The organism is Roseobacter cerasinus (assembly GCF_009811755.1).
In the GTDB taxonomy this organism is placed as follows: domain Bacteria; phylum Pseudomonadota; class Alphaproteobacteria; order Rhodobacterales; family Rhodobacteraceae; genus Roseobacter; species Roseobacter cerasinus.
On the sequence record NZ_BLIV01000010.1, the window covers coordinates 55,828 to 111,010 of the forward strand.

The window sequence follows — 55,183 nt, forward strand, 5'->3', positions numbered from 1 at the left end:
CAAGATCGATCTCAAGATCGAAGGTCCGGACAAGCCACGTATCTCCGGCGACAAACCTCCGCTTCTCACAGCTGAGTGACTTCATAAATACCTGAACCGCCGCGCGTGCATGGCGGTTCAGGTGGGCACCGCACTGCCGGATGCTGGCTGAAGCCAAGCACCACACAGAGTTGAGCGCATCCTCTTTAACAGCCAAACACGTGCGCATGACGCAGTCTGCCCCCGGCTCACGCATCCTCTATCCAAATCAACACCTTGGACATCATAGCTTTCGTAGGGAAATTGGGTCGTGGACGTCGCAGAAGGTTTCGCCGGAGCGGTTCAAATCCGAAGATGGGACCACACAACTCCTCAGCAGAGCAGAGGGTTGGTGGGTGGACTGGCGCCCACATACTCCGGCATCAAAGCTATTAACGTTTAGTGAGGTCACGCGCCACCAAGCTCGCCCCCGGCAATCTCTTCCAGCAAATCCCGGTAGTAAGTCTTCAATCTGGCGGAGCGCTCGTGTGCCATGATCTGCCCGGTCTTCGTCTGCATATGATCGCCAAGGTGAAGCAGCTTGGTCTGAAAATGGTCCAGCGCGAAGTGGTCTTCATCCAATGGGCGTTCTTGCGCTGAGGGATCTGTCAAGTGATAGAGCGAGGCCCGGCGCTGCCCGGTAAGATATAAGCAGCGCGCAACGCCAATGAAACCCATCGCATCCAGCCTGTCAGCATCCTGCAAGATACGCGCTTCTCGTGTGACCGGCGCGATCCCGGCGGAGAAGCTGTGCGCTTCGATGGCATGGGCGACCTGGTCGATCCTTTCTTTGTCCCAGTCAAGAGAGCAAAGAACCTCCCGGGCCTTCGCCGCCGCCTTGCGCGAGGCAAGGGGCCGCTCCGGCGACGTCTTATCAACCCAAACGCAGTCGTGCAGAAGCGTTGCCGCCTGCAACACTTCTATGTCACCCCCCTCCTGCGAGCGGATCGCAGCGACGTTGCGCCACACCCGCAGAAGATGCGCCTCGTCATGGGCGCCATCGCGGACATCAAACGCCTGCGGCAACAATGCTTCGGCAAGATCGGGGTGCGGGAAGAGCTGGTGCAACATGGATAATGCAAGCCCGAAGTTGTGTGAGTGGTCGGATCATGACCTTGCCAGGCAGCGCCTAGCGCTCGGTGAATTTCAGCTCAATACGTCTGTTCTGGGCGCGTGCTTCTTCGCTGTCACCTGACGCTACGGGCTGGTATTGACCAAAGCCGTTTGCCGCGAGCCGTTCCGGCGCGAGCCCCAGGGCCTCGACCATGTATTTCACCACCGACAGCGCGCGGCCCTGGCTGAGTTCCCAGTTGTCGGCGTAGCGCCCGGTGCCCGACAGCGGGACGTTGTCGGTGTGCCCGTCCACCCGCAAAACCCAGTTGATCTCGGGTGGGATCTCATCCGCCACGGTGGAAATGATCGCAGCCACTTTGGCGACCTCGGCCCGGCCTTCGGCAGAAAGCTCGGCGCTGGCGGGTGCAAAGAGCACCTCTGAGGAAAATATGAACCGGTCGCCGGCAATGCGCACACCGTCCTGCCGACCCAGAACATCCCGCAAGCGGCCAAAGAACTCCGACCGATACTGTTCCAGATCCTTGGTCTCTGCGGCCAGGCGCGCGGCCTCCTCTTCCAGTCGTTTGCGCTCTGCCTCTTCGAGGGCGGCGCGGCGGCGTTCCTCGGCGGCGAGCCGGGCAAGGGCCGTGTTCAGATCCGACCCAAGGGACTGCAGCCGCACCTGTGCCGCAGCATCGCGCGCCACCGAGTCGTCCAGCAAAGACTGCAGCTCACCCAACTGCCCGCGCAAGGCGGCAACCTGCTGGTTCAAAAGCTCGGTCTGACGCTGCGCCTCAGCGCTGGCGGCCTCCTCATCGGCCAATGCCGCCCGCGCCTGCGCCAAAAGTGCCGCGCGACGCTCGGCATCACTGCTGGTGTTCTCGGCCAAGGCTTCTGCCGCCAGCCGGGCAGCCAGGGCTTCGGCAAGTTCAGCCCGCAAAGCCTCCTGCTCCGCTGCGGACCGCTGCGCCGCCGCATCAAGCTCGGCCTGCAAGGCCGCCTCCGCCGCGCGCAAGGCCTCTGTTTCGCCACCCGCATCATCCAGCGCGCTCTCCAGCCCGTCAATGCGCAGGAGGGCAGCGGCCAACGCGCCATCAACATCCTGTTGCGCGGCCCGGGCCGCAGCCAGAAGGGTCAGAGTGTCTTCCGCCTCCTGCCGCTGCGCCTCCAGCGCAAGGGTCATGGCCGTGAGCTCCGCATCCGCATTTTCGAGCCGGGCGCGCAAGGCCTCTGCAGCGGCGGCTTCGGCCAGACGCGCCGCCTCCTCAGCGCTCAGCGCCTCGCGGGCTTCATCAAGGTCGGAGGTCAAAGCCTGCAATTCGCTTTCGGTGTCGGCATTGCGCGCGCGCAGATCGGCCACCAGAGCATCCAAGGCCTCACGCCGCGAAGCCGCCAGACGGGCTGCTTCGGCCTGCGCATCAATCTCGCTGCGCGCAGTTGCAAGCGCGAGGTTCAGCGCCTCCTGCGCATCCAAAAGCTCCGCCTGCGTTTCTTCGAGCTCTGCGACATTGCCCAGCGCCTGATCCCGCTGTGCCATCAGCGCGGCCACCTGTGCCTCAAAATCGCTGATCTGTGCGGTGGCCTGCTCAAGCGCCGCGGCCTGCTGGTCGCGCGTGGCGGTGAGAGCCGCGATACGCTCCTGCGCATCCGAGAGGGTGGTTTGCAGCGTGCCGACGCGGCCTTCCAGTTCCGCCGAGGTCTCTTGTTCCAGCCCAAGAGCCTGCGCCAGCGCCGCGACCTCACCGGCCAGTTGGTCCAGCTCGGTTTCCTGTCCGGTGATCCGCTCGGTCAGCACAAATTGCACCACCATGAAGATGGTCAGCACGAACATCAGAACCAGCAGAAGGCCGGTCATCGCATCGACAAAGCCCGGCCAGATGGAGGCCTGGAACCGCGTGCCGGTGCGTCGGGAGAGCGCCATCTCAGCCCTCCTCGGAAGTCATGCGTGTGTTGGCCCGAACTGGACCGTCCTGCAGTGCTTCGCTGAGACGGGAGAGATCCATGCGCAGCTCTGCCATGCTTTCCTGTCGGCCAGCCGAGATCTCCTCAAGAATGCGCAGCATCTGCACATCGATGGAACGCAGGCGCATGCGGCTTTCCGCGTCAATTCCGTCGCCATGATCCTGGCTTTCAAGGACGGCGATCAGACGCTCCTGCCCGGCGGCCACCCGTTCAAGGGCCGCACTCGCCGGATCCATCCCATCCATCTTGCCTGTCATCCGCTCGATGGAGGCCGCAAGTGTGCTGAGGTTTTCGTTGATCTCCGAGCGGCTGACGTCGGACTGCTGGAACATGTCCTGCAATCGCTCCATCTGCTCGACCATATGCTCCACGACGCCCGCAAGCGCGCCCTGATCGCCCGCTGCCTCGTCGCCGGAGGTAAAGCCCACGCGGGTGATCGAGCTGAGCCATTCTTCCAGCTCGCGGTAAAACCGGTTCTGACCATGGCCCGCAAACAGCTCCAACAGCCCCACGATCAGCGAGCCCGCCAAGCCCAGCAGCGAGGATGCAAAGGCCACACCCATGCCACCCAGTTGCGCCTCCAGCCCGGTCATCAGCCGGTTGAAGACCTGCACGCCCCCCTCCCCGTCCTGCGGCGCGAGGCTGCGGATGGTGTCGACCACGGCCGGAACCGTAGTGGCCAGCCCGTAGAAAGTGCCCAGCAGACCGAGGAAGATCAGCATGTTCACAATGTAGCGCGTGATCTCGCGCGCCTCGTCAATCCGGGTGGCCACTGAGTCGAGGATCGAGCGTGTTGATGTGGCGCTGACCTGCATCCGTGCGCCACGGGCGCGCAGCAGGCTGGCCAGTGGCGCCAACAGCTGGGGCGCCTGACCGCTCGCATCGAGATTGTCGGATGCAAAGCGCTCGATCCAGCGCACCGAACCGATCAGTTGGAAGACCTGATAAAAGCAGGCCAGCACACCGATGCCAAAGACAAAGAGGATAAAACCGTTCAGATAGGGGTTTGCCTCGAACACCGGCAGCACCCGGGGCAGCGCCAGAAAGCTGCCAAAGCCGGATAGACCCAGGACCATCAGCATCAGGGTGATTTGCCGAACCGGTTGTGAAAAGGCCGGTCTTGCCTGTCGAGCTGGCATTGCCATGCGCTGCTCCCCGCGCGTTATTGTTCTGCCCCGGCGCAGTTTAACCCGAAAACAAGGGCTTGCGCCAAGGATTTATGAAGTGAGATGCCGCACCCGCTGGCTGAGCCACTCCAGATCGGGGTCGTGCAGCCCGATCTCGGCAAGATGCCGCGTGGTATTGTAGAGATATTCGGTATTGGGGCCCATGCCACCTTTGGCCTTGGCGATAATCTGCGCCTGTTGTTCCAGCGGAAGTCCGCCGCAGTATTGCCGGTTCGCCCGGTTGATCACATAGGCCAGCGCCTGCACCCGCCGCCCGTCCACAAGATCGATATCCACCGTCTGCTCGAAGTAGGCTGAAGAGATCAGCTCGCGTTCACGCAGATAGGCCAGGGTGGCGTCCTCCTTGCCCGCCTGCACCGCCAGCGCCACACCTTCGCAGGCGTGGCGCGGATCCTCGTCGAGCGCCAACACAAGGCCCGGGTCCTCTTCTGTGCCGCGATGGTGGATCGACCACATGCAGAACGACCGGGCGTAGCCCGGGAGGGTCGCGACCACCTGCTCTGCCACCTCAAAACCGGGTTTCCACAAAAGGCTGCCGTAGCCGAACACCCACATGGTCATCTTGCTGGTTCTCCTTGACTGCATTGCGTAAACCTCAATTCAGAGCAAAAGGCAAAGAGGTGGGCAATGCGCCGAATCCTTTGGGCAGCTGTCGTACTGGCACTGGCGTGGAGCGGCTGGTGGATCTGGGCGGCAAACGCGGTGCAGGTGAGCACGGATGCCTGGTTTTCCGATCGGCGCATAGAGGGGTGGCAGGCCGACTATGGCACTCTGGACGTGCGCGGCTTCCCGCTGCGGTTTGACGCACGTATGACCCTGCCGGCGCTGGCCGACCCGGACACCGGCATAGCCCTCAGCGCCAGTGGCGTGGATGTCGCGGCGCCCGCCTGGCAGCCGGGGCAAATCGCCGTAGTCCTGCCCGAGGATGCCATCACGCTCAGCAGCCCGCAGGCGCGCGCGACCTTGCAAGTGACAGCGGGCCGGGTGGCGCTTGAGGTCCGGCCACGCCAGGCCATGGCGTTGGAGCACTTGCGGCTTGCGGCTGAGGCGTGGTCTTTGGCTGCGCCGCAAGGTGTGGTCCTGCAGGCCGAGGATCTGCATGCCAGCTTTGTGCAGAGCGAGACAGAGGCGCTGCGCTATACTCTCACCGCCAGCGCGCGTGCTTTGCAACCGGGGCCAGTGCCGCGCGCAGCCCTTCGCGTCCCCGACAGCTGGCCGGTGAGTTTTGACAGCTTTGCGCTGGACATGCAGCTGCGCTTTGACCGCCCATGGGACCGGACGGCGGTTGAGGTCGCGCGCCCGCAGCCGCGTCACATCAAGCTTGATCTGGCGGAGGCGATCTGGGGCACGCTGGAACTGCGCGCCGCCGCTGATCTGCAGATCGATGCGGAGGGTGTGCCCGCCGGGTCGCTGTCTTTGCAGGCGCGGAACTGGCAGGACATGCTGGCGCTGGCGGAGCGTGCGGGGGTCGTGCATCCGACCCTAACCGCACAGGCACAGAACGTTCTGCAAGCACTGGCCAGGGCCACGGGTGACCCGCGCGCGATTGACGTGACGCTGACCCTTCGCGACGGATTGGTGTGGCTGGGGTTCGTTCCTCTTGGCCCGGCGCCACGCTTGATCCTGCGCTAGAACGGCAGAAGTTAGCGACAGTAGGTCCCGCTGCGATACCGCGCAGTGTCGAAGTGGAAGTGATCCTGATGAAATCTGTCCGAGTTGGGGCCCAGCACCGTCCCGAAGGCGACACAGGCATCGCTGTGCATTTGCCGCAGCGCCTGCCCGCTCTCGCGCGACCGCCAGCCCTTGAGCACCGTGATCACGGAACCGTCCTCCAGCGTAAACCCTGAGATATCGATTGCGCGCCCCTTGCCGTGCTCGGAGATCCGCGCGCCCCGCTTGTGGTTCCGCGTCCGGCAGACGTAGTGCCCGGCCACGCGTAAGCTGGCCACGCCGCCACCCATGTCGCGCAGCGTCGGTTTGACGGAGGCATTGATCCAGACCTTCAAGGCCTGTGCGGTGGGGCAGTCCATGACAGCGGGCTCGCTCAGCGCCACGCCGGAGATGCTGCGCAAGCGGATGGCTTCCGCGACGCCACAGCCCGGAAGATGGCCCGGCACGGCGCCGACGATCTTGCCCTGCAAGCCCGGATCACCGCAGACCCCACCCCTGGCGGCCAACTGCTGCTGCTTGCGAATGGCCCTCACGACAGCAGGCGTGCGCATCCTTGGCCGGGGCGATATCGCCGCAACGCCCCCCCGGATCACCGCGTCCCGTTTGGATGTTGCGATTGCACCCGACGGCTCAAGCCTGACGTCAGCGGGCGCGGCATCGGGTCGGCTGACCGGGCGTTGCGAGACGTCCGGCACCTGCGCAGCTGCGGCGCAGGCACTAAACAGCAACACCATCGTCCAGCGTGTCATACCGGTTTCTGCGCGCGGCCAAAATTGGGGGCTGCGGTGTCCTGCCCTGCCTCGATGATCCCGCGCCGGATCGCACGGGTGCGGGTAAAATAGTCATGCAGATGCGCACCATCCCCGGTGCGAATGGCCCGCTGCAACGCAAAAAGCTCTTCGGTAAAGCGACCCAAGATCTCCAGAGTGGCGTCCTTATTGGTCAGGAAGACATCGCGCCACATGGTCGGGTCACTGGCCGCAATCCGGGTAAAGTCGCGAAACCCGGCGGCGGAGTATTGGATGACCTCGCTGTCGGTTACGCGGCGCAGATCATCCGCCACACCCACCATGGTGTAGGCAATCAGATGCGGCGCATGGCTGGTCACAGCGAGCACCAGATCATGGTGGTCAGCCTCCATTTCTTCCACATTGCTGCCCAGCCCTTCCCAGAACCGCCGCAGTTCGGCAACGGCGGTGAGATCTGTTCCCTCCGGTGGGGTCAGCAGGCACCACCGGTTGTCAAAAAGCTCGGCAAAGCCGGAGTCCGGTCCTGAATGCTCCGTTCCCGCCACGGGGTGGCCCGGCACGAAATGCACGGTTTCGGGGATATGTGGCCCCACGTTCTCGATCACGTCGCGTTTGACCGATCCGACATCCGTCACCGTGGCGCCCGGTTTCAGATGCGGCCCGATCTCCGCCGCAACTGCGCCCATGACCCCAACCGGGATCGCCAGCACAACGAGGTCGGCGTCTTTCACAGCCTCGGCAACGGTGTCGCACACATGATCACACAGGCCGATCCGCCGCGCCGCATCGCGCGTGGCTGCGGACCTTGCATAGCCCGTAACCTCCCGCGCCAGCCCGTTCCGCTTCATCGCCCAGAACATGGAAGAGGCAATCAGCCCCAGACCAATCAGGGCAACGCGGTCGTAAATGACGCTCATGACGCCTCCTGAAAGCTGGCCAAGGCCTCCAGCACGCGGGTCACATCCACAGCGGAGCCCACGGTGATCCGCAGCGCCTCAGGAAAACCATAGCCTTTGACCAGCCGCACGAGGATGCCTGCGGCTTTCAGATGCGCATCGGCGGCAAGAGCTGTAGTCTCATCCGCAAAACGCGCCATGACGAAGTTGGCGTGGCTCTCGTCGCAGGCGATGCCGAGCTGGCGCAGCCCGCCAATCAGGCGCGCACGTTGTTGCGCATTCTCGCGCAGACACATCTCGACAAAACCGCGATCCTTCATGGCCGCCGTCGCCCCCGCAAGTGCCAGCACCGACATGTTGAACGGCCCGCGGATGCGGTTGAGCACATCGATCACATGCTGCGTGGCATAGCCCCAGCCCACGCGCAGACCGCCCAGACCGTAGAGCTTGGAAAACGTACGGGTCATCACAACGTTTTCGCGCGCGGTGACCAGCGCAGCACCCCCATCATAGCTGTCATAGAACTCCGCATAGGCTCCATCGAGCACCAGCAGGCAGTCTTGCGGCACCGCGTCGGCCAAGCGGGTCAGTTCAGGCAGATCGAGCGCTGTGCCGGTCGGATTGCCGGGGTTTGCAATATAGATCAGGCGCGTGGCAGGCGTGATCCGCTCGATAAGCGCATCTACATCCACGCGGCGGTCGCGTTCCGGCGCGACCACCGGCGTCGCCCCCGCCGAAAGCGCAAAGATACGGTAAAGCGAAAACCCATGCTCGGTATAAAGTACCTCGTCCCCCGGCCCGGCGAAGGCCATGGCCAGCAGGGTCAACACCTCGTCAGAGCCGACACCGCAAATGATCCGCTCCGCGTCCAGCCCGTGCACATCGGCGATGGCAGCGCGCAGCGCGGTATGATCGGTCGAGGGATAGCGATGCAGCGCCGTCGCAGCTTCCCTGATCGCCTCAGCGACGACCGGGCTTGAGCCAAAGGGGTTTTCGTTCGAGCTGAGCTTCAGCGGGTCGGTTTGACCCACGATCTTCGAGGCACCGCCCTGGTAAAGGGCGATATCCATGATTCCGGGCTGGGCGCGCAAGGCAGTTGTCATCGGGCAGTCTCCTGTCCGGCGGACATTAACGATCTGGTGCAAGCTGTGCCACCACCAAAGTCACCCTGTGGGGTACACCCGGCATCCCCACAGATGAGCAAGAAAAAAGGGGCCAGCAAAGGGCCCCTTTTGCGTCTGTCGCGGCTTGGAGTGCTTACGGCTTGCGCGATGTCACCCGGTGACGGCCTGCCCATCCAAGGCCACCCAGAGCAGCTCCGAGCAAGAGCACGGAGGCGGGCAGCGGCACCGGGGCCGGATCTTCATTGCCATCGGGCACGGACGCCACGGCGATCCCATCAATGGAAAACCCATCGTTGAGGCGGAACCGATCCCCACCCGAGGTGAAGAAATTGCCCAGAGTGATCTCCGCCGATGACACGGCCTGGCCAAAGTCAATCTCGACCGTGCGGGCATTGCCGTTTGGCAGGCGCCCGCCAGTGCGCAGCTCTTTTGTGTCATTGCCCGCAGTGATCCGCAGGAAGGCGCCTACATCGCTGGCATCGTTAATCACAAAGCTCACACGATCAAACAGCGTGCCGGTGTTGAGCGACCAGCTGATCCCCCAGGTGTCATTGCTGTCGAGAAACCACGAGCCGCCCAGCGGCACGACATTCTGGCGGCCAAAAACTGTGCCATCCCGCAGCGCCAGCTGGGTGCCCGTGCCAATCACGGACCCGCCGGTGCCTGTGCCGCCAAGGCTGGTGAATGTCCCCACCGAGGTCGCGAGAGAGGCGCCAACCTCGCCTTCGCCCCTGCTCTGACCCAGCGCCTCGAAATCCTCGCCAATGTTATCGGTTATACCGAAGGCGCCGTTGTAGGTGGCGGCGTCGAAGGTTGACACGGTGATGGTGGCGGCTCCGCCAACGGAGGTGGTTGCCAACAGGATTGCAGCTGCGCTGGCCAGCTCTTGGATAGTCATTACTCACACTCCGATCGATAGAATTTGAACGGGAATTTACACGACTTCGACGTAAGCCCTGGTTCCGCATGGATCAATCCGCTGACCAGGCAACAGACTGTTTCCAATGCGACACCACAGACCCTGCAGTGGTCAAATACGCGAGGGTGGGGCGTGCTTGCCAGTCGCAGGTCACCATGTCAGGCTCAACGCATGAGCGACACCTGTTCCCACCTGACGCAGCGCTATGGCCGGGCTGCACCGCGATGGTCCGACAAAATGCGTGCCTTGGGGTATTTTGACGCCTATCTGGGCTTTCTGGCGGATCACAACCCGAAGGCGGTACCCGGCACAAAAGTGGTCGATATCGGCGCGGGCACCGGCGCAATGGCTGAGGCCTGGGTCGCTTTGCATGGGCAACCTGGGCGGCTGGCGCTGCTCGACCCCTCCGAGGCGATGCTGGCCGTAGCAGAGGGCGCGCTCTTACGCCGAAATGTGACCGCAGAGTCCCATGTCGCCGGCTTGGAAGACGCCCGACTTGGCGCGTTCGATGTGCTACTGGCCGCCCATGTGATCGAGCATTTTGACGACCCGCTGGTAGCGCTGCAGGCAATGCGCGCGATGGCCCGCCCCGGCGCACGGCTGTATCTGGCTGTGTCAAAGCCACATTGGTGCAACATCATCATATGGCTGCAATGGCGGCACCGGACGTTCCGCGACGCGGAGATCACGGGAATGTTGCGCCGGGCCGGTTTCGCGGTCGACGCGCGGCACAGCTTTCCCGCCGGGCCGCCGTCTCGTACCAGCTTCGGCGTTGTGGCCCACGCCGTCTGAACGAAAAAACCGCGCAGGTCGCCCCACGCGGTCTTTGCGATAGATATACGGATGAAACTTAGTTCTTCGCGTAGAATTCGACGACGAGGTTTGGCTCCATCATCACCGGGTAGGGCACATCACCCAGCGCAGGTGCACGCACGAAGGTCGCTGTCATCTTGGAGTGATCCGCATCGATGTAATCCGGAACATCGCGCTCGGGCAGTTGGGTCGCTTCGATCAGCGCGGCCATTTGCTTGGAGCGGTCACGCACTTCGATCACGTCGCCCTCTTTCACGCGATAGGACGGGATGTTCACGATCTTGCCGTTCACCCGCACATGCTTGTGGTTCACGAACTGGCGTGCGGCAAAAACGGTTGGCACGAATTTTGCGCGGTAAACCACAGCGTCCAGACGACGTTCCAGCAGGCCGATCAGGTTTTCACCGGTGTCGCCCTTCACACGCTCAGCCTCAGCATAGATGCGGCGGAATTGCTTTTCGGTCAGATCGCCGTAGTAGCCTTTCAGCTTCTGCTTGGCGCGCAGCTGAATACCGAAGTCGGACAGTTTGCCCTTGCGGCGCTGACCGTGCTGGCCGGGGCCATATTCGCGGCGGTTCACGGGGGATTTCGGACGCCCCCAGATGTTCTCGCCCATGCGGCGGTCAATTTTGTACTTGGCAGCGGTGCGTTTCGTCACGGCTGATCTCCTTCTATAGTGGCGCACCTTGGGCGCGATGAAGGGCGTTGTCCTCTGGCCATGATCCATTTCTTGGGCCCGACAGGCATCCCCTCGCAGGGGCCACCAACACCAATGAAGCCGCGCTTATATCGTGCTTTGATGCCGTGTCAACGCTGGAGGTATTTACATCTGTCGTCCGACTGGCACAACGCGGTTTTGTGAAGCCCCACCGCGCGCAGACACAGCAAGGGGTTTGTCTTTTATTCACGATGTTTCTCAAAGGGTTAAAGTAAGACCTAAATTAGAACAAAATGAGAATATTTACGCGATTTTAGAGATTTGGCCATCAAGGTGAGGTCACTCAACAGCGAGAGTTGCAGATGCCTGACGCACGACAGAGAAGATTGGCGGATATCGCCCCTGGCACCGAAAACCCTTTGCAATTCGCATTGTCGCAACGCGATCGCAACATCGTGGATATGGTTGCGGAGGCGATCAAGCACAAACAGGTTCTGCTGGCCTTCCAACCGGTGATGCAGGCGCGCGCGCCCGACAAGGTGGCGTTTTATGAAGGGCTGATCCGGGTGCTCGACTCCACGGGCCGGGTGATTCCCGCCAACGACTTCATGAGCACGATCGAGAACACCGAACTTGGCCGACAGCTCGACACGCTTGCCCTTGGGCTGGGGTTGCGCGCGCTGAATGACAATCCGAATCTGCGCCTGTCGATCAACCTGTCGGCCCGCTCCATCGGATACCGGCAATGGAACAGAACGCTGGACCGTTGGCTGACCCGCAACAGCCTCATCGCGGAACGGTTGATTCTCGAAATCACCGAGAGTTCGGCAATGCTTGTGCCTGAACTGGTGGTCGATTTCATGGACCGTTTGCAAGTCGAAGGGATCAGCTTTGCCATTGATGATTTTGGTGCGGGGTACACCGCACTGCGGTATTTCAAGGATTTCTACTTCGACATTCTGAAAATCGACGGGCAATTCATTCAAGGGATCGCCCATGACCCGGACAATCAAGCCCTGACATCGGCCCTGATTTCCATCGCGCGGCACTTCGATATGCTGACAGTCGCGGAGTTCGTTGAGACCAAAGAGGATGCGGAGACATTGATCCGGCTTGGCGTCGACTGTCTGCAGGGCTTCTACTTTGCCGCAGCGTCAACGCGGCCGCATTGGCTGCGCCCGGCCGAAGCAGAAAAAGCCATGTAAACCGCGCGGACCGCGCAGTTTGGTTGCCGCCCAGATGTGAATCGTCTAAGGACCGACACCATGAAAGGTGGGGGGGGCTGGGCCCTTTGAACCGCGGTCCGGCGAGAATGCCCCTTTGCCAGAACTGGTAGAGGACAAATCCTATGACGAATGTCGTTATCGCATCGGCTGCCCGGACTGCTGTTGGCAGTTTTGGCGGTTCCTTCGCAACCACCCCCGCCCATGATCTTGGCGCAGCCGTTCTGAAGGAAGTTGTGGCACGCGCAGGCGTTGATGCCGCAGACGTGTCCGAAACCATCCTGGGCCAGGTTTTGACCGCTGCCCAGGGCCAGAACCCGGCTCGTCAAGCTCATATCAATGCCGGCTTGCCACAGGAAAGCGCCGCCTGGACGATCAACCAGGTGTGCGGCTCCGGCCTTCGTGCCGTGGCGCTCGCGGCACAGCACATCCAGTTGGGCGATGCCCAGATCGTCGCCGCAGGCGGGCAAGAGAACATGACCCTGTCACCGCATGCAGCTCCTCTGCGCGCAGGCCACAAGATGGGTGACGTCAAATATATCGACACGATGATCCGCGATGGTTTGTGGGATGCTTTCAATGGCTATCACATGGGTCAGACTGCTGAGAATGTTGCAGAAAAATGGCAAATCAACCGCGACCAGCAAGACGCCTTCGCTGTTGCCTCGCAAAATAAAGCGGAAGCCGCTCAGAAGGCAGGCAAATTCGCCGACGAGATCATGGCCTTCACCGTGAAAGGCCGCAAAGGTGACACCGTGGTCGATCAGGACGAATACATCCGCCACGGCGCGACTATCGAGGCCATGCAAAAACTGCGCCCTGCCTTCACCAAAGACGGCTCCGTCACAGCGGCCAATGCCTCCGGTCTGAATGACGGCGCGGCGGCGGCGCTGATGATGTCGGCAGATGAGGCCGAGAAGCGGGGCATCGAACCACTGGCCCGCATCGCCAGCTACGCCACGGTGGGTCTCGACCCCTCGATCATGGGCGCGGGCCCGATCTACGCCAGCCGCAAGGCGCTTGAGAAAGCGGGCTGGAAAGCCGAAGATCTGGATCTGGTCGAGGCCAACGAAGCCTTCGCCGCTCAGGCCTGCGCGGTGAACAAGGACATGGGCTGGAACCCCGACGTGGTCAACGTGAACGGCGGCGCCATCGCCATTGGCCACCCGATTGGTGCCTCGGGCGCGCGGATCCTCAACACGCTGCTGTTCGAGATGAAGCGGCGCGATGCCAAGAAGGGCCTCGCGACCCTCTGCATCGGCGGTGGCATGGGCGTCGCCATGTGCCTGGAACGCCCCTGACCCCCAAGACGGCGGCGCACTGCTGCGCCGCCACATTTCTCATCGAATTTTGAAAAATGTGAGGGTAATAATATTGCGCTTACTTAACTCGATGGGTAACAAGATTACCAGATAACCTGAGGAGAACACCCTATGTCCCGCGTCGCCCTTGTCACCGGAGGCAGCCGAGGTATCGGCGCTTCGATTTCCCATGCGTTAAAAGACGCGGGCTATACCGTCGCCGCGACCTATGCGGGCAATGACGAGGCGGCCGCGAAATTCACCGGCGAGACCGGCATCAAGACCTATAAGTGGAACGTGGCCGACTACAATGCCTGCAAGGAGGGCATTGCAGGCGTCGAAGCGGACCTTGGCCCCATCGATATCGTGGTGGCCAACGCGGGGATCACACGGGATGCGCCGTTTCACCGGATGACACCGGAGCAGTGGCAGGAGGTGATCGACACCAACCTCACCGGCGTGTTCAATACCGTGCACCCGATCTGGCCCGGCATGCGTGAGCGCAAGTTTGGCCGGGTGATCGTGATCAGCTCGATCAATGGTCAGAAAGGCCAGTTCGCGCAGGTGAACTATGCGGCGACCAAGGCGGGCGATCTGGGCATCGTGAAGTCGCTGGCGCAGGAAGGTGCGCGCGCGGGCATCACCGCAAATGCGATCTGCCCGGGTTACATTGCCACCGATATGGTCATGGCAGTCCCGGAGAAAGTACGCGAATCGATTATCGCGCAGATCCCGGCTGGCCGTCTGGGTGAGCCGGAAGAGATCGCACGTTGCGTGGTTTTCCTGGCCTCCGACGACTCGGGCTTCATCAATGGGTCGACCATTTCGGCCAACGGCGCGCAGTTCTTCGTCTGACCCACCACATCCTCCAACAGAAAAGGGCCGGTCGCTGTGACCGGCCCTTTTTTATCCCGTAAGATCGCTGCAGCCGATCAGCGGGAAGTCGAAAACAGCCAATTCCAGGCGCTCTTCATGGCTTGCGCACGCTCTTCATGTGCGCGTTGCATGGCATCTCGGGTGTCACGGCGGGTGGTCGCTTCGAACATGGGAGGATCCTTTTTTGCAAAAGCTCATCTGATCTGAACCCAATATGACAGCCGCTAACAAAACTGACAAACGAGACTTTCCATATCATCAGTTAAGCTGTATTTAAGTGGCTATGGTTAACATATTACCCCCCCTGACTGCCCTGCGCGCCTTTGAAGCCGCATCTCGGCATATGTCTTTTGCCAAGGCGGCGGATGAGCTTGCGGTGACGCCTGCCGCGCTCAGCTTTCAGATCAAGTCGCTTGAGGAGCATCTGGGGGCACCGCTCTTCCGCCGCCTGAACCGTGCCGTGGAATTGACCGAAGCAGGTCAGACGCTGGCACCGGGTGTCTCGGATGGCTTTCAGACATTGGCCAATGCCTGGCGCAGCACGCAACGTTTGCAGGATGATCAGTCCCTAACGGTGACCGCAGGCCCGGCGTTCACCGCAAAATGGCTTGCGCCGCGACTCTACGAATTTGCGCAAGCACATCCAGAGGTCGAGCTGCGGTTCTCAGCAGCCCTTCGGATCATGGATTTTGGGCGCGACGCGATTGATGTGGCCATCCGCTTTGGCAAAGAGGAGGGAGACGGGCTCTACTGCCTGCCCCTGACAGAAGAGTGGGTGGCCCCGGTCATGACACCCGCCTTGGCCGCGCAGTTCCCGACGCCGCAAAGCCTGACCGAAGCACCGCTGATCTTCGACGATTCGATAGACTTTCTGAACCCGCCCTGCGGCTGGGCAGAGTGGTTCGCCGCCATGGGTGTGGATTTCGACCCCAAGCACGGCGCGCATTTCAGCCAGGCCGACCATGCCGTGGACGCGGCCCTCGCCGGTGCCGGAGTGGTGCTGGGGCGGCGGGCGTTGGTGGTGAAGGACATCGACGAAGGGCGGCTTGTCACACCTTACGGGGTCGCCCTGTCGACAGGAGCCATGTTCCGGTTTCTATGCCCGGAGGGGAGTGAAGACCGCCCGCAGGTGAAGGCGTTTCGCGAGTGGATCCTGCGAGAGATCGACAAGACCACCCATGTTACCAGCCGCTTGCAGATCGTGGCGCCGGGCGAGCGTGCTCGATGAGCAGGGTGCAAGCCACAGCAGTGGGTTTTGGTGCGGTCCTGCTCTGGGCACTGCTGGCCTTGTTGACCGTCGGCTCCGCGCCCACGCCGCCGCTGCTGCTGAACACCATCTGCTTTTTGATCGGCGGCGCCTGCGGCTTGGTCTGGACGGCCTTCTCAGGCGGGCTTGGCGTGCTGCGCCAGGTTTCTTGGCGGGTGTATGCATTCGGCACGCTCGGGCTCTTCGGATATCACGCACTGTACTTCTCGGCCCTGCGGCTGGCACCGGCTGCGGAAGCCGGGCTGATCGCCTATCTCTGGCCCTTGCTCATCGTTCTGATGTCCGGGCTGCTGCCGGGGGAGCGGTTGCGACGCGGCCATGTGCTTGGTGCGGTGACCGGATTTGTGGGCGCGGCGCTGATCATATCGGGAGGCGGGCAAGGCTTTCAGGCCAGCCATGGAGCGGGCTATGCCCTGGCGCTGATCTGCGCCTTCACGTGGTCAAGCTATTCGGTGCTTTCGCGGCGCGTTGGTGATGCACCCACGCAATCCGTCACGGTGTTTTGCCTTGGTGCAGCCGCCCTGTCCATGCCCCTGCACCTGGCGTTTGAGGAGACCATATGGCCTGCAGACACGATCAGCTGGGTCTCCACGGCGCTTTTGGGCCTGGGCCCAGTCGGGCTGGCCTTCTTTGTCTGGGACATTGGTGTCAAACACGGCGACATTCAACTGCTTGGCGCCGCGTCTTATGCGGCGCCCTTGCTGTCCACGTGCATTCTTGTTCTGGCAGGTGTCGCGCCGCTTTCGGCAACACTGGGTCTGGCTGCTATTCTGATTACCGGCGGGGCGGCCTTGGCCGCCTACGCCAGCTTCGGTTCAACCCCTAGGCCGACAAGCGAGTAATTTCTTCTTTCAGGCGGAGTTTCTGCTTTTTCAGGTCGGCAATCGCAAGATCATCTATGCCGGGGGACCGTTGCGCCTCTTCCACGGCTTCGCTCAGGGACTGATGCTTCTTTTTCAGCTGGTCGACATGTGCAGTGATGCTCATTCATTCCTCCTGTTTGCAACGGTGTAAAGTCAGTGGATCACAGATGGTGATTCAAGTCACGCCGCACAAGCAACATGGGGGCGATACTCGTTAAAATTGTGTTAAGACGCGCTAGAATTCCAGCGGATCGGCGTCCCGGAGGATGGCTTTCACCGCTGGAATGTAGTCTTCAGCATCCGTTGTGTGGCGTTCACCTGCGTGCAGAATCAGCGGTGGGTGCAGTTTGAAGGCGCCACGCCCGTTCTTGCGCGCCCGCACGATGACCAGCTCTGCCAACCGTCCCGCGCGCGGTGCCAGAGGCAGCACTTCGACGCTGCCCATCCCGTTTGGCCAGGCACCGAGGATCTCCGGCAACCGCTCCGCCCGGTGGATGATATGCGCGTATCCCTTGGGCTTCAGCCGCTTTGCCGCCACCTTGACCCAGTCGGTCAGGGGCGCGGTTTCACCCAAGGCGGTCTCGCGTCCCGCATCCCGCGCCTCGCGGCTCGCCGCCCGGTCGAAATAGGGCGGGTTGGCGATCACGTGATCGAACTGGCGTCGCAGCACCTCCCGAGGCAGCGCGGTGATGTCCGCGACGATGACCTCAGCCGCGCCAGAGCTGTTCCGCCGCGCCAGTTCGGCATAGTCCTCCTGAAGCTCAACACCTGTGATATGTAGCCCCGGCACCCGCGCGGCGAGACATAACATCGCAGCGCCGACGCCACAGCCCAGATCAAGCACGGATTGACCGGCGCGCGCTGCCACACTGGCCGCCAGCAAGACCGGATCGACCCCTGCGCGATAGCCGGTGCGTGGCTGCAAAAGCTGCACCCGACCGCCCAGAAACGCGTCTATCGTCAGCGTGTCGTTCATCGCCCGAAGGGGATATCATTGTCCTTCATCACACGTTCGGCCATGGCGTGATCGTCCGCCCGCACCATCAGCCGGCGGGGGAAGATTCCGATGCCGCCTTCAAGCACGCTCATGTTTACGTCCACCTCAAAGCAGTCTATATCCTCGCCTTGAAGAAGGGCCGTGGCAAAGGCGATGATCGTGGGGTCGGTGCTGCGCAAAAGTTCCTTCATATCAGGGATCTAAGGGCAAGCCGACGAGGATGTCGAGCCTGCAAACGGGAAGTTGATGCGGCAGACAGAAAATTCGCAGAAACCGCATGATCGGATGGCGGCCTATCTGGCTGCGGACCTCCATGCGGTGAACACGCTGATCCGCACCCGCATGACGTCTGAGCATGCGCCGCGCATCCCCGAGGTGACCGCGCATCTGGTTGAAGCAGGCGGCAAACGGCTGCGCCCGATGCTGACGCTCGCCGCGGCCCATCTGTGCGGCTATGAGGGGCCATTCCACATCAATCTCGCTGCGACTGTCGAGTTCATCCACACCGCCACGCTGCTGCACGATGATGTGGTGGATGAAAGCGGCCAGCGGCGCGGGCGGCCCACCGCGAACCTGTTGTGGGATAACAAATCGTCCGTGCTGGTGGGAGACTATCTGTTCTCGCGCAGCTTCCAGCTGATGGTCGAGACCGGGTCGCTGCGCGTGCTTGATATCTTGTCGAATGCCTCTGCGACGATTGCCGAAGGGGAAGTGCTGCAGCTGACCGCCAGCCAGGATCTGAACACCACCGAAGCGATCTACATGCAGGTGATCCGGGGCAAGACAGCGGCCCTGTTTTCTGCCGCAACCGAGGTGGGCGGCGTGATCGCAGATGCACCCGACGCTCAGGTGCAGGCGCTTTATGACTATGGCGATGCGCTTGGCATCGCGTTCCAGATTGTCGATGACCTGCTGGATTTTCAGGGAGATCCCGGCGCAACCGGCAAGAACCTCGGGGACGATTTCCGGGAGCGCAAGCTGACCCTGCCGCTGCTCAAAGCCGTGGCCAAGGCAGACGCGGAGGAGCGCGCGTTCTGGGAACGGACGATCGAAAAGGGCAAGCAGACCGACGCTGATCTGGAGACGGTGCAAGCCCTGCTCAGCAAGCATGATGCCCTGACCGAGACCGCCGGAGAGGCGCGCGCCTGGGCAGCACGAGCAAAGGCGGCGCTAGCCCCCCTGCCCGCGCATGAGATCAAGACCATGTTGGAAGATCTGGCGGATTACGTCGTTGAACGGATCAACTGAGCACCGTCGGCACGCACCACCAGTCCGGGTGCTGCTGCGCTAGCGTCTCAGCTGCGGCATGCGCCGCCCGGGCAGACGGGTAGAGGCCAAAGCACGTCGCCCCTGAGCCCGACATCCGCGTCAGAAGGACCTCGTCTGTTTCGGCAAGAGCCACGCACACGTCACCAATGACTGGCGCAACGCCTTGTGCCGCGTCCTGCAGATCATTGCGTTGCGTGGTCAGCCACTCAATCCAGACGCGCCCGCCGGCGCCTGCAGCGGGCAACGCGGGCATCGGCGGATTGGATTTTGCCGTGAGGTTTTGGAACACCTTTGGGGTTGCAATGTGGACGTTGGGATTCACCAGCACTGCAAAAAAACTGATGACATCCTTTGCAGGCGTGATCTGATCACCAATGCCGGACATCCGAGCCGCGTGCCCGAGGTGGCACACTGGCACATCTGCGCCCAGCGAGACGGCGCTTTCCTGCCAGCCGACTGCCCGCAGAAACGCCCCTGCATCAGAGGATCCACCGCCGATGCCCCCGCCATGCGGCAGGTGTTTCTCCAGGTCAATCCGACCCCGCCAACCCACCAGCTCTGCCGCCCGCCACACCAGATTGCGGGCGTCTGCGGGCACCCCTGCAGCCAACCGCCCTGTCACTTGCAGAGCAAGGCCCTCCCCTGCGGTGAGCCGCAGCCTATCGCCGACATCAGCGAAGACCACAAGGCTGTCAAGCAGGTGATAGCCATCCTCCCGCTGCCCGGTCACGTGCAATGTCAGATTGATCTTGGCGGGCGCAAAAACCTCCAGCGCCTCGCCCTCCGGCGCGTCAGTCTCGTGCAACTTGCAGCGGCTCCGCACCTTCCTCCGACAGCACGATGTCGAGGCCCACATCCAGCTTGCGCCGGATCCGCGCCGGATCGGCTTCACCGCTGGCATCGTCTTCATCGACGAAGGACAGCGCGCGGGCCCATTGAAACTCTGCCTCGCGCTTGCGTCCAACCGCCCAGTAGACATCCCCCAGATGGTCGTTCACCACCGGATCAACCGGCATCAGTTCCACCGCGCGTTCCATATGCGGCACGGCCTCCTCGTAGCGGCCGAGGCGATAGAGCGCCCAGCCCAGCGAATCGATGATGTAGCCGCTGTCCGGGCTGGCCGCCACAGCACGCTCGATCATCTCCAGCGCCTCTTCCAGCTTGACCTGCTGTTCCACCAGCGAATAGCCCAAGTAGTTCAGCACCTGCGGCTGGCCGGGGTTGATCGCCAGGGCTGCGCGGAAGTCCGACTCGGCCTCGGCCCAATTGTCCTGCCGCTCATATGCAATCGCCCGCGCGTAGTAGAGGAACCAGCTGGGCCCGCCCCGATCTTCGAGCAAGGCTGCCGCACGGTTATACGCAACAACCGCCTCGGCGAAGCGGTCTTGTTGGCGCAAGGCGTCCCCCAGCGAAGATTGCACAGCAGCAAGATGACCATGGCTACGGGTCAACTGCTCCAGCACCTCGATAGAGGCTTCGGGCTTGCCAGAGCGGCGCAGGGCGGCGGCACGCCCAAGTTCCGCCGCGTGATATGCGGGATCCGTCTGAGGCACGGTGCGGTAAACCTTGATCGCCTGGTCGTATTGCTCAAGCTCTTCAAAAAGCTCTGCGGCCAGCAGAACGGCATCCACATGATCAGGCCGCAAGGCCAAGGCAATTTGCGCATAGAGGATCGTGTAGTCCGGGCCCGCCTCGCTGCGCAGGGCCGCTGCCACGGAAAAGAAGACCTCGGCCAGACCATCCTGGACCGACGTGATGTGCCGGAAGGGCACAGGCGCATCGCCGTTCAGCGCCTCGACCATCTGCTCGATCTCCGGGTCGGTTGCCCCGTTAAACACCCGCTGCAAAAGCTCCAACGCCTCTGCGTCCCGCTCCAACTGCGACAGGATCTCGGCGCGGGCCAAAACACCACGCCGGGTCTGCAGCACGGTGCCGGAGGCATCGGTGCCAAAGATCTCTTCGGCCCCTTCGAAATCCCCTACAGAGGCAAGCGCCATGGCCTTGTGATACATCGCAAAGCCCTGCAACCCGGGCTCGACGGCGAGCGCATCAAAAGCCTCCAGCGCTTTTTGAGCCTGCCCGGTACCCAGCAGGCCCCAGGCGCGGATCAGACCATCAACCAGCGGGCCGATGCCCTGCTCTCCGAGGGACGTCGCGATCACCGCCTCATAGTCTTCCTTGAGGATCAGATCGGCGGTCAGAACCAGATCAGCGATCTGACCCTGTTGGCCCAGTGCCGCCAGTGCTTCGGCCACAGGCACCGCACGTTCCAGCCGCCCCAGCGCCAGTTGCGAGGCGAGAACGCTTTCCATCAGCTGGCCGTTGCGTGGATCACGGGTCAGGGCACGGGTGAAGTAATCTGCGGCCTGTTCAAAATCGCTGTGTGTGGCGGCGGAGCGCCCGGCCAGGTAAGGGCCCGCAATGGATTGCGCCGCAGCAGGCGCCGCTGCTGTCACTGATAGCGCGAGCGCCGTCGCGGCGGCTTTGACGATACGAGACACGGGTGGACTGCTCCCTCAACACCTGTTGGCTTTGTGATAAGGCTAACAGGTTCGGGACCAAGCGCAATGCCGGCCCCGCCCGCGCAGCGATAATTTACCGGAGCCGTTCCAAGATGTGATCACATGTTAGGATAGTTTGGGCCATCCCCCCCCTGCGGCGTGGTCCAGACGATGTTCTGCGCAGGATCCTTGATGTCGCAGGTCTTGCAGTGCACGCAGTTCTGGAAATTGATCACAAACCGCGTGTCCTTGCCCTCTTCCTGCACGAATTCATACACGCCTGCCGGGCAATAGCGCGCCGAGGGGCCTGCGTATGTCGGCAGGTTGCTCTTCACCGGCACATCGGCGTCTTTCAGCGTCAGATGCGCAGGCTGGCTCTCTTCGTGGTTGGTGAAGGAGAAGGCCACGTTGGTCAGCCGGTCAAAGGACAGTTTGCCGTCGGGTTTGGGGTAGTCGATGACCGTGTGCTTGGCGGCTTCCTCAGTCGCCTCGGCGTCGGACTTGCCGTGGCCGATGGTGCCAAAGAGCGAGAAGCCCAGCGTGTTGGTCCACATGTCGAGGCCGCCCATCACAAGGCTGGCAGTCAGACCATATTTGGACCACAAAGGTTTGACGTTACGGACCTTTTTGAGGTCTGCGCCGATCTTGCCACTGCGGACTTCGGTCTCATAAACGGTCAGTTCATCGCCGCTGCGCCCTTCGGCGATGGCCGCGATGGCAGCTTCGGCGGCAGCAATACCGGAGAGCATCGCATTGTGGTTGCCCTTGATACGCGGCACGTTGACCATCCCGACCGAACAGCCCAGCAGAGCGACGCCGGGCGCGACCATCTTGGGCATCGACTGATAGCCGCCTTCCGAGATCGCACGCGCGCCGTAGGCCACGCGCTTGCCGCCCTCCAGCAGGTCCGCGACCATCGGGTGGTGCTTAAAGCGCTGGAATTCCATGTAAGGGAAGAGATACGGGTTCTTGTAGTTCAGGTGCACCACAAAGCCCACGTAAACCTGATTGTTCTCAAGGTGATAGATGAAGGACCCGCCACCCGCGTTGGCGTTCAGTGGCCAGCCCATCGTGTGGGTGACCGAGCCTTCGCGGTGCTTGGCCGGGTCGATCTCCCAGATCTCTTTCATGCCGAGGCCGTATTTCTGCGGCTCGTGCCCATCTGAGAGGTTGTATTTTGCGATCACCTGCTTGGAGAGCGAGCCGCGCACACCTTCGCTGAGGAAGACGTATTTGCCGTGCAGCTCCATGCCCGGCTCATAACTGTCCCCCTTGCTGCCATCCGGGTTCTTGCCAAATTCCCCCGCGACGACACCCTTTATCCCGCCACTTTCGTCAAAAACCAGCTCAGAACAGGACATGCCGGGGAAGATCTCCACACCCAGCTCTTCCGCCTGCTCCGCCATCCAGCGGCAGACATTGCCCATGGAGACGATGTAGTTGCCGTGGTTGTTCATCAGCGGCGGCATCGGGAAGTTCGGGATACGCACCTGCCCCGCTTCGCCCAGCATGTAGAAGTTGTCTTCCACCACCGGCACGTTCAGCGGCGCGCCCTTCGCCTTCCAATCCGGGATCAGCGTATCGAGGCCCACCGGGTCGAGCACCGCGCCCGACAGGATATGCGCGCCTACTTCCGAGCCCTTCTCAAGCACAACAACGTTGCAATCGGCATCCAACTGTTTCAGCCGGATCGCCGCAGAGAGACCCGCAGGCCCTGCACCAACGATGACAACATCGTATTCCATTGCTTCGCGTTCTGTCTCGGACATGTCCGGCTCCCTTATAAACCAACGGGGCGCGGCCCCGCCCGCGCAATAATCTTTCGCGATTGGCTAAACCACGACCGGGCCCATTGCAATCGCAACGAGACGTCATAAAAGCGCTTCGTGAAAAAAATCAACAAAAATTCACGCAATCTTGCGTCACGACAGCTAGCGATTGCCTAAAAATGCATCACGCCTCTGGCCTGTCCCCCATCAGATAGCGCGGCCCCGCCCCTTTTTCAGCTGCTCGGTCGGTCGGGTTGTAAAGCGCGCAGTTGGGCAGCGACAGGCACCCGCAGCCGATACAGCCATCAAGATTGTCGCGCAGCCGCGTCAATGTCTCGATTTTCTCATCGAGTCGGGCGCGAAACCCGGCGCTGATCCGCGCCCAGTCTGCCTTGGTCGGCGTGCGCCCACCGGGCAGGCGGTCAAGCTGCGTGCGAATCTCCGGCAGGGTGAAGCCAAACTGCTGCGCGATCATGACAAAGCTGAGCCGCCGCAGATCAGAGCGTTCAAACCGCCGCTGCCCGCCCGTATTGCGCCACGGGCGGATCAACCCCTGCGCCTCATAATAGCGGATCGCCGAGACAGCGAGGCCGGTGCGGGCAGCCAGCGCTCCGATAGACAAACCTTCATTCACCACCACGAAAAAATCCCTTGACCTGAAGTTAGGTTTAGAAATTACGGTACCTGTCATCGAGTGAATATCAAGGAGAAACATCCGATGACCGCAGAGCTTGAACACGCAAACTACACTGTTTCCGATGGTGCGGCGACCGCTGCCTGGATGCAGAAGCTCTTTGGCTGGCATATCCGTTGGCAAGGCGAGGCCAAAGACGGCGGACATTCCATCCATGTGGGCACCGACGCGCAGTATCTGGCGCTCTACACACCGGGCGCCGATACGACACAAAAGCCCAACAGCTACCTCACCCGTGGCGGGCTCAACCATATCGCGGTGGTGGTCGATGACATCGACGCGATGGAAGACGCGGTGACCGCCGCGGGCTTCACCCCCGGCAATCACGGCGACTATGAGCCGGGGCGCCGGTTCTACTTTCACGATGATGACAACATTGAATATGAGGTGGTGCAATACGACTGACCGAAGCGCGGCAACGGACCTGCATGATCCTCTTGCATTTTCCTCCGCCTTTGGGTCAGGTAGTTGCCAACCTTCACCCGCGGCCCCCGGCTTGCCCGGCGGGCCGCCGTCATTTCGTGGATGACCCGATGGACAAGATACCCATGACCCGCAAGGGCCACTCCGACCTGGAAACGGAGCTGAAACAGCTGAAATCCGTGGAACGCCCCGCGATCATCAAAGCCATTGCAGAGGCGCGCGAGCATGGCGATCTGTCAGAAAATGCCGAGTATCATTCCGCGCGCGAGAAGCAGTCCTTCATCGAGGGCCGTATCAAGGAGCTGGAAGGCGTTCTGGGGCTGGCCGAGGTTATCGACCCGTCAAAAATGTCAGGCACCATCAAGTTCGGTGCAACTGTGACGCTGGTCGACGAGGACACCGATGAAGAAAAGACCTGGCAGATCGTCGGCGAGCATGAAGCCAACATCGAAAAGGGCCTGCTGAACATAAAATCGCCGATCGCACGTGCGCTCATTGGCAAGGACGAAGGCGACAGCGTAGAAGTGCGCACGCCGGGCGGCGAGAAGTCCTATGAGGTGCTCAAGATCGTCTATGCCTGACGGGAAGGGCCGATGACCGAAACCTCTGAAACCACAGACGAGACAGAGCCCAAGGCGCGCCCGACCCCGCTTGGTATCTATGACCGCCCCGGCAGTGAGGGCATCACCAATATCGAGGTGGTGGCTATTGCACTTTCCGGGGTTTGGCTGATCGCCGCTGCCTTGTTTTTTCTGCTGGTGCCATCTGAGAGTGACGTGGACGGGCTGCGGAGGGTCATGGTTGTTCTCGCGATCCTCCTGCCCATCGGCATGATCTGGATCGGAGCGACGGCAATACGCTCCAGCCGGGTGATGCGCGAGGAAAGCCAGCGCCTTCAAGCAGCCATTGATGCGATCCGTCAGAGCTACATCGCCCAGACCCAAAGCGGCGTGGTCGGGCCGGACCCCGGGACCGTTGTGCGCAAGTTGGATGAAATCGCCGCCACCGCGCGCAAGGCAGAGATTGCGCTGACGACATTTGCATCACAGCGCGACCACCTGCGCCCGGCAGAGCAGGTGGCCGAAACCGGCAGCGACGATCAGCCGTTGCTGGAGCTGGGCACCCAGGCCGCTGATCTGGCCCCGCCGCTTGCAGTGGCTGATTTCATCCTGGCGCTGAACTTTCCAGAAACAGCTGAGGATAAGGCCGGGTTCGCCGCCCTTCGCCGCGCCCTGCAAGATCGGATGACAGCGCAACTGATACAAGCCGCGCAGGATGTGCTGACCCTGCTCAGCCAGGACGGTATCTACATGGATGATCTGCGCCCGGATCGGGCCCGGCCCGAGGTCTGGCGGCAGTTCGGGCAAGGTGCCCGGGGCCGTCCGATTGCAGCACTGGGCGGGGTGCGTGATCGCTCCTCCCTCGCACTTACTGCAGGCCGGATGAAGCAGGATCCGATCTTCCGTGATGCGGCGCACCATTTCCTGCGCCTGTTTGACAAGACCTTCGCCGAGTTCGAAAAAACCGTGACGGATGGAGAGATTTCCGCTCTCGCTGAAACCCGCACGGCCCGCGCTTTTATGTTGCTGGGCCGCGTCGCGGGTACGTTCGACTAGCGCCTCAAGTACAGACTTTGGCGCGGTTTTGCGCGTCGAACTCCGCTTCCAGCGTTTCGCCGTCAACCAATGTGAAAATCACCCGCGCGCCGGCAATCTCGGCCCCGGTCACGCGGATCTGGCCCAGATCCGATTGCGCCTGCTGATCGTCCACATCGATGGTGAAGCCCGTACGTTGCCCTGCGGAGAGCGCATCGAGACGAATGCTGAGCTGGTCCGCGCCATCTGCGATCTGTGCATCACCGACCCCGGCGCCCGCCTCGAAGGGTTGGAACACCTCGACCCCCGCACCGCCTGCGGCCGTGTCAAAGATCAACGCGCCAGAGGAGCGGCGCAGATCAATGCTGATGTCGGACACAAAGACGCCTGTGGCCGTATGGCTGATCTCGAACCGATCACGCGGCGCGCTTTCGACGAATGTCACTGTCAGCGCCTGAACGCATTCAGCTTGCGCCTGCGTCGCAAAAACAGCCAGACACCCGGCGCATAAAATTCTCGATGGCATCACGGGGGACCTCTCTGTCGCATTTTCTTTGTTGGAGAGTTAGAGCCCGATACGTTGGGGGAAAGCCCTCGGGCTACAGCCCAAAGCTGCCAAAGGGGATGTAGCGCACCGGCGTGCCGGGTGTGATCTCCACCGCCTCATGCGGCAGTTCAACAAAACCCTCCGCCCAACTCAGACCGGACACCCGGCCCGAGCCTTCAGAGAGGAACACCTCTGCCCGCCCGTCACGGATGCGGGCGCGCAGGAACTCTGTCCGCCCCGGTTTCTTGGCCTTGGTGAACCCGGCGGGCACCTCGAAGCCCTGCGGCGTCAACCATGGCGCCCCCGCCAGCCGGGCCATCGCGGGGGCCGCGAACACCAGCGCGCAGGTCAGGGCCGCAACCGGGTTACCGGGCAGCCCGAAGACGGGCACATCCGACCACAGACCAAGCGCAAGCGGACGGCCCGGTTTGACGGCGATGCGCCACAGCGTCATCGCCCCGGCCTCCTTCAGCAGCGCCGAGACGTGATCTTCATCACCGGCCGATGCCCCACCGCTGGTCAAAATCAGATCAGCTTGGTCCGCAGCCTGATCCAATAGCTGCGCAAGCTGAGCACGGTCATCACCGACCCGCCCCATGTCGACAGGCTGGTGCCCAAGGCGGCGGATCATCTCCAGCAGCATCGGCCTGTTGGCATCGAAGATCTGACCGTCCGCTGCTGTCGCGCCCGCCTCGACCAGTTCCGCCCCGGTGGACACAACTGCGACACGAAGGGGCTTGTGCACCGGCACCTGCCGGACACCAATCGCTGCCAACAAGGCCGCTTCCGCAGGGCCGACACGGGTGCCCCGGGTCAGCGCGACATCCCCTTGCTGCACGTCTTCGCCCGTGCGGCGGGTATTCGCACCGGGTTTGATTGGCCCCCGAAATGTTATCTCACCCGCGCTGAGCGTGACATCTTCCTGCAGCACCACCGTATCGACTCCGTCGGGCAGTGCAGCCCCGGTCAGAACGCGCTGAGCCGCCCCCTCCCGGACCTGGCCCGGTGCGTCCCCAGCGGCAGCGCGACCTGATACAAGTGGCATCCGGTGCACGCCCGGGCCCCGTCCACCTGCAAAGCCGTAGCCATCTACGGCAGTGTTCGGCAGTGGCGGGTTGGAGCGTTCGGCGATCACATCCTCAGCCAAAACGCGGCCTGTGGCCTGATCAACGCCAGCTGTTTCGATCCCCGTCACCGGGTGCAGACGTGCCTCAAGCATATGCAGCGCATCCTCGACGGGGGTCCAATTCACACCGGGTGGCAATGCAAAGCAATCGTTGGACAAGCGCGGCGGTTGCGCCGCGATCTGGCGCAACTCATCCTCTTGACCGACCCCAAATATCCAACCTTCCTCTGGGTTTTCCACATTCAGAAGGTTCTGTAGCTTTTCAGGTGCAAGACCTGATACCAACCGCGCAACTTCATGCACTTGCCAGGCATCCCTGATCCAGCCGTCCGGTACTGAACCAACCGTCAATGATGGCCAAATCTCGACAAAAGCAAGCCAGTTATCCAGCCTCTCAAACGGCCAGGCCGCTGCCCCGAACCGCTGGCGCAAACGCGCCAGAACCGGCAGCCCCATAAGCACCTGGGAGCCGACTGCCCCCGTCCCGCCCAGCTGCCAGCAGGAGAAGGTGCCCGGCGCTCGCTCTTCCACCGCGCGGCGCTCGGGGAACGGGTTGACATATCCGGTCTTGCGACGCGGCAACCCTTCAATGTCGCGCTTCAACCCGTTGAACCAAAAGGGGCCTTTCCCGCCAAATCGTCGGTTGATCTCAGCAGCAAGGTCGAACCGGTTATTGCCCGCAGGTGCATCCTCGATCCGGCGTTCAAGCCAGGCCCAGAGTGCAAATGGGTCCGCGCTGCCGGTGACAGCTTTGGCGAAACCCGCGGGGTACCCGAAGGGAAAGTCAAACCCTGCCAGAACCCGCCGCCCCGCCGCCTGTTCTTCTTCAAAAAGCTCGGCCAACCAGTCTTCTGCCAAGCACCTATTTCGCAGATACTGCGGTGCCTCCGCCCGCCCCATGCGCGCGACACACGCCCAGATAGCATCCGCGCGCGGCTTGGGGCCCGTATCATTTCCACCCGACCAGTCGACCATGACCACCGTGTCAAAGTGGCTCACAGCCCCACCTCCGCGAGGATGAAATCCGCAATGGCGCGCGTGTCATTCAGGTCAAAGACAGGCCTATCACAGGTCACCGGGCTATCGCTGGCCACCGCCCGCACAGTTGGGTCCTCCGGTGCAATCAGCGGATTGCCGGTGACAGCGCGATGCGCCTCGACCTTGGGGTGCGTGTCACGTTTATAGCCCTCAACCAGCACAAGATCGACCGGCGCCAGTTTGGCCAGCAGCGCCTGTAGCGTTGGTTCATCTTCACCGCGCAGCTCATGCATCAAGGCAAAGCGCTTGCGCGACGACAGCAAGACCTCAGTGGCACCCGCCTGCCGGTGGCGGTAGCTGTCCTTGCCCGGCTGGTCCACGTCAAAGACGTGATGCGCGTGCTTCACGGTCGAGACGGATATGCCGCGGCCTGTGATCTCAGTCACAAGCCGTTCCATCAATCCGGTCTTGCCCGCGTTCTTCCACCCGACGATACCGTAAAGCCTCATATCAGCGCCTCGGCGCGGGCCAGATCATCCGGGGTGTTCACGTTGAAAAACGGATCGAACCGGGTCACGGGGAACGACGCCATGCGCCCCTCATGCCGGTCGGTCCACATCACCACTTTTCGCAGGCCATCACTCAGCGCCGCGCGCAGATCGTCCCGCAAAGCCACAGGCCAAAGGCCAAAGGTCGGGTGGCGCACCAAGCCCCGCTCCGCGTCCGGGGTTGCGGCCAGCACCAGCGGATGTGTCATGCCCTCGCCCGCCATCAGCAGCTGCGGCACCAGATCACCGGGAAAGAACGGCGTGTCTGCTGCAGCGGTCACAATCGTCTCCGCACCCTGGTCGGCGGCCCAGTCCAGCCCGGCCAAAACACCCGCAAGCGGCCCCACAAAGCCATTGATGCTGTCAGACAGGACCGGCAAACCATAGGCGTCAAACCGCGCCGCATCGCCATTGGCGTTCAGCGCAAGCCCCGCCACCTGCGGCTCCAGCCGGTCGATAACATGCCTCAGCAGGGTTTGCCCGCCGAGGCGGAGCAACCCCTTGTCGCCGCCGCCCATACGTCTGGCCTGCCCTCCGGCCAGAATCACTCCAAGCGGTTGCTTCATTCGGCGGCCTTCCGCCCTGCGCGCCGCGGCTCAGCGGCGACGGTTGCCGGATCGATGTCGCGGATCAGCCGTGCCTCGCCCGAAAGGCAAATGAACCGCTGGCCTTTCATCCGGCCAATCAGCGTCAGCCCGACCTGCTGTGCAATCTCCACCCCCCAGGCCGTGAAGCCGGAGCGCGAGGCCAGCGCCGGAATGCCCATCATCGCGGTCTTGATCACCATCTCGGAGGTCAGCCGCCCGGTTGTGTAGAGGATCTTGTCGTCTGCGCTCACGCCTTCGGCCAGCATCCATCCCGCGATCTTGTCAACGGCGTTGTGCCGCCCGACGTCTTCCATATAGACCAAAGGTCGATCCTGCTGGCAGAGCACCGTACCATGGATCGCCCCGGCCTCCAGATAGAGCGAGGGCGTGCGGTTGATCCTGGCACTCAGCGCATAAAGCCAGGAGGTGCGCACATTGATATCCGGCAGGCTGACGCCCTCCAGCCCCGCCATCATGTCGCCGAACACGGTGCCAACAGCGCAACCGCTGGTCCGCGTCTTCTTGCGCATCTTTTCCTCATAGTTGGTCTGCCGCGCCGTGCGCACCACAACGGTGTCGAGCTCCTCGTCGAAATCAACGCCGGTGATCTCATCCTCGGCGCGCAGCATCCCTTGATTGCACAGGAACCCAAGCGCCAGATAGTCAGGATAGTCGCCGATGGTCATCGCGGTCACAATCTCCTGCCCATTGAGGAAAATCGTCAGGGGGCGCTCTTCCACCACCCGGGTCTCAACCGCACGCCCCTGGTGATCAAAACCCGTCACGCCACGCGTCAGGCGCGCGGCTCCCGGGTCGGGCGCAATCAGATAATCGCTGCTGTCCTGCACTCTGGCCAATTGCATCCTCCGCGGGGCTGGGCTACGGCTTGCATGACACATTAGAAGCATATCATGCCCTCCACCACAGCGAAAAAACACAGCACATCCCGTGCCTATTGGACCGGCTTTGCCGATGGCACGCCGTTTCTGCTGGTGGTCGCCCCCTTTGCCATGCTCTTTGGCGTTCTGGCGACCGAAGCAGGCCTGAACGTGCTGGAGACGCTGTCCTTTTCCGCCGTCGTCTTTGCGGGGGCCGCGCAGTTCACCGCGCTTCAGCTCATGCAGGAAAACGCGCCGACCGCCATCGTGCTGGCCTCGGCGCTGGCGGTCAATCTGCGCGTTGCGATGTACTCCGCCTCACTCACCCCGTGGATCGGCGCGGCCCCCCTGTGGCAACGCGCCTTGGCTGCGTATTTCACGGTGGATCAGTCCTATGCCTGCTCCATCGTGCAGTTCGAGAAAGAGCCGCAGATGACCGTGCCACAGCGGATGGCCTATTTCTCGGGCGTGCTCAGTCCCATCGTGCCACTTTGGTACATCTGCACGGTGCTGGGCGCTCTTGTGGGCACGCAGATTCCAGACAACTGGGCGCTTGATTTTGCATTGCCGATCACCTTTCTGGCGCTCGTCGCACCCATGCTACGCACGGCGGCCCATGTGATCGCAGCGCTCGTGGCCATTGTCGTCAGCCTTTTGTCGGCAGGGGTGCCGTATTCGCTTGGCCTGATCATCGCCGGCACCATCGGCATGATGGCCGGCGCTCAGGCTGAAGTCTGGCTGGAGCGCAAGAGGAGCGGCCCATGATCGATCAGACAACCCTCTGGACAGTCATTGTCGGGCTGGGGATCGGCAGCTACGCGCTGCGTTTTGCGTTCCTTGGCATTGTCGGCGACAGGCCGATGCCCGCCTGGCTGCTGCGGCACCTGCGATATACCGCAGTGGCCATCCTCCCCGCACTTGTGGCGCCACAGGTGGTCTGGCCCGCAGCCACGGGTGGTGATCCGGATATGCCAAGGATGGCCGCTGCCGCTGTCACGCTTGTGGTGGGCCTGCTGACAAAGAACGTTCTGGCCGCCATCCTGTCCGGGGCCGGGACACTCTTTGGGCTGCTGTGGGTCATGGGCTGACAGGCCGCAGGCAAAGATATCTATGATACGGCCCGAAAACCTCTCCGGCTGGTCCGCCCGGCGGCCACGCCGGGCCGCGCCCGTCCCCCTTCGATAGGGGGTAAGAGCGCTCCTCTGCCCGAGGTCATACCAGTTCAACCCTCAGCAGGTTCAATCCCGTCCAGTACGTCACCCGCATCATTCTCATAATACCGATCCGTGACAACGTCAGACCGCCCGGCAATTTGCTCCATCAGCTTGATGGGATAAAACGTCACACGAACCCCGTCGAACCCCGGCACCTGACGCAGGATAGAGGAGGTCGAGTTGGTGCAAAACGCACTGCCAACGCTGCCGTTCTGCATCACCAGTTGCAAGGCCCGCTCCGCCTGCTCCGGCGTCACCACAATCTCCTGGCTCACAACATGGTGCGAATTGCGGGCATGTGCGCTTTTGTAGGCCTGCACCCAGGCCGGTGACATGCCATAGAGCACGTCCCCCCGCTCAGCGACCAACTCATGCTGGAAAGACCCCGCCGGGTCAAAGATCACCTGTTGCGACCCGCTGACCATCAGCGCCGTATGCCCGCCCGCGCCGGTTGTGTTGTTCACCATGGTGAAAAGCGTCAGCTTCGGCGGCCCCTCCGGCACATAAGCGCGTGCCGCCGCCTCCTGTGCCGTCACTTCGAAAGGGGAAGGTGCCGCGCAGGCAGACAGAGCCGCCAGCACAGCCAGCATCGCAAAAATCCGCATCTGCGCTGCCCCCGCTTGTCTTCAGGTGATGAAGATCGCCATCAGGACAATGATCGCCAGGATCACGATCACCGAGCGCGTGGTGAAGCGCATGAAGCCATCAAACGTCTTCTCCTGCACGTCGATGTCCATCTCACCGTGTTTGTGTTCTGCCATTGCCGCAGCCCTTCTGTTCGTCTTTGACGCCAGCCCTACTGGATTCGAGACGTGATGTCACCTCTCCCTTAGCTCCAATGCGACGAAATGCTCAGGCCTCAGGCGCGATGTCCTGCGCCAGGCGGAACCCGATGCGCCGGGCCTTGGGCGTCTCTTCCGGTTTCGGCAGCGCCCGCAGCATCACGTTCAACTGACTGACATGTTGGATCAACTGCGTGCGCCCACCGGTGCCATCCGAGCCATAGAAGGTCACGATATCTGGGTCGAAATACCCCATGCCTTCGATCCGCAGCACACCCGTCCCGCCGTTGGTGAACCCCATGGCGACCTCTTCGGTGCTGTCCAACTGCTCTTCGAAATTCTTGAGATACAGGATAATGCGCTCATAGGCCCATTGCGCGGGCGACTTCTGCGCCACCCCCTTTTTTGCCACCTGCGGCGGGATATCTTCGGTCTTTGGCGCAGGGCTGTCGGGATCGCAATGCACCTCGTGCCGTCTCGGCAGAGCTGCAGCTTCTGCCGCCTCGGCAGAGGTTTCGATCTGCTCCCCCATAGCCTACTCCTTGCGCTGGTACACCCAGGCATCATCTTCTCGACGGGTCCGCGTGGCAAGCCCGCTCTGATAGAGATGGCTGAGATGTGCCACCGACTCCACCAGCGCGAGGCCGTACTCCGCCGGACCAATATTGCGCTTGAAGAGCGGCGCAAAGCACTCCCCTGCCGCCTTGGGCGTGTCGATGAATTCCAAAAGCCGCTTCAACGCCCCGTGGTGATTGTCGATCAGCTGCCGCATGCGCATGGGCAAGCCGGCGAAGGGCAGCTTATGGCCGCCCAGAACAAGATGCTCAGGCCGGGCCAGCCCCGCCAGCCGTTCGCAGGCCTCCAGCCAGTCGGCTATCGGGTCCGCCATGGGTTCGGTTGGATAGACGCCGATGTTCGGGCTGATCGAGGGCAAGATCTGATCACCCGCCAGTACCAATCCGTCATCCCGGCTCCAGAAGGTCGCATGTTCCGGCGCATGGCCATTGCCGATATGCACGTTCCATGTGCGCCCACCCATGGTCAGGCTGTCGCCTTGGCAAAGGCGTGTGTAGCCCAGCGGCAGGGGTGCCACCACATCCGCAAAGTTGAACGGCCGTTCGCCCTCGCGCTGTGCGTAGATCTCCGGTGCCATCCCGGCGCTGCGGTAGAAGGCCATGGCCTCGGGCGCGGGCACGGGCTGTTCGTCCAGCGTGAGCATCCGCGCCATCAGCCAGGCGGTGCGCGTCGTCAGCAGCTCCGCCCCATGTTCCACCTGCAACCACCCAGCCAACCCGATATGATCAGGATGGTGATGCGTGACCACAACGCGGGAGATTGGCTTCCCAACCAGCGGTCCCGCCATCAGCCGCGCCCAAAGCGCCTTTCCGCGTTTCGAGGCAAAGCCTGTGTCCACAATCGTCCAACTGTCGCCGTCATCCAACGCGTAGACATTCACATGGTCGAGTTTCATCGGCAGCGGCAGGCGCATCCATAAGACACCCTCGGCCACTTCAATGGCCTCCCCCTCAGCAGGCGGCGCCTCCCAGGGGTAGCGCAGACCTTCGGGGGGCTGATCTTTCATCAGGCGGCCAGATCGTCTGGGCTCAGCCCGTAAAGATCATCGGCCCCCGCCTGCGCATGGGCCAGAAGGCCCACATGTTCCGGCATCAGCCGCTTGATGTAGAACCGCGCCAGCGCCTCACGCGGCCCGCCCAGATCAGCCAGCGCCGCGCGCAGGTGCATGTAGCCACCAAGAACCCGCGCAAAGGCACGCAGGTACGGCACGGCCCCGGCAAAACGCTCGCTCATATCGGTCTGCGCCACCAGCCACTCCGTTGTCTCGCGCAGGCTCTCGGAGGCCTGCCAAACCGGCTCCGCCAGATCGGGCAGAACGCTGCGAGCCTCTTCGGCGCAGGTTTCAATCTCATCCAGCAATCGCGCCGCGGTCTCGCCCCCATCCATCATCTTGCGCGCCACAAGGTCCATGGCTTGGATGCCGTTGGTCCCTTCGTAGATGGCCGTCACCCTCACGTCGCGGCTGTACTGCGCGGCACCAGTCTCCTCGATAAAGCCCATACCACCGTGCACCTGCACCCCGGTTTCCGCAACGGCGATTCCTGTGTCGGTGCCAAAGGCCTTGGCGATGGGAGTGAGGAACGCGGCACGCGCCTCCCATTCAGGGCCCGCACCCGCATGGGCCATGTCGATGGCCTTTGCACAGCTGAGCGCAATGGCGCGGGCGGCGAAGATGTCGGCTTTCATGGTTATCAGCATACGCCGCACATCCGCATGATCAAGGATGGTGCCTGTACCGCCCTCAACCGCAGTGCGGCCCTGTTTGCGCTCTTGCGCATAGGTCAGCGCGTGCTGGTAAGCGCCTTCGGCCACGCCAATGCCCTGCCCACCCACACCAAGCCGGGCGTTGTTCATCATCGTGAACATCGCCGCCATGCCGCCCTGCTCCGGTCCGACAAGCCAGCCGGTGGCGCTGTCATACTGCATGACAGCAGTGGGGGAGCCATGCAGGCCGATCTTGTGCTCAAGGCTCACCGCAGTCACGCCGTTGCGCGGGCCGAGGCTGCCATCCTCGTTCGGGATGAATTTCGGCACGAGGAAAAGGCTGATCCCCTTGGTGCCCGCAGGCGCGTCCGGCAGCCGGGCGAGCACCAGATGGCAGATGTTCTCCGCCACGTCATGATCCCCCCAGCTGATGTAGATCTTCTGGCCGCTGATTGCATAGGTCCCGTCGCCATTCGGCACCGCACGGGTGGTGAGCGCACCTACGTCCGAACCCGCCTGCGGCTCGGTCAGGTTCATGGTGCCGGTCCACTCGCCTGCGATCAGCTTCGGCAGGTAGAGGTCCTTGATGGCATCGCTTGCATGCGCCTCCAGCGCCTCGATCTGCCCCTGACTCATCAGGGGGGCCAGTTGCAGCGAAAGGCAGGCCCCGCTCATCATCTCATTCACGGCGGAGGTCAGCGTCATCGGCAGCCCCATGCCCCCATGCGCCGGATCCGCCGCCATGCCAACCCAGCCACCCTCCGCAATCGCGCACCACCCCTCGGCAAAGCCCGGCGAGGTGCGCACAACGCCATTCTCCAGCCGGGCTGGATGCAGATCACCCGGGCGCTGCAGGGGTGCCAGCACCTCGTCACAGAGCTTGGCCGCTTCGGTCAGAATGGCTTGCGCCACGTCCGAACTCGCCTCACCAAAACGGTCCGTGGCTTGCACCTCGTCGAAGTCCACCACGTGCTCAAACAAAAAGGCATATTCGTCTGCGGGGGCCTGATAGGGCATATCGGTCTCTCCAATCCCAGGGCGCACCGTGTCGGTCTCTTGGCAAGGCGCGCGCGACCCGATAAAGGGTTTCGAACGCAAACATGAGCCGCAACGCCGTCCCCGGCAACCGGAACGCGGCGTCACGGAGCATCATGGCATCCGCCTGTCCCCTCACCTTGCTACCCACTGCCGATGGCATCAGTCAGGCCGCCAGCCTGCTGGCCGATGGCGCGCTGGTAGCCTTCCCGACCGAGACAGTCTACGGCCTGGGGGCCGATGCGCGCAACGGCGAGGCGGTGGCCGCGATTTACGCCGCCAAGGGGCGCCCCAGTTTCAACCCGCTGATCGTGCATCTGCCCTCGGTCGATGCGGCCAAAGCCTATGTCCAGTGGTCCGATACGGCGGACCGGTTGGCGCAGGCGTTCTGGCCCGGCCCGCTGACCCTGGTCTTGCCGCTGGTTGCCGGTCACGGGCTGTCCGGGCTGGTGACAGCCGGGCTGCCCACAGTCGCTTTGCGTGTGCCTGCGAAGACCTCGGCACAACAGCTGCTTCGCCGTTTCGGTGGTCCGGTCGCGGCGCCATCAGCCAATCCGTCGGGGCGCATCAGCCCCACAACTGCGGGCCATGTGATCGCCGGATTGGGCGGCAAGGTTACAGCGGTGCTGGACGATGGGCCCTGCGCCGTTGGTCTGGAAAGCACCATCATCGATGTCGAGGACGCCCCCACGCTGCTCCGCGCGGGCGGGTTGCCGCTTGAGGCCATCGAGGCTGCTTTGGGCGCGCCGCTGGCCCAGTCGACAACGCCGGTGGCCGTGACCGCGCCCGGACAGTTGGCATCGCATTACGCGCCGCGCGCGCCCCTGCGCACTCATGTGACGGAGGCTTCAGAAGGTGAGCTTCTGCTCGGATTTGGAGCAATGGACGCGGATTTGAACCTGTCTCAACGCGGAGATCTGCACGAGGCGGCGGCCAATCTCTTTGACATGCTGCACCAATTGGATGCGCAAGGCCGCCCCATCGCGGTGGCTCCCATCCCTGATCATGGCCTGGGCCGCGCAATCAACGACCGGCTCGCCCGCGCGGCGGCGCCCCGAGACTGAGGCGTCTCGGGGCGCCGCCGCGGCCGCTCCGCTCAGAGGGTCCGTCCGGCGGAGAGGCGGTTTGGATCAGGCGCGACCGGCGGCGGACGACAGCCCGAGAGGGTCAATGCCCTGCCTGAGCAGGGTCTCAGACCATTTGCTGTCGGCATCCACGCCAAAGACGAGGTCCAATGACGCATCCGCCGTCAACCAGCCGTTGCGCGCTATCTCACCTTCCAGCTGGCCAGGGCCCCATCCGGCATACCCCAGCATCATCAGCGCCTGAGCTGGCCCCTGATCGCGTGCGATCTCTTCGAGAATGTCCAAGGTGGCGGTCATCCCGAACCCGCCCGGGACTGCAAGGGTCTGCAGGCTGGATTGATAGTCATCCGAATGCAGGACAAAGCCCCGTCCCGTCTCGACCGGCCCACCGAAATGCACCGGCATCTTCGCAGCCGTTTCAGACGGGGCGATCTCCAACTGGTCAAGCACGTCGTTCATGCCAACATCCCCGCTGGGCTTGTTGATGATCAGCCCCATCGCACCCTTTTCGGAATAGGCACACAGCAGGATCACCGCGCGCTCAAAGCGCGGATCCCCCATCGACGGCATCGCCACCAAAAGCATGCCGGTCAGATCAAGCGTGTCGGTGTTTCGAACGTCGTCGTTCATGGGTCAACCATGGCCTGCACGCCCAGAGGGTGCAAGGGTGGAACCGGCAGCAGCGGCGAAACAACGCTAACCGGATCGTGACTTGGCATTTCAGTATCACTGGCTCATATCGGTGTCATGATACGCTCAGCTATTACCCTTGCACTCACTGGTCTGATGGCCGGTCCCGCGCTGGCACAGGATGCCTTTGACATGCCTGTCACAGCGGAGCTTCTGCCCGGATGGATCCGGCAGGACGGCACGCGCATGGCGGCGGTGCAACTCGATCTCGACCCCGGCTGGAAAACCTACTGGCGCGCACCGGGCGATGCCGGCATTCCGCCAAGTTTCGACTGGTCCCGCTCGCGCAATCTGCAAAGCGTGGCGATCTCCTGGCCGCGACCAATTGTGTTTGAAGAAAACGGCATGCGCTCCATCGGCTATGCGGACAGTCTGACGATCCCGGTGGCGCTGACGCCAGAGGCCGCAGGAGAGCCGCTGCGGGTGCGACTGACCATGGATATCGGCATTTGCGCCGATATCTGCATCCCGCATCGACTGGAATTCGATGAGCTTGTCGACGGTCAGGACACGCGGCCCACCCCGGCCATCGCCGCCGCGCTGGCGCAGGGCCCCTACTCCGCTCAGGAAGCCGGGGTCAGGTCTGCGAAATGCACTGTCGAGCCGACGGCGGATGGGTTGCGGATCGAGGCGCGCATCAGCATGCCCCACGCAGGCGGCACCGAAGTTGTGGTGATCGAACCCGGGCTTGCGGATGTCTGGGTCAGCGAAGCGGACACGCGGCGCAGCGGCGGCGAGGTGATCGCCGTCTCAGAGATGATCCACACCACCGGCGGGCCGCTCGCGCTCGACAGATCGCAGATCCGCATGACGGTGCTGGGCAGCAACCACGCGGTTGATGTGCGGGGATGCACGCCAGGTTAGAGCCCTGGCTTGGGAAATGCATTGAAGGGTCAGGCGTTCGTTTGGGCATCCGAAGCATCTGACGAAATAGCTGAAACATCGCGCATCGCTGAACGCATTGAAATGCCTCATTCCAGGCGGCGTTGGTGATGCAGGTCTTCGCTTGATGCGTCAGAGCTAGGCTCTGCGCCGTTCCACCAGCAGAGCGGTGGCCGCGATGCAATACGCCATCACCACAAGACCTGCTGAGCCCGCTACAAACGTAAAGAGGGCCGCCGCCATAACAGGCCATGTGGCGATCCACGGCAGTGTAGCACTCAGGGCGGGCAGGATCTCAGACTGCACCATCGCCCAGCCCAAAGTCGCGGCACACCAGCCGATGATTGCCACCCAGAGCAGACCGAACCCCAGCCGCACCGCACGAACGGGCGCAACAACGCCGCGCCGCATGGCTCTGACCTGTCGGGCAAAGTCATGCTGGATCGCCATCAGGGCCGGGACGAGGAGCAGCACGATCACCATGCCAAACCCCAGACCATAAACCAGCGTGATGATCGTTGGTTTGAGGAACTCCGCCTGTCGGCTTTGCTCCTGCAACATGGGCAGCATGCCAAACACCGTTGTCAGCGTCGTCAACATCACGGGGCGCAGCCGATCTGATGCGCCTTCGATGATCGACGGGATCAAGCCACGGTCCCGCGCGTAGTCGTCAATGGTGGTGATCAGAACGATAGAGTCGTTGATGATGATTCCGATCATGCCCAGGAGTCCCACAACGGTGAAGATATTCAGCGGGATCTCCCACGCCATGTGGCCGTAGATCACGCCGACAAGACCAAAAGGCGCCACCGACATCACAAGCAACGGTCGCGTCCAACTGCCAAAGACCCAGGCCAGCACCAGATAAATCCCCAACAGGCAGAGTATTAACCCGTTCAGCGTCTCCTGCAGGAAGCGGTCTTCCTCCTCCGACAGCCCCGACAGTTCCCAGTTCACCTGATACTTGGCGGCAATCTGCGGCAGAATATCGTCCGTAAGCGCGGTTTCGATTTCGACGGCGCGCTGAGGGTCGTCTTCGGTGATGTCGCCAGTAACCGAAATGACCCGGATTCCGTTCACCCTGTTGATCGTGCGAAACCCGATGCGGCTTGTGACCGTGACAATGTCGGAGAGCGGTACGTAAACACCGTCGGCTGCGCGCAGATGCGTCCGGTCCAGGAAATCCGCCGTCAGCTCGCCTTCGGGAAGCTGCACCATGATTGTCGCGCTGCGCGGTCCGTCAGGGAAAGTCGCGGCCTCGATCCCCCCGAGGCGATCGCGCAGAACCCGGCCCAGGCCGTCGATGGTGAACCCCAGGGCCTGTCCTCTGGCCGTGAGATCAAGCACAAGCTCTTCCTTGTCGTAGGCCAGATCATCCTGCACGGCGAGCACCTCGGGATAACGCAGCAGCGCCTCCTGCAACTCAAGACTGGCAGCTTTGAGGGCTTCTGAACCGCGCCCCGAAAACTCCACACTCAGAGAATCGCCCCCCTGCCCGGTGCGGCGCCCGCGAAAGGACAAGACCTCCGTCAGCGGATGTTCCGTCACCTTTTCCCGCAGGTCACGGGCAAAGGCAGAGCTGGAATAAGGGCGCGCATCCGCATCTATCAGTGAGATCGAGATCGAGCCCAACAGATCCGCGCTTTTGCCGTCGACCCCGGCGAGCCCCCGACCTATGTTTCCCCCTATTCGCGTGAAGGAATAGGTGACGGGGTTCACGCCATGCTCGGCCTCATATTCCGCCGCCAGCTCATCTGTTGCGCGTTGGAGCTCCAGCACCATCGCTCGCGTGTCCTCGCGGGAGGCGCCTTCGACCATCGCAAAATTGCCGGTAATGGAACTGCGTTCCGGCGCATTCCAAAACCGCCACTGCGCCTCGCCTGTTATGAAATGTGACACCTGAATGGCCAGCACCAGGATCAGGCCGGAGATCACCACATATCTTGCCGCAATCACCCCGGCCATCATGGGTTTGAACAGGGTCTCGCGCACCCAGACAAACCCGCGATTGACCTGACGACTGGGCCAGTCGTACCACCTGTCCTTCGCCTGCGCGGCCAAAGCGTGCGCCATGTGGTTGGGCAGAACCAGAAAGCATTCCACCAATGAGGCGAGCAAGACTGCAATCACCGTATAGGGGATATCCTTCACCACAGTGCCAAACCAACCGCCCACCACCAACAGCCCCATGAAGGCAATGACGGTGGTGATCGTGGCCGCAAAGACCGGCATGGCCATACGGCCAGCCGCACGTTCCGCCGCCACGAAGGGAGGCTCGCCCAGATGCCGCACCCGATGGTCCGCATGTTCCGCCACCACAATTGCATCATCGACGACAATGCCCAGGGTGATGATCAGCCCAAACAAGGAGATCATGTTGAGCGTCAGCCCGGCGGCATACATCAGACCAATGGCCGCCATCATCGCGGCCGGAATGCCCGCCGCCACCCAAAACGCGGTGCGGGCGTTCAGGAACAAAAAGAGCAGACACAGGACCAGCCCCAGTCCGGCCAAACCGTTGTTGATCAACGTATTGAGCCGCGATGTGATCGCTTCGGCGCGCGTCCAGATCAGGTCTATCGACATACCTGGCTGTAGGGTCGCGCGCATTTCAGCGGCGGTTTCCTCGACGATCCGCTGCACTTCTATGGAATCGCCGCCGTCTGCCCGGTCAACACGGACGGTAATCGCCGGGTTGCCAGCAACGAAATAGCTTCTGTTGCGGTCCCGCCTGTCCTGAACCACCGAAGCCACATCGCCGATGCGCAACTTGGATCCGTCAGGATTGGAGCGCAGTACAATCTGGGCGATCTCGTCCGGGCCGCGTTTCTTGGTACCAGTACTGACCCTTGCATTCGCACCGGTCACACTGCCGGCCGGGGCATTGTCGACCTCCGCTGCAATCGCCGCCGAAATCTCGGCCATCGTCACATCATGCGCGATCAGCTGCGCCGAGGGGACCTCGACCGTGATCTGCGGGGCGGCGAACCCAAGCAGCGTCGTGCGGGTCACACCCTTGGCAAAGAGTCGTTGAACCAGCTCATCCCCATAAAGGACCAATTGTTCGGGGGATACTGGCCCGGCGATCACCACGTTGGTTACCTGATCCCGACGTACCGAGCGGCGAACCCGTGGATCCTCAGCGCCCTCAGGCAGATCGGTGATGGCATCCACGGCGTCTTGCACCTCATCCGCGGCGCGGCTCATGTCCCAGTTCGGCTCGAACTCCAGCGTTATGACGCTCCGCCCTGGGCGAGCCTGGCTGGTGCTTCGGGTCACGCCCTCAACCCGCATCAACTCCGGCTCCATCAGTTGGACAATCGCGCTGTCCACATCGTCTGAACTGGCCCGCTTCCAGGCGGTGGTGACAGTGATCCGATCAAAGGTAGCGTCTGGAAAGAACTGCGCGCGCATGTTCGGCATGGCAAAAAGCCCGGCCATGATCATGGCGATAAAGACCAGATTGGCCAATGTGCGATGCCGCGTGAAGTAGGACAGCACACCGCCCGCCTTTGGAGGGATAGCGCGCGCCACCGCTACCCGCCCATGCGGCTTTCGATGCGCGCAACCATCTGTGCAGGCACCTCAGGCTCCGCCAACTGAGCCAACACGCGCGCCTTGGCCGCTTGCGGCATGCCGCTGCTGCCTTGCACAAAGGCCACAAGACGCGCGCGCCGCTCAGCGCTCAGCTCCAGCAGTTGGGGAGCGGGCTCCGCAAGCCCCGCGTTCTGGCGCAGCGGGCGCACCGACGCGCCCGGCCCCAAAAGCGGCGTGCGGGTTGTTACCACATCGCGCCCCTCAAGATCGGCCCCCCGCACCAGCACCGTATCGCCCTGCCTGCGCAGCAATGTGACTGGTAACACCTCCAGTCGTTCCTCTGCCCCCAGGACCAGCACATTGCCGTCTGCGCCAAGCGCGGATGCAGGCAGGCTGATCACATTTTCCAGCGGTGTCTCCTCGATTTGGACGGTCACGAAATCTCCCGGCCGGAACCCCGGCGCATGGGTCAGCCGCGCAAAGATGCGCCGCCCTGTCTGCCCATCACCGGCCCCTGCACTGACCCGCGACAGCACCCCGGTGGCCTGCACATCAACCCCCGTGACATCAAGGGCCGCGGACACGCGCGCATCAATCAGCCCGCCATGCGGCGCCAGCAGTCGCACATATTGCGCGGTCGAGACCTGAAACGACACCTCCAGATCAGTCGGGTCAATCAGATCCGCCAGCCGCTCGCCAGTGGCCACGAGGCGACCTGCGACCACGGTTGTATCGCTCAATGTGCCGGAAAACGGCGCCTTGATGGCCGTGTCCGCAAGATTGCGCTCTGCCTCTGCCAGGGCGATGAGCGCGCGCGAGATGCGCGTGGACGCCTGATCAATGCGGGCTTCGGCGCGCGCCACATCCTGACGTCGCGCCAACAGGGTGGAACGTGCCGCTGCCGCGTTCAGCTCTGCGGTTTCAATAGCGGCCGCCGTGCCGACGCCCCGATTGGCCAAGTCGACCTGGCGTGTATAGGCCTGTTGCCGCAAGGCCACCTGATCTTCTGCGGCCTCCTGTTCCGCGCGCCCCAGATCCAAGGCCCGCCCGGCATCGCGCGCCTCTGCCCGCGCATCGGCAAGGTCGGCAGACAGCCGATCGACCGCCGCCTGCATCTCTGCCGGATCGATCCGCACCAGGATGTCGCCAGACTGAACTCGCCCTGCGTCCTCGAAGTTCTCGTGCAACTCAATCACACGCCCCGCCACGGCTGCGCGCAGCTCCAAAGTACGGCGGGATGTGATCTCTCCAAAGCTTTCCAGTACGGGGATAATCGTACGACTTTCCGCGCGCTGCAGATTGACCGCAAAAACGCGTTCGCGCGCGGGCGACACCTCCGGCTCCTCCGTCAGGCGCTGGTAGATCGCGCCTTGAACCACAAACACAGCATAGACGAACAGCCCCAGGCTGATCGCTGCGAGGAATACTCCAATCAGACTCTGGCGCAAAAACCGCATTTGGCCGTGTTCCTAATACCTTACCCCTGAACCGCTTATACCCCAAGATAGCGCCGAAATACACCGATCCACAGCATTGTGACGCAGTTGCGGGCTATTTCCGTCGGTGATGCTCATCAAGGCGCGGAAAAATCTCCACAAAGTTGCAGGGGCGGTGCCGATAATCCAGCTGTTTGGCGAGAATTTCGTCCCACGCATCCTTGCAAGCTCCCGGGCTGCCGGGCAGCGCAAAGAGATAGGTGCCCTTGGCCACACCGCCTGTAGCCCGGCTTTGCACAGCACTCGTCCCGATCTTGTTCATCGAGACCATGGTGAAGACCGTGCCGAAGGCGTCTATCTCCTTTTCATAGATGTCCCGATGCGCCTCAACGGTGACATCACGCCCGGTCAGCCCTGTGCCACCAGTGGAGATCACCACGTCGATGCCGCTGTCCTCACACCAGGCGCGCAGAAGTGCTGCGATCTCAGCCCGTTCGTCGGGCAGAATGCGGCGATCCGCCAACTCATGCCCGGCTTGCGTCAGGCGTTCCACCAGAACCTCGCCGGAGCGATCTTCTGCCAGCGAGCGTGTGTCAGAGACAGTCAGCACGGCGATCCTCACCGGAATGAAATCGAGGCTGTCGTCGATACGGCTCATGTCATGTTCTTTCCAAAAGGGCGAGGCGCCCGGCCAGCGCTGTAAAAATCCCGGCGGTGAGCCAATCCAGCACCCTGCTGCCCCGTGCCAGCCGACGCCCCAGAGCGCCTGCAAAGGTGCCGACGCATCCGTTGATCACAAACCCGCCGACACCGATCACCGCACCAAAGATGAGGAATTGCAGCAGCACAGGGCCTGCCTGCGGGTCTACGAACTGCGGCACAAAGGCCAGCACAAAGAGGATCACCTTGGGGTTGGTCAAATTGACCAGCAGCCCCGCGCGGAAGGCGTCGGCCCGGATCTGCCCTGCGGGGGCGGCGGTCTCCCCGGTGTTGCGCAACGCCTGCCACGCGAGCCACAACAGATAGGCCACACCGATCCAGCGGATGACATCGAAGGCCAGCGGCGCCGAAGCCACAATCGCGCTGAGCCCCAGGCCCGCCAGTAAAACATGGATCATGCCGCCGGTAGAGATGCCCGCGCTGGCGCGCCAGGCGGCCCCCGGCCCCTGCCGGATCCCGAGCCCAAGGCAAAACATCATATCCGCCCCCGGTGTCAGGTTGAGGGCAAGCGCGGCTGGGATGAAGGCCAAAAGGACAATCGGATCAACCATCGTTCAACCACGCTTTCAAGCTCAGAAGATCAGCCCAGGCCTCCCGCTTTGCCGCCGGTTGGCGCAGCAGATAGGCGGGGTGAAACATCGGCAGGGCGGGCAGGCCCAGACACTCCGTCCAGGTGCCGCGCAGCCGGGTGATGCCACGCTTGCCCAACAACGCCTGCGCGCTGATATTGCCCATGATCACAAGGACATCGGGATTGGCCAGCGTGATATGCCGCTCCAGAAACGGGCGCATCATGGCAATCTCTTCGGGCTTGGGGTCGCGGTTTTGCGGCGGGCGCCAGGGCAGAACATTGGTAATGTAGACGGGCGCTGCCTCATCCGTGCGGCCCATGTCGATGGCGGCAAGCATCCGGTCGAGCAACTGCCCCGCCCGGCCCACAAAGGGGCGCCCCTCCCGGTCCTCATCGCGGCCCGGTGCTTCGCCCACGATCATGACTCGGGCGCCTGCGATCCCGTCCGAGAACACCAGATTGCGCGCGCCGCGCTTCAAATCGCAGTGCTCGAACCCGGCAAGCGCGCCTTGTAACGCCGCAAGATCCGGCGCCGCCTCGGCCATCTGGCGGGCCTGCGCCACCGGATCAGCCATCGTCGCCGGAGTGGCGGTGGCGGGCGCGGCTGCAGATTTGGACGGCTTCAGCGTGCCCGGTAAAGCATAGCGATCGACCGGCGCGTCACAGATCGCCTCGGTCGCGCCCAGCTCGATCTGCCAGTCCAAAAGCGCCAGTGCATTGTGAAACTCGGATGATTCCATGCCCCGAGACTAGCGCCTGTGCCAGGCGAACTGAACCACGATAAGCGCCGCTTGCCCGTGCGCGGCACGCTCCCTATAAGGTGAGAAATCACGCAAGGCCGCCGCTCATGAGTTTTCCGCATCGTCATCTGCTCGGGATCGAGACCCTGCGCCCGGAGGAGATCACGACTCTGCTGGATCTGGCGGACCGCTACGCAGCCTTGAACCGCCAGCCGGACAAACACGCAGACGCGCTCACCGGCCTGACCCAGATCAACATGTTTTTCGAGAATTCCACCCGCACGCAGGCGAGTTTCGAGATTGCGGGCAAGCGCCTGGGCGCGGATGTGATGAACATGGCCATGCAGGCCAGCTCACTAAAAAAAGGGGAGACGCTGATCGACACGGCGTTGACGCTGAACGCCATGCACCCCGATTTGCTGATTGTGCGCCACCCGCACTCCGGTGCCGTGGATCTGCTGGCGCAGAAGGTGAATTGCGCGGTGCTGAACGCGGGTGACGGGCGGCACGAGCATCCGACGCAGGCCCTGCTTGATGCGTTGACAATCCGGCGCGCCAAGGGGCGGCTGCACCGGCTGTCGATTGCGATCTGCGGCGATATCGCGCACAGCCGGGTGGCGCGGTCAAACATCATGCTGCTGGGCAAGATGGAGAACCGCATCCGCCTCATCGGCCCGCCCACGCTGCTGCCCTCCGGCATCGCAGAGTTTGGTGTCGAGGTCTTCGATAATATGGCCGAGGGCCTTCGGGACGTGGATGTGGTGATGATGCTGCGCTTGCAGAAGGAGCGCATGGACGGCGGGTTTATCCCCAGCGAACGAGAGTACTACCACCGGTTTGGCCTTGATGCCGAGAAGTTATCCCACGCCAAGCCGGATGCCATTGTCATGCACCCCGGCCCCATGAACCGCGGAGTGGAGATTGACGGCACACTGGCCGATGACATCAACCGCAGCGTCATTCAGGACCAAGTGGAGATGGGGGTCGCCGTGCGCATGGCCGCGATGGACCTGCTGGCGCAGAACCTCAAGCTGACGCGGGCGGAACCGGCATGAGCGCCCCCATCCGCATCCCCCAAGGCGAGCGCGGCAAGATCCGCGTTTTCGCAATCAATCAGCCGCCCGAGGAGATCGCGACGGCCCTCAAAAAGCAGCCCAAAGCCGATCTGGCCCGAGAATTGCTGAACGCACCACATCTGAGCACCACAAGCGCAGAAATCTTCCCGATGTCCGATTTGGCCGGTGTCGGGCTGGCTGGCTACCTCAGTGAAGGCTATGCGGTCGAAGATGACGCCCTGGCGCCCGACCGCGCGAAGCTCGACGCGCTCGACGGTTACGTCATGTTGCTGTTCTCCGACAGCTTTGGCGGCGCGGCGGCTGAGTTGGAACCCGGCCCCACTCTCACCATCATCGGAACTTATGCCGAGCTCAGACCTTCCGGGACCACGGGCGCCATCGACACCGACAGCGCCAGACCCTATTCCGGCGCGTCAGGCGTGACGCCGCCTGCCCCGGCGCGGCGATCTGCGGGCAGTTCGGTGATGGTACTGGCGGCAGCAGGTCTTCTGGGGTTGGGCCTGTGGTGGTTCTTTTCATAACGGCGGAGACACAGTCAGCATGAACGCACCAAAAGATCCCAAAATGTCAGGCCGCATCGCGATGATCGCGCTACTCGTGGCCTTTGGCGTTGTCGGGCTGATGATCTGGGTGGGCGGATGACCAAACTGACCTTTCTCAACGCGCGTCTCGTCGATCCGGAGACCGATGAGATCGTGATCGGCGGGCTGGTGGTCGAAGACGGACGCATCACCCGGCGCCTGCCCAAGGACGCGCCGCGGCTGACCTCGGGGCGGGTGATCGACTGTGGCCTGAAATATCTTGCTCCGGGGCTTGTCGATCTGGGCGTGAAGGTCTGTGAACCGGGGGACCGGCATAAGGAAAGCTATCGTTCCGCCGGGCTGGCCGCAGCCGCAGGCGGCGTAACCACCATGATCACCCGGCCTGACACCGCCCCCGCGCTCGACAGCCCCGAAGCGCTGGAGTTTGTCGCCCGCCGCGCAGGCGAAGCGGCCCCGGTGAACGTGCTGCCCATGGCGGCCCTAACCAAAGGCCGCGCGGGCCGGGAGATGACCGAGATCGGCTTTCTGATGGACGCAGGTGCCGTGGCCTTCACCGACTGCGACCGGGTAGTCACGGACACCAAGGTGTTCTCCCGTGCGCTGACCTATGCGCGCAGCCTCGGCGCGCTGGTCGTGGCCCACCCGCAAGACCCCGGCTTGAGCAAGGGCGCGGCGGCAACCTCGGGAAAATTCGCCAGCCTGCGCGGCCTGCCAGCTGTGTCCCCCATGGCAGAGCGCATGGGTCTGGATCGTGACATCGCCCTGGTGGAGATGACGGGCGCGCGCTATCACGCCGATCAGATCACCTGCGCCCGTGCCCTGCCTGCGCTGGCGCGCGCCAAGGCAAACGGGCTCGACATCACAGCGGGCACATCTATCCATCATTTGACGTTGAATGCGCTCGACGTGGCGGACTATCGCACCTTCTTTAAGCTGAAGCCTCCTTTGCGGGATGAACAGGATAGGCTCGCTGTGGCGGAGGCCGTGAAGACCGGGTTGATCGATGTGATATCGTCCATGCACACGCCGCAGGATGAAGAGAGCAAGCGCTTGCCCTTTGAGGAGGCCGCCTCTGGCGCTGTTGCGCTGGAAACATTGCTGCCTGCGGCCATGCGGCTTTACCATGCCGATCTGATCCCGCTGCCTACGCTGTGGCGCGCGATGTCGCTGAACCCCGCCCGACGACTTGGGCTGGACTGCGGCACGCTGCAGGTCGGTGCGCCAGCCGATCTGGTGTTGTTCGACCCCGACGCACCCTTCCTGATGGATCGCGCGACCCTGCGCTCCAAATCGCGCAACACGCCTTTTGACGGGGCGCGGATGCAGGGCAAGGTGATTTCGACCTTCGTGGGCGGCACCTGCGTGTACGAGAGGGCCTGATGCCGATAGTTGACCACGCGCCCATGATCCTGGCCCTTTGGGCTGTCTTTGGCTATCTGCTGGGATCCATACCCTTTGGTATGGTTCTGGCACACATCATGAGTCTTGGGAACTTGCGCGAGATCGGCTCCGGCAACATCGGCGCAACCAATGTGCTGCGCACGGGAAGCAAAGCGGCGGCGGCCCTGACGCTGCTGCTGGATGGCGGCAAGGGGGCGGTTGCCGTCCTGCTGGCTCGGGGCTTCGGCGGAGAGGATACCGCACAGATCGCAGGGCTAATGGCCATGCTCGGGCACTGCTACCCTGTCTGGCTGCGGTTCCGGGGGGGCAAGGGAGTCGCCACGTTTCTGGGGATTGTGCTGTCGCTCAGCTGGCCAGTCGGTGTGGGCTGCTGCCTGGCCTGGCTGGCGGGGGCGCTGACCTCTCGCATCTCATCGATGGGCGCGCTTTTCGCCGCCGCTGCCAGCACACCGCTGATGATCTCCACCGGGCGCGCACAGGGGCTGATTCTCGGCATTATCCTGACGCTGCTGATCTTCTGGCGGCACCGCGCCAACATTGCCCGCCTGCGCGCGGGAACCGAGCCGAAAATTGGCGGGAAATCCTGACCACCTACCGCTTGCACAGGCCTTGGCGCGCCTTGCAGCCCTTCCGGCGGGCAGCACCAATGGAATCGCCGAAAACCGCCGCTACATGGTCACCAAGACCCTGTTCAGCGGTGGGCGATCCGTGAAACTCGTCGCCAAAGAGCTGGGTGGATCCGACTACATCAGCCTGAACGTCTATCACCTGAGCAGCGGGCCGCGCCTCATTCCGTGCGAGATGAGCCGCGTCAAGGTCGTCCACTTTCTGCTGGTCCTGCGCATCACAGATCAGGACGCGGCATAACTGCCGTCCGGCCCGTGCACTTCATCGCCCTGCAGAGCCGGGGAGAACACACAAATAAAGTGCAGTGGCTCCGGGCCGAGCGCCTCGACCTGGTGACGTTCATGCTCGTTTGGCGCATAGAGCACGCCCGGCCCGATCTCATGGACCAGACCTGTGTCCAGTTCTGTCACCCGCCCGGTGCCACCGATGCAATAGCAGGCCTCGACGTGGTTCTTGTACTGCAAGCTCAACACCTCGCCCGGCATCACCTTGGTGTCCGTCATCGAAAACCCCATCCCGTCGCTTTTCACCAAAAGGCGCAGGCTGCTCCAGCCGGGTCCAGAGGCATCGCGCGCGGTGCCTTCGAGGTCTGATTTCCGTGTCACGATCATGCTCTGCTCCTTTTGATCCGATACCGGGATTGACTGTTGCACGGCTGCGCGGACCGTGCCACTTCTGACCGTATGAGCAAACTCTTAACAAGTCCCGACGGGACCCCCGCCAGCCGTCTCGCCTTTGGCACCATGCAGTTTGGAGGCCGCGCCGACGCAGGCGCCTCTCGCGCCATGTTCGACGCCTGCATCGCTGCGGGCATCACCCATTTCGACACCGCGCATGTTTACAATGACGGGGCCTCAGAAGAGTTGCTTGGCGGAATGCTGGGCGACCAACGCGATCGTCTGATCATTGCGACCAAGGCCGCCTATACGGGCGGCGGGTCAAAGAAGAACATTCACGACAGCTTTGCCATCTCGCGCCAGCGGCTCAATATGGACATGGTCGATATCCTCTATATGCATCGGTTCGATCCGAATACCGACCTGCATGAAAGCATGGAGGCGATGGCCGAACTGAAAAGCCAGGGCCTTATTCGCTATGTGGGCGTATCGAACTTCGCCGCGTGGCAGGTGGTCAAGGCCATCAACATCGCCGCGAAATTCGATATCGCCATCAATATCTTGCAGCCCATGTACAACCTTGTAAAACGCCAGGCCGAGGTGGAAATCCTGCCCATGTGCGCCGATCAAGGCGTGGCCTGCGCGCCCTACTCGCCTCTGGGCGGAGGGCTGCTGACCGGTAAATACGCCAGCGGCGGCGGGGGCCGCCTGACCGAAGATGACCGCTATGCGGCGCGTTACGGTCTTGACTGGATGCATCAGGCGGCTGTGGGACTGAGTGAGGTTGCCGCTGACGTGGGCGTCGACCCGGCGACCCTGGCCGTCGCCTGGGCGGCGGCACATCCCATGGGCCCGACCCCGATCATCTCGGCCCGCTCCGCCGAACAACTTGCGCCATCGTTGGATGCGCTGTCTTACGAGATGAACCCGGAGCTTTATGCGCGGCTGGCAGCCTTGAGCCCGACCCCACCACCCGCAACAGATCGCATCGAAGAACAGGTCTGATCGCCCCCCCCACACGCTGTAAATTTCCGCCGACAGGATGGGCCGGAATTACACCCAGATGGTGATCTAAAAACGCCTCCCGGGTATCTTGAACGGGGGCATTTTCTTACCAAATTAAAGATGAGAGGGTGGCCAACGGCGACGCCTCTCAGGCGAGTCAAAGTCTGCGCGTCGGCGGATAAGTCTCGCTTTCCTCAAGGCTTGCAAAGGAGACCCGCATGGGGCGTGAAGTCACGCTTTTCAGCAGCAAAGAACCCAAATCCCGCAGTGAGGTCGCAACTTTCCTGCGCAGTCTTGCCGACCGTCTTGACACCGCCAAGGTCACGCTGCGCCAGGGGCAAGACGAGATTGTGCTGAGCCTGCCGGATGAGATGACCCTTGAGCTGAAAGTCGAGGATGAGGACAAGCGGCGCAAAGGGGTCCAACACAGCCTTGAGGTCGAATTGAAATGGTATGATGGCGACAGCGCAGCAGGACCGGTCAGCTTGGGGTAGCCCGGCGGTGCTGCCATCTGTATCGGCACCGACTGCACCGCAGTTTTGGTAGAGTCAGCGGTCAGGAAGCCAGAACAGCTTCCCTGGCGTGAGCGCGGGCCGGTACCAGATCGCCATACCAAGTGCCGCTTCTTATGGTCCGTTTCTGCGTGTCATAGTCCACGTGCGAGAAACCGGACCGCATCTTGCAGCCCTCCGCCAGCCTTTTTGCCCAAATCACCCGACGGCCGCCCCCCCTTCTCCGGACGGAATTACCGTTTACCGATGATCCCGCAGAGCGGTACTCCGGGTCTGAAGAAACTGGAGCGGGACAAGCTGATCGCCACCGAAAAGCTCGAAAATCAGAGCCCAAAACAAAGGCACCTTCGAGCACTTGTTCGAATACGCCTGTCTGTTTCACGCAGACCCTTGGAAACTCTGGGAAAATGGAATTTGGCCCTGCGTAGAGCGGTGCTAGAGTTGGCATTTGCCGAGCGGATTGCCCCCTTCTTCCCAAAGTCTCATGGCAAGCCTCGCGTTGATGATAGACGTGTGTTGAGCGGGATTACCTTCACCAAACGCATCCTCGGCCTGGGCCGGCTCCGACTACGGGGCCCATGTGGCGCTCAAAACGAGTTTACCCTCGCCGCCACTGCCCAAAACCTCCGGAAACTGGCAAAGCTCAAGCCGATGGGGCCCGCCGCAAGTTGAAGCGGTGCCTACGCTCGAGACATCTGGACGAAATCAAAGTGATCGCTCTAAAAGGCGCGCCAAAGTCATAGAGTTTTTCAACAAAATCGGCCCATTCTGGACACTTATTATCAGGGTCGATGCTGCGATTGTGACCTGCTCCCCTGAAATGTCCTTGAATTGAGGTTAGCCGGTTCTCTCACTGAGGAGACAGACGATGAAGAGAAGCCGTTTCAGCGAAGACGTGGGCTATTCTCCGAAGGCGAGGTTGGTGGTGACGATGATCGAGATCGCTCGTAGAGCTTGCCGATGAGATGGAATAGGAGCTGGCCGCCGGTCTGGGCGAAGGGGAGATAGCCAAGTTCGTCGAGGATCAGGAAGTCGAGGCGCGAGATCAGCTCGGCAGTGCGACCCTGCCGTTCGGCACGGGCCTCGGCATCAAGCTTGTTCACCAAGTCGGCGACATTGAAGAATCGACCGCGGCGCCCGGTCCTGATGCGGGCGCGGGCAATGCTGGCGGCAAGGTGCGTTTTGCCGGTTCCGGTGCCGCCGATCAGCACGAGGTTGCGCTGGTAATCGAGGAAGTCGCCGGTGGCCAGGTCGCGGACCAGGGTCTCGTTAATCTCGGTTGCCTCGAAGTCGAACTCTTCCAGTTCCTTGGCCAGCGGCAGCTTGGCGATGGTCATCTGGTATTTGATCGACCGCGCCTGTTTCTCGCTGATCTCGACGGTCAGCAGATCGCCGATGATTTGCTGCGGTTCGTGCTGGCGCTTCAGCGCCGTGCCGATGATCTCATCATAGGCCGTCCTCATGCCGTAGAGCTTCAACTGGCCCATTGCGTCCAGCACCTCTGAGCGTTTCATTCCTTGTTCTCCTCAGGCTGTCGTATCGATCACAATTGGCGGCCGGCTCGCATGAGAGCCGCAAGGCATCCGGCGTCGCGATTGTCAGGGGCGGTGGCGGTTCTCGACGGCGCGCCAGAATGTTCAGCACGACACCCGCCGAGTGGACGTTGTGCGACAGGGCCTCGGCACAGGCTGCTTCAACGGCGTCCAGGTCATCGCTGAGCACAGCGGCGAGGATCTGGACCATCTGCCGGTCACCGCCGGGCTGGCGCTCCAGTTTGCGCTGAACGCGACGGACGGCAATCGGCAAGTCCCACTGCTTGAACGGTGCCCCGTTGCGCAAGGCCCCGGGTTTGCGGGCCAGAACAGATATGTAATGCAGGGGATCGTAGACGGTGTTGTTGCGCCCGAAGACACGTTCATGACTGCCGGCGATCCGACCGTCCTGCCAGCATTCGAGCCGATCTGCGTAAGTTCTGATCTCGACCAGCCGCCCCACAGCAAGGGCATCGACCGAGCATCTGTTCTTGTCGAACCGCACGAGGCAAGTCTTGGATACCGACGCCGACACGGCGTGGAAGCCGTCGAAGGAACCGACGTAAGGAACAAGGCTCGGGCGCTCTTCTTCCAACACCTCCCAGATCGTCCTATCCCGCATCTCCGGGTGCATGTTCGTCCGGGCGTAGGCCAGGCAGCGATCTTCGAGCCAGGCGTTCAGTTCGGCATAGGATTTGAACTTCGGCCACGGCACGAAGAACCGACGCCGGATCACCCCCACCTGGTGCTCAACCTGGCCCTTCTCCCAGCCCGACGCGGGCGTACAGGCGACAAGGTCGACGAGATAGTGCCCACACATTTGCTGGAGGCGGCGATTGTGGGCCCGGTCCTTGCCGACGAAGATCGCGTCCACCGCGGTCTTCACGTTGTCGTAGATGCCCCGCGCGCAGGCGCCCTCGAAGAAGGCGAACGCCTGTCGTGCGCGTCGAACACCATTCGGCAATCGATGATCCGACCAGGTTCAAAAAGTCTAGAACGGTGGCCGCGCACTTTGGACTCACACCGAGGCGGTATCAGTCCGGCGAGCACGACAACCCAGGCCGTATCTCCAAAGCAGGAGATGGAAATGTACGAGCGGCTCTCTATGCGGCGGCCAATGCACTGCTCATGCGGAACATCGGGTGATCGCAGATCAAGTCGTGGGTACTGCGCCTCATGCGAACAAAAGGCAGACGCCGCGCCGTGGTTGCCGTCGCCCGCAAACTTGCTGTTATCCTGCATCGGATGTGGGTCGACGGCACCGATTTCCGTTAGGAACAGGTGGGAGAACAGACATGAAGCCGTAGCCCACCAATTCACCTGACGGGATCGTCCCTCCGAGCGAGGTGTGTGGATGAAGCCGAAAAAGTCTGCTGCGCAACTTGAAGCGCGTCAGAAAGCGGGGCTCTCCATAACCAATCCGACACATGCATGCAGCAGCGCAATCAACAACGCCAAACCAGACTGCGAAGAGAAGCGTGACCCCGGATGAGCGACAAAGATCCCAATAAAGAAAGGAAAACGAGCTTGACCTGAACACCCAATTAGAGAAGCAGACCTTGACACCTGCACTATGGCGCATTGCGATGCCGGTTGGAGCAGGAGCCATCCACCCCATCGGCTTCCCGCCCATTCTGTGGAAAAACAACGTGTTGCGGGCGCAGAAAGTGACGCGCCAATCTGAGTACGAGTGCCGTTCTGATCAGGCGTTGCGTGGTTGCTGCGGTGCAGGAAAGATCTTGGTCAGTTTGCGGAGGTTCTGGGCGGTGGCGGCGAGGAGGAATTCGTCGTTTGCACCGCATGGACCGCGTAGTCGGAGCCGTCCCAGCCCAAGAATGCGCTTGAGATGGGCAAACAGCATCTCGACCTTCTTCCGCAGCTTCATCGAGACGTCGCATTGGAGGGTCTTGGCGATGTCGCGCGCAACCTGGCGGGCGTCTTCGGTTTCTTCGCGGCTGATCTTACGAGCATCAGCGTTTGGGCAGCACTTAGCTTTGGAAGGGCAGACCTGGCAGACTTCCTTCAAGACTCGGTATCGCGCCGTGCCCTTGCCTTACGGTCCCCGGTTGGGGTCTGAGTAATTGCGTCGAAACGGTTTGAGAGCGTGTCCTTCGGGACAGATGTACTGGTCGTTCTTAGCATTCCATTCAAAGCCCGCACGTGTCCTGGTTCCGTCGTTGCGACCGGACTTGTCGAAGACAGGAATGTGCGGCGCGATCTTGCGGTCTACCAGCCACCCCAGAAGCGGCTCGGTTCCATACACCGTGTCCGCAATCAAGCGCTCTGGGTGCAAATCAAACTTCTGCTTCACCCGCTTCAGCATCGTCTTGGTCGATCCAACCTCAGCCTGTCGGATAGAGCGGGTCGCTTCGACATCGACGATCACGCCGTGGTCTGTGTCGATCAG

General features: G+C 62.4%; 57 protein-coding genes and 4 pseudogenes (2 of these 61 running past the window's edge). 25 read left to right on the forward strand and 36 right to left on the reverse strand.

Annotated elements, in window-relative coordinates; genetic code table 11:
• Positions 1–79, forward strand: partial view of an ATP-dependent Clp protease ATP-binding subunit ClpA gene (gene clpA / locus So717_RS19850; RefSeq protein ID WP_159980582.1) — the 3' end only. 2,243 nt of this gene lie to the left of the window's left edge; only the last 79 of its 2,322 coding nucleotides appear in the window; its start codon lies beyond the left edge, outside the window; the stop codon is at positions 77–79.
• A gap of 347 nt (positions 80–426) precedes the next feature.
• Here clpA and So717_RS19855 read toward each other — a convergent pair whose 3' ends face one another.
• The 4 genes from So717_RS19855 to So717_RS19870 form a co-directional block, all read right to left on the reverse strand.
• Complete coding sequence (locus tag So717_RS19855) at positions 427–1,089, reverse strand: HD domain-containing protein (protein WP_159980584.1); 663 nt, start codon at positions 1,087–1,089, stop codon at positions 427–429.
• Between the two features lie 58 nt (positions 1,090–1,147).
• Entirely contained in the window at positions 1,148–2,992 is a 1,845-nt protein-coding gene (locus So717_RS19860; RefSeq protein ID WP_159980586.1) for a peptidoglycan -binding protein, read from the reverse strand.
• Between the two features lies 1 nt (position 2,993).
• Positions 2,994–4,178 (reverse strand): biopolymer transporter ExbB, encoded by a 1,185-nt coding sequence (locus So717_RS19865; protein ID WP_159980588.1) that lies wholly within the window; start codon positions 4,176–4,178, stop codon positions 2,994–2,996.
• Between the two features lie 72 nt (positions 4,179–4,250).
• Complete coding sequence (locus So717_RS19870) at positions 4,251–4,781, reverse strand: gamma-glutamylcyclotransferase (RefSeq protein ID WP_159980590.1); 531 nt, start codon at positions 4,779–4,781, stop codon at positions 4,251–4,253.
• 66 nt (positions 4,782–4,847) lie between these two features.
• On the opposite strand from So717_RS19870, the gene So717_RS19875 reads away from it, so the two are divergent.
• Positions 4,848–5,852 carry a DUF2125 domain-containing protein gene (locus So717_RS19875; RefSeq protein WP_159980592.1) on the forward strand — a complete coding sequence of 335 codons (1,005 nt, stop codon included), beginning with the start codon at positions 4,848–4,850 and terminating at the stop codon, positions 5,850–5,852.
• Positions 5,853–5,863: 11 nt separating this feature from the next.
• Here the strand turns inward: So717_RS19875 and So717_RS19880 are convergent, their stop codons facing one another.
• From So717_RS19880 to So717_RS19895, 4 genes are all read right to left on the reverse strand, one after another.
• Positions 5,864–6,640 (reverse strand): extensin-like domain-containing protein, encoded by a 777-nt coding sequence (locus So717_RS19880; RefSeq protein WP_159980594.1) that lies wholly within the window; start codon positions 6,638–6,640, stop codon positions 5,864–5,866.
• Positions 6,637–7,557, reverse strand: coding sequence for a prephenate/arogenate dehydrogenase family protein (locus So717_RS19885; RefSeq protein WP_159980596.1), 921 nt, complete (start codon positions 7,555–7,557; stop codon positions 6,637–6,639). Before So717_RS19885 ends, So717_RS19880 begins: the two co-directional genes overlap by 4 nt.
• A complete protein-coding gene (gene hisC, locus So717_RS19890; RefSeq protein WP_159980598.1) occupies positions 7,554–8,639 on the reverse strand; it encodes a histidinol-phosphate transaminase in 1,086 nt (361 codons plus the stop codon). Before hisC ends, So717_RS19885 begins: the two co-directional genes overlap by 4 nt.
• Positions 8,640–8,793: 154 nt before the next feature.
• Entirely contained in the window at positions 8,794–9,558 is a 765-nt protein-coding gene (locus tag So717_RS19895; protein WP_159980600.1) for a VPLPA-CTERM sorting domain-containing protein, read from the reverse strand.
• 192 nt (positions 9,559–9,750) lie between these two features.
• Between So717_RS19895 and So717_RS19900 the strand changes: the two genes are divergently transcribed.
• Positions 9,751–10,371 carry a class I SAM-dependent methyltransferase gene (locus So717_RS19900; protein ID WP_238841113.1) on the forward strand — a complete coding sequence of 207 codons (621 nt, stop codon included), beginning with the start codon at positions 9,751–9,753 and terminating at the stop codon, positions 10,369–10,371.
• A gap of 58 nt (positions 10,372–10,429) precedes the next feature.
• Here So717_RS19900 and rpsD read toward each other — a convergent pair whose 3' ends face one another.
• Positions 10,430–11,050, reverse strand: coding sequence for a 30S ribosomal protein S4 (gene rpsD, locus So717_RS19905; protein ID WP_159980602.1), 621 nt, complete (start codon positions 11,048–11,050; stop codon positions 10,430–10,432).
• A gap of 362 nt (positions 11,051–11,412) precedes the next feature.
• On the opposite strand from rpsD, the gene So717_RS19910 reads away from it, so the two are divergent.
• The 5 genes from So717_RS19910 (at position 11,413) to yddG (ending at position 16,559) form a co-directional block, all read left to right on the forward strand.
• Complete coding sequence (locus So717_RS19910) at positions 11,413–12,255, forward strand: EAL domain-containing protein (RefSeq protein WP_159980604.1); 843 nt, start codon at positions 11,413–11,415, stop codon at positions 12,253–12,255.
• Between the two features lie 143 nt (positions 12,256–12,398).
• Positions 12,399–13,574 (forward strand): acetyl-CoA C-acetyltransferase, encoded by a 1,176-nt coding sequence (locus So717_RS19915; protein ID WP_159980606.1) that lies wholly within the window; start codon positions 12,399–12,401, stop codon positions 13,572–13,574.
• Positions 13,575–13,706: 132 nt separating this feature from the next.
• Positions 13,707–14,429 (forward strand): acetoacetyl-CoA reductase, encoded by a 723-nt coding sequence (phbB, locus tag So717_RS19920; protein WP_159980608.1) that lies wholly within the window; start codon positions 13,707–13,709, stop codon positions 14,427–14,429.
• 304 nt (positions 14,430–14,733) lie between these two features.
• A complete protein-coding gene (locus So717_RS19925; protein ID WP_159980610.1) occupies positions 14,734–15,678 on the forward strand; it encodes a transcriptional regulator GcvA in 945 nt (314 codons plus the stop codon).
• A complete protein-coding gene (yddG, locus tag So717_RS19930; protein WP_159980612.1) occupies positions 15,675–16,559 on the forward strand; it encodes an aromatic amino acid exporter YddG in 885 nt (294 codons plus the stop codon). The genes So717_RS19925 and yddG overlap by 4 nt, the downstream gene beginning before the upstream one ends.
• Here the strand turns inward: yddG and So717_RS19935 are convergent.
• The 3 genes from So717_RS19935 to So717_RS19945 form a co-directional block, all read right to left on the reverse strand.
• On the reverse strand, positions 16,540–16,704 hold the full coding sequence (locus tag So717_RS19935; RefSeq protein ID WP_159980614.1) for a YdcH family protein: 165 nt from the start codon (positions 16,702–16,704) through the stop codon (positions 16,540–16,542). The two genes, yddG and So717_RS19935, sit on opposite strands and share 20 nt — an antisense overlap.
• A 111-nt stretch (positions 16,705–16,815) precedes the next feature.
• Positions 16,816–17,556, reverse strand: coding sequence for a tRNA1(Val) (adenine(37)-N6)-methyltransferase (locus So717_RS19940; RefSeq protein WP_159980616.1), 741 nt, complete (start codon positions 17,554–17,556; stop codon positions 16,816–16,818).
• Positions 17,553–17,768 carry a putative signal transducing protein gene (locus So717_RS19945; RefSeq protein ID WP_159980618.1) on the reverse strand — a complete coding sequence of 72 codons (216 nt, stop codon included), beginning with the start codon at positions 17,766–17,768 and terminating at the stop codon, positions 17,553–17,555. The genes So717_RS19940 and So717_RS19945 overlap by 4 nt, the downstream gene beginning before the upstream one ends.
• 55 nt (positions 17,769–17,823) lie before the next feature.
• Between So717_RS19945 and So717_RS19950 the strand changes: the two genes are divergently transcribed.
• The gene (locus So717_RS19950) at positions 17,824–18,825 is read left to right on the forward strand and encodes a polyprenyl synthetase family protein (RefSeq protein WP_159980620.1); all 1,002 of its coding nucleotides are present in this window, start codon (positions 17,824–17,826) and stop codon (positions 18,823–18,825) included.
• Here the strand turns inward: So717_RS19950 and So717_RS19955 are convergent.
• The 4 genes from So717_RS19955 to soxR form a co-directional block, all read right to left on the reverse strand.
• Positions 18,818–19,651, reverse strand: coding sequence for a 4-(cytidine 5'-diphospho)-2-C-methyl-D-erythritol kinase (locus So717_RS19955; protein ID WP_238841115.1), 834 nt, complete (start codon positions 19,649–19,651; stop codon positions 18,818–18,820). The two genes, So717_RS19950 and So717_RS19955, sit on opposite strands and share 8 nt — an antisense overlap.
• Entirely contained in the window at positions 19,638–21,347 is a 1,710-nt protein-coding gene (locus So717_RS19960) for a tetratricopeptide repeat protein (RefSeq protein ID WP_159980624.1), read from the reverse strand. Before So717_RS19960 ends, So717_RS19955 begins: the two co-directional genes overlap by 14 nt.
• Before the next feature lie 119 nt (positions 21,348–21,466).
• Entirely contained in the window at positions 21,467–23,116 is a 1,650-nt protein-coding gene (locus tag So717_RS19965) for an electron transfer flavoprotein-ubiquinone oxidoreductase (RefSeq protein WP_159980626.1), read from the reverse strand.
• A gap of 184 nt (positions 23,117–23,300) precedes the next feature.
• Positions 23,301–23,756: a redox-sensitive transcriptional activator SoxR gene (gene soxR / locus So717_RS19970; protein ID WP_159980628.1), complete on the reverse strand. Its 456-nt coding sequence runs from the start codon at positions 23,754–23,756 to the stop codon at positions 23,301–23,303.
• A gap of 78 nt (positions 23,757–23,834) precedes the next feature.
• On the opposite strand from soxR, the gene So717_RS19975 reads away from it, so the two are divergent.
• The 3 genes from So717_RS19975 to So717_RS19985 all read left to right on the forward strand — a co-directional run bounded on the left by So717_RS19975 (position 23,835) and on the right by So717_RS19985 (position 25,849).
• Positions 23,835–24,215, forward strand: a complete 381-nt coding sequence (locus So717_RS19975) for a VOC family protein (RefSeq protein WP_159980630.1) — start codon at positions 23,835–23,837, stop codon at positions 24,213–24,215.
• A gap of 128 nt (positions 24,216–24,343) precedes the next feature.
• On the forward strand, positions 24,344–24,814 hold the full coding sequence (gene greA / locus So717_RS19980) for a transcription elongation factor GreA (protein WP_159980632.1): 471 nt from the start codon (positions 24,344–24,346) through the stop codon (positions 24,812–24,814).
• Between the two features lie 12 nt (positions 24,815–24,826).
• Complete coding sequence (locus So717_RS19985; RefSeq protein ID WP_159980634.1) at positions 24,827–25,849, forward strand: hypothetical protein; 1,023 nt, start codon at positions 24,827–24,829, stop codon at positions 25,847–25,849.
• 4 nt (positions 25,850–25,853) lie between these two features.
• Here So717_RS19985 and So717_RS19990 read toward each other — a convergent pair whose 3' ends face one another.
• From So717_RS19990 to fdhD, 5 genes are all read right to left on the reverse strand, one after another.
• On the reverse strand, positions 25,854–26,354 hold the full coding sequence (locus tag So717_RS19990; protein WP_238841117.1) for an aggregation factor core: 501 nt from the start codon (positions 26,352–26,354) through the stop codon (positions 25,854–25,856).
• A 73-nt stretch (positions 26,355–26,427) separates the two neighbouring features.
• Positions 26,428–28,476, reverse strand: a complete 2,049-nt coding sequence (locus So717_RS19995; RefSeq protein ID WP_159980739.1) for a molybdopterin-binding protein — start codon at positions 28,474–28,476, stop codon at positions 26,428–26,430.
• Positions 28,477–28,496: 20 nt separating this feature from the next.
• Positions 28,497–28,988: a molybdopterin-guanine dinucleotide biosynthesis protein B gene (gene mobB / locus So717_RS20000; RefSeq protein WP_159980636.1), complete on the reverse strand. Its 492-nt coding sequence runs from the start codon at positions 28,986–28,988 to the stop codon at positions 28,497–28,499.
• Positions 28,985–29,593, reverse strand: a complete 609-nt coding sequence (gene mobA / locus So717_RS20005; protein ID WP_159980637.1) for a molybdenum cofactor guanylyltransferase MobA — start codon at positions 29,591–29,593, stop codon at positions 28,985–28,987. Before mobA ends, mobB begins: the two co-directional genes overlap by 4 nt.
• Positions 29,590–30,477 carry a formate dehydrogenase accessory sulfurtransferase FdhD gene (gene fdhD / locus So717_RS20010; RefSeq protein ID WP_159980639.1) on the reverse strand — a complete coding sequence of 296 codons (888 nt, stop codon included), beginning with the start codon at positions 30,475–30,477 and terminating at the stop codon, positions 29,590–29,592. The genes mobA and fdhD overlap by 4 nt, the downstream gene beginning before the upstream one ends.
• Positions 30,478–30,525: 48 nt before the next feature.
• Here fdhD and So717_RS20015 point away from each other — a divergent pair, with 48 nt between their 5' ends.
• Together So717_RS20015 and So717_RS20020 are read left to right on the forward strand one after the other, a co-directional pair.
• Complete coding sequence (locus tag So717_RS20015) at positions 30,526–31,257, forward strand: AzlC family ABC transporter permease (protein WP_159980641.1); 732 nt, start codon at positions 30,526–30,528, stop codon at positions 31,255–31,257.
• The gene (locus So717_RS20020) at positions 31,254–31,580 is read left to right on the forward strand and encodes an AzlD domain-containing protein (protein ID WP_159980643.1); all 327 of its coding nucleotides are present in this window, start codon (positions 31,254–31,256) and stop codon (positions 31,578–31,580) included. The genes So717_RS20015 and So717_RS20020 overlap by 4 nt, the downstream gene beginning before the upstream one ends.
• 134 nt (positions 31,581–31,714) lie before the next feature.
• On the opposite strand, the gene So717_RS20025 is transcribed toward So717_RS20020, so the two are convergent.
• From So717_RS20025 to So717_RS20045, 5 genes are all read right to left on the reverse strand, one after another.
• Positions 31,715–32,311: a hypothetical protein gene (locus So717_RS20025; protein WP_159980645.1), complete on the reverse strand. Its 597-nt coding sequence runs from the start codon at positions 32,309–32,311 to the stop codon at positions 31,715–31,717.
• Positions 32,312–32,332: 21 nt separating this feature from the next.
• Positions 32,333–32,467 (reverse strand): aa3-type cytochrome c oxidase subunit IV, encoded by a 135-nt coding sequence (locus So717_RS20030; RefSeq protein WP_159980647.1) that lies wholly within the window; start codon positions 32,465–32,467, stop codon positions 32,333–32,335.
• 91 nt (positions 32,468–32,558) lie between these two features.
• A complete protein-coding gene (locus So717_RS20035) occupies positions 32,559–33,020 on the reverse strand; it encodes a DUF6173 family protein (RefSeq protein ID WP_159980649.1) in 462 nt (153 codons plus the stop codon).
• 3 nt (positions 33,021–33,023) lie between these two features.
• On the reverse strand, positions 33,024–34,070 hold the full coding sequence (locus tag So717_RS20040; protein WP_159980651.1) for an MBL fold metallo-hydrolase: 1,047 nt from the start codon (positions 34,068–34,070) through the stop codon (positions 33,024–33,026).
• Complete coding sequence (locus So717_RS20045; protein ID WP_159980653.1) at positions 34,070–35,785, reverse strand: acyl-CoA dehydrogenase family protein; 1,716 nt, start codon at positions 35,783–35,785, stop codon at positions 34,070–34,072. The genes So717_RS20040 and So717_RS20045 overlap by 1 nt, the downstream gene beginning before the upstream one ends.
• 134 nt (positions 35,786–35,919) lie before the next feature.
• Between So717_RS20045 and So717_RS20050 the strand changes: the two genes are divergently transcribed.
• Positions 35,920–36,867: an L-threonylcarbamoyladenylate synthase gene (locus So717_RS20050; RefSeq protein WP_159980741.1), complete on the forward strand. Its 948-nt coding sequence runs from the start codon at positions 35,920–35,922 to the stop codon at positions 36,865–36,867.
• Between the two features lie 66 nt (positions 36,868–36,933).
• Here the strand turns inward: So717_RS20050 and So717_RS20055 are convergent, their stop codons facing one another.
• Positions 36,934–37,518 (reverse strand): YqgE/AlgH family protein, encoded by a 585-nt coding sequence (locus So717_RS20055; RefSeq protein WP_159980655.1) that lies wholly within the window; start codon positions 37,516–37,518, stop codon positions 36,934–36,936.
• Between the two features lie 156 nt (positions 37,519–37,674).
• Here So717_RS20055 and So717_RS20060 point away from each other — a divergent pair, with 156 nt between their 5' ends.
• Positions 37,675–38,442, forward strand: coding sequence for a protein-disulfide reductase DsbD domain-containing protein (locus tag So717_RS20060; RefSeq protein ID WP_238841121.1), 768 nt, complete (start codon positions 37,675–37,677; stop codon positions 38,440–38,442).
• 156 nt (positions 38,443–38,598) lie between these two features.
• On the opposite strand, the gene So717_RS20065 is transcribed toward So717_RS20060, so the two are convergent.
• From So717_RS20065 to So717_RS20085, 5 genes are all read right to left on the reverse strand, one after another.
• Positions 38,599–41,994 (reverse strand): efflux RND transporter permease subunit, encoded by a 3,396-nt coding sequence (locus tag So717_RS20065; RefSeq protein WP_159980659.1) that lies wholly within the window; start codon positions 41,992–41,994, stop codon positions 38,599–38,601.
• A 2-nt stretch (positions 41,995–41,996) separates the two neighbouring features.
• Positions 41,997–43,454 carry an efflux RND transporter periplasmic adaptor subunit gene (locus So717_RS20070; RefSeq protein WP_159980661.1) on the reverse strand — a complete coding sequence of 486 codons (1,458 nt, stop codon included), beginning with the start codon at positions 43,452–43,454 and terminating at the stop codon, positions 41,997–41,999.
• A 94-nt stretch (positions 43,455–43,548) separates the two neighbouring features.
• Positions 43,549–44,091: a molybdenum cofactor biosynthesis protein B gene (gene moaB, locus So717_RS20075; RefSeq protein WP_159980663.1), complete on the reverse strand. Its 543-nt coding sequence runs from the start codon at positions 44,089–44,091 to the stop codon at positions 43,549–43,551.
• 1 nt (position 44,092) lies between these two features.
• Positions 44,093–44,704 carry a LysE family translocator gene (locus So717_RS20080; RefSeq protein WP_159980665.1) on the reverse strand — a complete coding sequence of 204 codons (612 nt, stop codon included), beginning with the start codon at positions 44,702–44,704 and terminating at the stop codon, positions 44,093–44,095.
• Entirely contained in the window at positions 44,697–45,464 is a 768-nt protein-coding gene (locus So717_RS20085) for a uracil-DNA glycosylase (RefSeq protein ID WP_159980667.1), read from the reverse strand. Before So717_RS20085 ends, So717_RS20080 begins: the two co-directional genes overlap by 8 nt.
• A gap of 107 nt (positions 45,465–45,571) precedes the next feature.
• Here So717_RS20085 and So717_RS20090 point away from each other — a divergent pair, with 107 nt between their 5' ends.
• From So717_RS20090 to So717_RS20110, 5 genes are all read left to right on the forward strand, one after another.
• Entirely contained in the window at positions 45,572–46,519 is a 948-nt protein-coding gene (locus So717_RS20090; protein ID WP_159980669.1) for an aspartate carbamoyltransferase catalytic subunit, read from the forward strand.
• On the forward strand, positions 46,516–47,061 hold the full coding sequence (locus So717_RS20095) for a hypothetical protein (protein ID WP_159980671.1): 546 nt from the start codon (positions 46,516–46,518) through the stop codon (positions 47,059–47,061). Before So717_RS20090 ends, So717_RS20095 begins: the two co-directional genes overlap by 4 nt.
• Before the next feature lie 117 nt (positions 47,062–47,178).
• Entirely contained in the window at positions 47,179–48,462 is a 1,284-nt protein-coding gene (gene pyrC, locus So717_RS20100) for a dihydroorotase (protein ID WP_159980672.1), read from the forward strand.
• Positions 48,462–49,070 carry a glycerol-3-phosphate 1-O-acyltransferase PlsY gene (plsY, locus tag So717_RS20105; RefSeq protein ID WP_159980673.1) on the forward strand — a complete coding sequence of 203 codons (609 nt, stop codon included), beginning with the start codon at positions 48,462–48,464 and terminating at the stop codon, positions 49,068–49,070. The genes pyrC and plsY overlap by 1 nt, the downstream gene beginning before the upstream one ends.
• Positions 49,071–49,092: 22 nt before the next feature.
• Entirely contained in the window at positions 49,093–49,350 is a 258-nt protein-coding gene (locus tag So717_RS20110; RefSeq protein ID WP_159980674.1) for a hypothetical protein, read from the forward strand.
• Here the strand turns inward: So717_RS20110 and So717_RS20115 are convergent.
• A complete protein-coding gene (locus So717_RS20115) occupies positions 49,335–49,721 on the reverse strand; it encodes an ectoine synthase (protein ID WP_159980675.1) in 387 nt (128 codons plus the stop codon). The genes So717_RS20110 and So717_RS20115 overlap by 16 nt on opposite strands.
• Positions 49,722–49,793: 72 nt before the next feature.
• Here So717_RS20115 and So717_RS20120 point away from each other — a divergent pair, with 72 nt between their 5' ends.
• From So717_RS20120 to So717_RS20130, 3 genes are all read left to right on the forward strand, one after another.
• Positions 49,794–50,732 (forward strand): aldo/keto reductase, encoded by a 939-nt coding sequence (locus So717_RS20120; RefSeq protein WP_159980676.1) that lies wholly within the window; start codon positions 49,794–49,796, stop codon positions 50,730–50,732.
• A gap of 218 nt (positions 50,733–50,950) precedes the next feature.
• Positions 50,951–51,226 carry an amphi-Trp domain-containing protein gene (locus tag So717_RS20125; RefSeq protein WP_159980677.1) on the forward strand — a complete coding sequence of 92 codons (276 nt, stop codon included), beginning with the start codon at positions 50,951–50,953 and terminating at the stop codon, positions 51,224–51,226.
• A gap of 264 nt (positions 51,227–51,490) precedes the next feature.
• Positions 51,491–51,916, forward strand: coding sequence for a hypothetical protein (locus So717_RS20130; RefSeq protein ID WP_159980678.1), 426 nt, complete (start codon positions 51,491–51,493; stop codon positions 51,914–51,916).
• Positions 51,917–52,147: 231 nt separating this feature from the next.
• Here the strand turns inward: So717_RS20130 and So717_RS20135 are convergent.
• Both So717_RS20135 and So717_RS20140 read right to left on the reverse strand, forming a co-directional pair.
• Positions 52,148–52,758, reverse strand: a pseudogene (locus tag So717_RS20135) (ATP-binding protein); the annotation flags it as partial.
• Positions 52,691–53,733 (reverse strand): annotated as a pseudogene (locus tag So717_RS20140) (Mu transposase domain-containing protein); the annotation flags it as partial. The pseudogenes So717_RS20135 and So717_RS20140, both read right to left, overlap by 68 nt.
• A gap of 3 nt (positions 53,734–53,736) precedes the next feature.
• Between So717_RS20140 and So717_RS22795 the strand changes: the two are divergent.
• Positions 53,737–54,051, forward strand: a pseudogene (locus So717_RS22795) (transposase); the annotation flags it as partial.
• Positions 54,052–54,478: 427 nt separating this feature from the next.
• Here So717_RS22795 and So717_RS20150 read toward each other — a convergent pair.
• A pseudogene (locus tag So717_RS20150) lies at positions 54,479–55,183 on the reverse strand (transposase) (its annotated part continues 405 nt past the right edge of the window); the annotation flags it as partial.

What these genes read in the sequence shown, in the direction of transcription:
- So717_RS19855 (WP_159980584.1), bottom strand. Translation starts at nt 1,089, where the DNA reads ATGTTGCACCAGCTCTTCCCGCACCCCGATCTTGCCGAAGCATTGTTG.
- So717_RS19860 (WP_159980586.1), bottom strand. Translation starts at nt 2,992, where the DNA reads ATGGCGCTCTCCCGACGCACCGGCACGCGGTTCCAGGCCTCCATCTGG.
- So717_RS19865 (WP_159980588.1), bottom strand. Translation starts at nt 4,178, where the DNA reads ATGGCAATGCCAGCTCGACAGGCAAGACCGGCCTTTTCACAACCGGTT.
- So717_RS19870 (WP_159980590.1), bottom strand. Translation starts at nt 4,781, where the DNA reads ATGACCATGTGGGTGTTCGGCTACGGCAGCCTTTTGTGGAAACCCGGT.
- So717_RS19875 (WP_159980592.1), top strand. Translation starts at nt 4,848, where the DNA reads ATGCGCCGAATCCTTTGGGCAGCTGTCGTACTGGCACTGGCGTGGAGC.
- So717_RS19880 (WP_159980594.1), bottom strand. Translation starts at nt 6,640, where the DNA reads ATGACACGCTGGACGATGGTGTTGCTGTTTAGTGCCTGCGCCGCAGCT.
- So717_RS19885 (WP_159980596.1), bottom strand. Translation starts at nt 7,557, where the DNA reads ATGAGCGTCATTTACGACCGCGTTGCCCTGATTGGTCTGGGGCTGATT.
- hisC (WP_159980598.1), bottom strand. Translation starts at nt 8,639, where the DNA reads ATGACAACTGCCTTGCGCGCCCAGCCCGGAATCATGGATATCGCCCTT.
- So717_RS19895 (WP_159980600.1), bottom strand. Translation starts at nt 9,558, where the DNA reads ATGACTATCCAAGAGCTGGCCAGCGCAGCTGCAATCCTGTTGGCAACC.
- So717_RS19900 (WP_238841113.1), top strand. Translation starts at nt 9,751, where the DNA reads ATGAGCGACACCTGTTCCCACCTGACGCAGCGCTATGGCCGGGCTGCA.
- So717_RS19910 (WP_159980604.1), top strand. Translation starts at nt 11,413, where the DNA reads ATGCCTGACGCACGACAGAGAAGATTGGCGGATATCGCCCCTGGCACC.
- So717_RS19915 (WP_159980606.1), top strand. Translation starts at nt 12,399, where the DNA reads ATGACGAATGTCGTTATCGCATCGGCTGCCCGGACTGCTGTTGGCAGT.
- phbB (WP_159980608.1), top strand. Translation starts at nt 13,707, where the DNA reads ATGTCCCGCGTCGCCCTTGTCACCGGAGGCAGCCGAGGTATCGGCGCT.
- So717_RS19925 (WP_159980610.1), top strand. Translation starts at nt 14,734, where the DNA reads ATGGTTAACATATTACCCCCCCTGACTGCCCTGCGCGCCTTTGAAGCC.
- yddG (WP_159980612.1), top strand. Translation starts at nt 15,675, where the DNA reads ATGAGCAGGGTGCAAGCCACAGCAGTGGGTTTTGGTGCGGTCCTGCTC.
- So717_RS19935 (WP_159980614.1), bottom strand. Translation starts at nt 16,704, where the DNA reads ATGAGCATCACTGCACATGTCGACCAGCTGAAAAAGAAGCATCAGTCC.
- So717_RS19940 (WP_159980616.1), bottom strand. Translation starts at nt 17,556, where the DNA reads ATGAACGACACGCTGACGATAGACGCGTTTCTGGGCGGTCGGGTGCAG.
- So717_RS19945 (WP_159980618.1), bottom strand. Translation starts at nt 17,768, where the DNA reads ATGAAGGAACTTTTGCGCAGCACCGACCCCACGATCATCGCCTTTGCC.
- So717_RS19950 (WP_159980620.1), top strand. Translation starts at nt 17,824, where the DNA reads ATGCGGCAGACAGAAAATTCGCAGAAACCGCATGATCGGATGGCGGCC.
- So717_RS19965 (WP_159980626.1), bottom strand. Translation starts at nt 23,116, where the DNA reads ATGTCCGAGACAGAACGCGAAGCAATGGAATACGATGTTGTCATCGTT.
- So717_RS19975 (WP_159980630.1), top strand. Translation starts at nt 23,835, where the DNA reads ATGACCGCAGAGCTTGAACACGCAAACTACACTGTTTCCGATGGTGCG.
- greA (WP_159980632.1), top strand. Translation starts at nt 24,344, where the DNA reads ATGGACAAGATACCCATGACCCGCAAGGGCCACTCCGACCTGGAAACG.
- So717_RS19985 (WP_159980634.1), top strand. Translation starts at nt 24,827, where the DNA reads ATGACCGAAACCTCTGAAACCACAGACGAGACAGAGCCCAAGGCGCGC.
- So717_RS19990 (WP_238841117.1), bottom strand. Translation starts at nt 26,354, where the DNA reads ATGCCATCGAGAATTTTATGCGCCGGGTGTCTGGCTGTTTTTGCGACG.
- So717_RS19995 (WP_159980739.1), bottom strand. Translation starts at nt 28,476, where the DNA reads ATGGTCGACTGGTCGGGTGGAAATGATACGGGCCCCAAGCCGCGCGCG.
- mobB (WP_159980636.1), bottom strand. Translation starts at nt 28,988, where the DNA reads ATGAGGCTTTACGGTATCGTCGGGTGGAAGAACGCGGGCAAGACCGGA.
- mobA (WP_159980637.1), bottom strand. Translation starts at nt 29,593, where the DNA reads ATGAAGCAACCGCTTGGAGTGATTCTGGCCGGAGGGCAGGCCAGACGT.
- fdhD (WP_159980639.1), bottom strand. Translation starts at nt 30,477, where the DNA reads ATGCAATTGGCCAGAGTGCAGGACAGCAGCGATTATCTGATTGCGCCC.
- So717_RS20015 (WP_159980641.1), top strand. Translation starts at nt 30,526, where the DNA reads ATGCCCTCCACCACAGCGAAAAAACACAGCACATCCCGTGCCTATTGG.
- So717_RS20020 (WP_159980643.1), top strand. Translation starts at nt 31,254, where the DNA reads ATGATCGATCAGACAACCCTCTGGACAGTCATTGTCGGGCTGGGGATC.
- So717_RS20025 (WP_159980645.1), bottom strand. Translation starts at nt 32,311, where the DNA reads ATGCGGATTTTTGCGATGCTGGCTGTGCTGGCGGCTCTGTCTGCCTGC.
- So717_RS20030 (WP_159980647.1), bottom strand. Translation starts at nt 32,467, where the DNA reads ATGGCAGAACACAAACACGGTGAGATGGACATCGACGTGCAGGAGAAG.
- So717_RS20035 (WP_159980649.1), bottom strand. Translation starts at nt 33,020, where the DNA reads ATGGGGGAGCAGATCGAAACCTCTGCCGAGGCGGCAGAAGCTGCAGCT.
- So717_RS20040 (WP_159980651.1), bottom strand. Translation starts at nt 34,070, where the DNA reads ATGAAAGATCAGCCCCCCGAAGGTCTGCGCTACCCCTGGGAGGCGCCG.
- So717_RS20045 (WP_159980653.1), bottom strand. Translation starts at nt 35,785, where the DNA reads ATGCCCTATCAGGCCCCCGCAGACGAATATGCCTTTTTGTTTGAGCAC.
- So717_RS20050 (WP_159980741.1), top strand. Translation starts at nt 35,920, where the DNA reads ATGGCATCCGCCTGTCCCCTCACCTTGCTACCCACTGCCGATGGCATC.
- So717_RS20055 (WP_159980655.1), bottom strand. Translation starts at nt 37,518, where the DNA reads ATGAACGACGACGTTCGAAACACCGACACGCTTGATCTGACCGGCATG.
- So717_RS20060 (WP_238841121.1), top strand. Translation starts at nt 37,675, where the DNA reads ATGGCCGGTCCCGCGCTGGCACAGGATGCCTTTGACATGCCTGTCACA.
- So717_RS20070 (WP_159980661.1), bottom strand. Translation starts at nt 43,454, where the DNA reads ATGCGGTTTTTGCGCCAGAGTCTGATTGGAGTATTCCTCGCAGCGATC.
- moaB (WP_159980663.1), bottom strand. Translation starts at nt 44,091, where the DNA reads ATGAGCCGTATCGACGACAGCCTCGATTTCATTCCGGTGAGGATCGCC.
- So717_RS20080 (WP_159980665.1), bottom strand. Translation starts at nt 44,704, where the DNA reads ATGGTTGATCCGATTGTCCTTTTGGCCTTCATCCCAGCCGCGCTTGCC.
- So717_RS20085 (WP_159980667.1), bottom strand. Translation starts at nt 45,464, where the DNA reads ATGGAATCATCCGAGTTTCACAATGCACTGGCGCTTTTGGACTGGCAG.
- So717_RS20090 (WP_159980669.1), top strand. Translation starts at nt 45,572, where the DNA reads ATGAGTTTTCCGCATCGTCATCTGCTCGGGATCGAGACCCTGCGCCCG.
- So717_RS20095 (WP_159980671.1), top strand. Translation starts at nt 46,516, where the DNA reads ATGAGCGCCCCCATCCGCATCCCCCAAGGCGAGCGCGGCAAGATCCGC.
- pyrC (WP_159980672.1), top strand. Translation starts at nt 47,179, where the DNA reads ATGACCAAACTGACCTTTCTCAACGCGCGTCTCGTCGATCCGGAGACC.
- plsY (WP_159980673.1), top strand. Translation starts at nt 48,462, where the DNA reads ATGCCGATAGTTGACCACGCGCCCATGATCCTGGCCCTTTGGGCTGTC.
- So717_RS20115 (WP_159980675.1), bottom strand. Translation starts at nt 49,721, where the DNA reads ATGATCGTGACACGGAAATCAGACCTCGAAGGCACCGCGCGCGATGCC.
- So717_RS20120 (WP_159980676.1), top strand. Translation starts at nt 49,794, where the DNA reads ATGAGCAAACTCTTAACAAGTCCCGACGGGACCCCCGCCAGCCGTCTC.
- So717_RS20125 (WP_159980677.1), top strand. Translation starts at nt 50,951, where the DNA reads ATGGGGCGTGAAGTCACGCTTTTCAGCAGCAAAGAACCCAAATCCCGC.
- So717_RS20130 (WP_159980678.1), top strand. Translation starts at nt 51,491, where the DNA reads ATGATCCCGCAGAGCGGTACTCCGGGTCTGAAGAAACTGGAGCGGGAC.